Origin of the sequence: Mycobacterium mantenii, from assembly GCF_001667865.1 — a bacterium.
Lineage (GTDB): Bacteria > Actinomycetota > Actinomycetes > Mycobacteriales > Mycobacteriaceae > Mycobacterium > Mycobacterium mantenii_A.
Window position 1 is genome coordinate 1 of record NZ_LZJP01000089.1, and the last position, 57,671, is coordinate 57,671.

General features: G+C 66.1%; 49 protein-coding genes, 1 tRNA gene, 2 rRNA genes and 3 pseudogenes (1 of these 55 running past the window's edge). 41 read left to right on the forward strand and 14 right to left on the reverse strand.

Annotation, left to right across the window (positions count from 1 at the left end; translation table 11 throughout):
• Positions 1–719: DUF222 domain-containing protein (locus A5688_RS13820; RefSeq protein WP_120312435.1), on the reverse strand; the 719-nt coding region annotated here is incomplete at its 3' end.
• Between the two features lie 262 nt (positions 720–981).
• On the opposite strand from A5688_RS13820, the gene A5688_RS13825 reads away from it, so the two are divergent.
• From A5688_RS13825 to A5688_RS13835, 3 genes are all read left to right on the forward strand, one after another.
• Positions 982–2,133 carry a metallophosphoesterase family protein gene (locus tag A5688_RS13825; protein ID WP_067911185.1) on the forward strand — a complete coding sequence of 384 codons (1,152 nt, stop codon included), beginning with the start codon at positions 982–984 and terminating at the stop codon, positions 2,131–2,133.
• The gene (locus A5688_RS13830; RefSeq protein WP_067911187.1) at positions 2,130–4,751 is read left to right on the forward strand and encodes an AAA family ATPase; all 2,622 of its coding nucleotides are present in this window, start codon (positions 2,130–2,132) and stop codon (positions 4,749–4,751) included. The genes A5688_RS13825 and A5688_RS13830 overlap by 4 nt, the downstream gene beginning before the upstream one ends.
• A 97-nt stretch (positions 4,752–4,848) precedes the next feature.
• Positions 4,849–6,093, forward strand: coding sequence for an alpha/beta hydrolase (locus A5688_RS13835; RefSeq protein WP_067911191.1), 1,245 nt, complete (start codon positions 4,849–4,851; stop codon positions 6,091–6,093).
• On the opposite strand, the gene A5688_RS13840 is transcribed toward A5688_RS13835, so the two are convergent.
• Genes A5688_RS13840 through A5688_RS13855 form a run of 4 tightly spaced genes read right to left on the reverse strand, consistent with a single transcriptional unit; the run spans position 6,080 to position 11,499 of the window.
• Positions 6,080–7,714, reverse strand: coding sequence for an ABC transporter family substrate-binding protein (locus A5688_RS13840; RefSeq protein ID WP_067911219.1), 1,635 nt, complete (start codon positions 7,712–7,714; stop codon positions 6,080–6,082). The genes A5688_RS13835 and A5688_RS13840 overlap by 14 nt on opposite strands.
• A gap of 52 nt (positions 7,715–7,766) precedes the next feature.
• Complete coding sequence (locus A5688_RS13845) at positions 7,767–9,602, reverse strand: dipeptide ABC transporter ATP-binding protein (RefSeq protein WP_067911195.1); 1,836 nt, start codon at positions 9,600–9,602, stop codon at positions 7,767–7,769.
• On the reverse strand, positions 9,599–10,525 hold the full coding sequence (locus A5688_RS13850) for an ABC transporter permease (RefSeq protein ID WP_067911199.1): 927 nt from the start codon (positions 10,523–10,525) through the stop codon (positions 9,599–9,601). Before A5688_RS13850 ends, A5688_RS13845 begins: the two co-directional genes overlap by 4 nt.
• Positions 10,522–11,499 (reverse strand): ABC transporter permease, encoded by a 978-nt coding sequence (locus A5688_RS13855; protein WP_067833384.1) that lies wholly within the window; start codon positions 11,497–11,499, stop codon positions 10,522–10,524. Before A5688_RS13855 ends, A5688_RS13850 begins: the two co-directional genes overlap by 4 nt.
• A gap of 212 nt (positions 11,500–11,711) precedes the next feature.
• Here A5688_RS13855 and A5688_RS13860 point away from each other — a divergent pair, with 212 nt between their 5' ends.
• From A5688_RS13860 to A5688_RS13875, 4 genes are all read left to right on the forward strand, one after another.
• Positions 11,712–12,203: a beta-class carbonic anhydrase gene (locus tag A5688_RS13860; protein WP_067911202.1), complete on the forward strand. Its 492-nt coding sequence runs from the start codon at positions 11,712–11,714 to the stop codon at positions 12,201–12,203.
• A gap of 190 nt (positions 12,204–12,393) precedes the next feature.
• Positions 12,394–13,323: a sulfate adenylyltransferase subunit CysD gene (gene cysD / locus A5688_RS13865; protein WP_067833331.1), complete on the forward strand. Its 930-nt coding sequence runs from the start codon at positions 12,394–12,396 to the stop codon at positions 13,321–13,323.
• Positions 13,323–15,173, forward strand: coding sequence for an adenylyl-sulfate kinase (gene cysC, locus A5688_RS13870; protein ID WP_067911204.1), 1,851 nt, complete (start codon positions 13,323–13,325; stop codon positions 15,171–15,173). Before cysD ends, cysC begins: the two co-directional genes overlap by 1 nt.
• A 57-nt stretch (positions 15,174–15,230) precedes the next feature.
• Positions 15,231–15,716 (forward strand): Rrf2 family transcriptional regulator, encoded by a 486-nt coding sequence (locus A5688_RS13875; protein ID WP_067833337.1) that lies wholly within the window; start codon positions 15,231–15,233, stop codon positions 15,714–15,716.
• Between the two features lie 18 nt (positions 15,717–15,734).
• Here A5688_RS13875 and A5688_RS13880 read toward each other — a convergent pair whose 3' ends face one another.
• Positions 15,735–16,124: a VOC family protein gene (locus tag A5688_RS13880; RefSeq protein ID WP_067833339.1), complete on the reverse strand. Its 390-nt coding sequence runs from the start codon at positions 16,122–16,124 to the stop codon at positions 15,735–15,737.
• A gap of 46 nt (positions 16,125–16,170) precedes the next feature.
• Positions 16,171–16,593, reverse strand: a complete 423-nt coding sequence (locus A5688_RS13885) for a VOC family protein (protein WP_067833342.1) — start codon at positions 16,591–16,593, stop codon at positions 16,171–16,173.
• Positions 16,594–16,650: 57 nt separating this feature from the next.
• Between A5688_RS13885 and A5688_RS13890 the strand changes: the two genes are divergently transcribed.
• A complete protein-coding gene (locus A5688_RS13890; RefSeq protein ID WP_067911207.1) occupies positions 16,651–17,529 on the forward strand; it encodes an LLM class flavin-dependent oxidoreductase in 879 nt (292 codons plus the stop codon).
• 75 nt (positions 17,530–17,604) lie between these two features.
• Positions 17,605–18,465, forward strand: a pseudogene (locus A5688_RS13895) (tetratricopeptide repeat protein); the annotation flags it as partial.
• A gap of 979 nt (positions 18,466–19,444) precedes the next feature.
• On the opposite strand, the gene A5688_RS13900 reads toward A5688_RS13895, so the two are convergent.
• Positions 19,445–21,172, reverse strand: a complete 1,728-nt coding sequence (locus A5688_RS13900) for an NAD-binding protein (RefSeq protein WP_067911214.1) — start codon at positions 21,170–21,172, stop codon at positions 19,445–19,447.
• A 204-nt stretch (positions 21,173–21,376) separates the two neighbouring features.
• Here A5688_RS13900 and A5688_RS13905 point away from each other — a divergent pair, with 204 nt between their 5' ends.
• From A5688_RS13905 to A5688_RS13920, 4 genes are all read left to right on the forward strand, one after another.
• On the forward strand, positions 21,377–22,351 hold the full coding sequence (locus tag A5688_RS13905) for a hypothetical protein (RefSeq protein ID WP_067833350.1): 975 nt from the start codon (positions 21,377–21,379) through the stop codon (positions 22,349–22,351).
• A gap of 143 nt (positions 22,352–22,494) precedes the next feature.
• Entirely contained in the window at positions 22,495–25,359 is a 2,865-nt protein-coding gene (locus A5688_RS27905) for a hypothetical protein (protein ID WP_207546666.1), read from the forward strand.
• A 16-nt stretch (positions 25,360–25,375) separates the two neighbouring features.
• Positions 25,376–25,816, forward strand: a complete 441-nt coding sequence (locus A5688_RS13915; protein WP_131812448.1) for a hypothetical protein — start codon at positions 25,376–25,378, stop codon at positions 25,814–25,816.
• Positions 25,813–26,823, forward strand: coding sequence for a sensor domain-containing protein (locus A5688_RS13920; protein WP_082955118.1), 1,011 nt, complete (start codon positions 25,813–25,815; stop codon positions 26,821–26,823). Before A5688_RS13915 ends, A5688_RS13920 begins: the two co-directional genes overlap by 4 nt.
• Positions 26,824–26,849: 26 nt before the next feature.
• On the opposite strand, the gene A5688_RS13925 is transcribed toward A5688_RS13920, so the two are convergent.
• On the reverse strand, positions 26,850–27,221 hold the full coding sequence (locus A5688_RS13925) for a nuclear transport factor 2 family protein (protein ID WP_067911599.1): 372 nt from the start codon (positions 27,219–27,221) through the stop codon (positions 26,850–26,852).
• 34 nt (positions 27,222–27,255) lie between these two features.
• Here A5688_RS13925 and A5688_RS13930 point away from each other — a divergent pair, with 34 nt between their 5' ends.
• Positions 27,256–27,825: an NUDIX domain-containing protein gene (locus tag A5688_RS13930; protein ID WP_067833364.1), complete on the forward strand. Its 570-nt coding sequence runs from the start codon at positions 27,256–27,258 to the stop codon at positions 27,823–27,825.
• 70 nt (positions 27,826–27,895) lie between these two features.
• Positions 27,896–28,402 carry a hypothetical protein gene (locus tag A5688_RS13935; protein WP_207546667.1) on the forward strand — a complete coding sequence of 169 codons (507 nt, stop codon included), beginning with the start codon at positions 27,896–27,898 and terminating at the stop codon, positions 28,400–28,402.
• 20 nt (positions 28,403–28,422) lie between these two features.
• Here the strand turns inward: A5688_RS13935 and A5688_RS13940 are convergent, their stop codons facing one another.
• Positions 28,423–28,710, reverse strand: a complete 288-nt coding sequence (locus A5688_RS13940; RefSeq protein WP_067833367.1) for a DUF732 domain-containing protein — start codon at positions 28,708–28,710, stop codon at positions 28,423–28,425.
• A 284-nt stretch (positions 28,711–28,994) separates the two neighbouring features.
• Positions 28,995–29,726 carry a glycoside hydrolase gene (locus A5688_RS13945; protein WP_067911598.1) on the reverse strand — a complete coding sequence of 244 codons (732 nt, stop codon included), beginning with the start codon at positions 29,724–29,726 and terminating at the stop codon, positions 28,995–28,997.
• A 230-nt stretch (positions 29,727–29,956) separates the two neighbouring features.
• On the opposite strand from A5688_RS13945, the gene A5688_RS13950 reads away from it, so the two are divergent.
• Both A5688_RS13950 and A5688_RS13955 read left to right on the forward strand, forming a co-directional pair.
• Entirely contained in the window at positions 29,957–30,331 is a 375-nt protein-coding gene (locus A5688_RS13950; RefSeq protein ID WP_067911596.1) for a hypothetical protein, read from the forward strand.
• A 77-nt stretch (positions 30,332–30,408) separates the two neighbouring features.
• A complete protein-coding gene (locus A5688_RS13955) occupies positions 30,409–30,909 on the forward strand; it encodes a nitroreductase family deazaflavin-dependent oxidoreductase (protein WP_067911594.1) in 501 nt (166 codons plus the stop codon).
• A gap of 60 nt (positions 30,910–30,969) precedes the next feature.
• Here A5688_RS13955 and A5688_RS13960 read toward each other — a convergent pair.
• Positions 30,970–31,045 (reverse strand) — tRNA-Arg (locus A5688_RS13960).
• Positions 31,046–31,173: 128 nt separating this feature from the next.
• Between A5688_RS13960 and argS the strand changes: the two genes are divergently transcribed.
• From argS to thrC, 4 genes are read left to right on the forward strand one after another with little or no spacing between them, the layout of a single operon-like run.
• A complete protein-coding gene (gene argS, locus A5688_RS13965) occupies positions 31,174–32,826 on the forward strand; it encodes an arginine--tRNA ligase (RefSeq protein ID WP_067911590.1) in 1,653 nt (550 codons plus the stop codon).
• The gene (lysA, locus tag A5688_RS13970) at positions 32,823–34,241 is read left to right on the forward strand and encodes a diaminopimelate decarboxylase (protein WP_067911587.1); all 1,419 of its coding nucleotides are present in this window, start codon (positions 32,823–32,825) and stop codon (positions 34,239–34,241) included. The genes argS and lysA overlap by 4 nt, the downstream gene beginning before the upstream one ends.
• A gap of 3 nt (positions 34,242–34,244) precedes the next feature.
• Entirely contained in the window at positions 34,245–35,570 is a 1,326-nt protein-coding gene (locus A5688_RS13975) for a homoserine dehydrogenase (RefSeq protein WP_067911585.1), read from the forward strand.
• On the forward strand, positions 35,567–36,649 hold the full coding sequence (gene thrC, locus A5688_RS13980) for a threonine synthase (protein ID WP_067837791.1): 1,083 nt from the start codon (positions 35,567–35,569) through the stop codon (positions 36,647–36,649). The genes A5688_RS13975 and thrC overlap by 4 nt, the downstream gene beginning before the upstream one ends.
• Here the strand turns inward: thrC and A5688_RS28565 are convergent.
• A pseudogene (locus tag A5688_RS28565) lies at positions 36,578–36,754 on the reverse strand (gamma-glutamyl-gamma-aminobutyrate hydrolase family protein); the annotation flags it as partial. The gene thrC and the pseudogene A5688_RS28565 sit on opposite strands and share 72 nt — an antisense overlap.
• A 103-nt stretch (positions 36,755–36,857) precedes the next feature.
• Between A5688_RS28565 and thrB the strand changes: the two are divergent.
• The 17 genes and pseudogenes from thrB (at position 36,858) to A5688_RS14065 (ending at position 53,097) form a co-directional block, all read left to right on the forward strand.
• Positions 36,858–37,793, forward strand: coding sequence for a homoserine kinase (gene thrB, locus A5688_RS13985; protein WP_067837794.1), 936 nt, complete (start codon positions 36,858–36,860; stop codon positions 37,791–37,793).
• A 267-nt stretch (positions 37,794–38,060) separates the two neighbouring features.
• Positions 38,061–39,953 carry a transcription termination factor Rho gene (gene rho, locus A5688_RS13990; RefSeq protein ID WP_067911582.1) on the forward strand — a complete coding sequence of 631 codons (1,893 nt, stop codon included), beginning with the start codon at positions 38,061–38,063 and terminating at the stop codon, positions 39,951–39,953.
• Between the two features lie 189 nt (positions 39,954–40,142).
• Entirely contained in the window at positions 40,143–40,373 is a 231-nt protein-coding gene (rpmE, locus tag A5688_RS13995; RefSeq protein ID WP_067837981.1) for a 50S ribosomal protein L31, read from the forward strand.
• A 99-nt stretch (positions 40,374–40,472) separates the two neighbouring features.
• Positions 40,473–41,546, forward strand: a complete 1,074-nt coding sequence (prfA, locus tag A5688_RS14000; RefSeq protein WP_067911649.1) for a peptide chain release factor 1 — start codon at positions 40,473–40,475, stop codon at positions 41,544–41,546.
• Between the two features lie 45 nt (positions 41,547–41,591).
• Positions 41,592–42,521 (forward strand): peptide chain release factor N(5)-glutamine methyltransferase, encoded by a 930-nt coding sequence (gene prmC, locus A5688_RS14005; protein WP_347503045.1) that lies wholly within the window; start codon positions 41,592–41,594, stop codon positions 42,519–42,521.
• Positions 42,518–43,177, forward strand: a complete 660-nt coding sequence (locus A5688_RS14010; protein ID WP_067837806.1) for an L-threonylcarbamoyladenylate synthase — start codon at positions 42,518–42,520, stop codon at positions 43,175–43,177. The genes prmC and A5688_RS14010 overlap by 4 nt, the downstream gene beginning before the upstream one ends.
• Positions 43,161–44,427: pseudogene (locus A5688_RS14015) on the forward strand (glycosyltransferase family 4 protein). Before A5688_RS14010 ends, A5688_RS14015 begins: the two are co-directional and overlap by 17 nt.
• A 216-nt stretch (positions 44,428–44,643) precedes the next feature.
• A complete protein-coding gene (locus A5688_RS14020) occupies positions 44,644–45,138 on the forward strand; it encodes an ATP synthase subunit I (RefSeq protein WP_067837810.1) in 495 nt (164 codons plus the stop codon).
• Positions 45,131–45,889 (forward strand): F0F1 ATP synthase subunit A, encoded by a 759-nt coding sequence (gene atpB / locus A5688_RS14025; RefSeq protein ID WP_067837814.1) that lies wholly within the window; start codon positions 45,131–45,133, stop codon positions 45,887–45,889. The genes A5688_RS14020 and atpB overlap by 8 nt, the downstream gene beginning before the upstream one ends.
• A gap of 81 nt (positions 45,890–45,970) precedes the next feature.
• Positions 45,971–46,219: a F0F1 ATP synthase subunit C gene (locus A5688_RS14030; protein ID WP_024636915.1), complete on the forward strand. Its 249-nt coding sequence runs from the start codon at positions 45,971–45,973 to the stop codon at positions 46,217–46,219.
• A gap of 9 nt (positions 46,220–46,228) precedes the next feature.
• On the forward strand, positions 46,229–46,762 hold the full coding sequence (locus tag A5688_RS14035; protein WP_067837817.1) for a F0F1 ATP synthase subunit B: 534 nt from the start codon (positions 46,229–46,231) through the stop codon (positions 46,760–46,762).
• Between the two features lie 6 nt (positions 46,763–46,768).
• The gene (locus A5688_RS14040) at positions 46,769–48,109 is read left to right on the forward strand and encodes a F0F1 ATP synthase subunit B/delta (RefSeq protein ID WP_067837820.1); all 1,341 of its coding nucleotides are present in this window, start codon (positions 46,769–46,771) and stop codon (positions 48,107–48,109) included.
• Positions 48,110–48,178: 69 nt separating this feature from the next.
• Positions 48,179–49,855, forward strand: coding sequence for a F0F1 ATP synthase subunit alpha (atpA, locus tag A5688_RS14045; RefSeq protein WP_067837821.1), 1,677 nt, complete (start codon positions 48,179–48,181; stop codon positions 49,853–49,855).
• A gap of 6 nt (positions 49,856–49,861) precedes the next feature.
• Positions 49,862–50,770: a F0F1 ATP synthase subunit gamma gene (locus tag A5688_RS14050; RefSeq protein WP_067911579.1), complete on the forward strand. Its 909-nt coding sequence runs from the start codon at positions 49,862–49,864 to the stop codon at positions 50,768–50,770.
• A gap of 18 nt (positions 50,771–50,788) precedes the next feature.
• The gene (gene atpD / locus A5688_RS14055) at positions 50,789–52,246 is read left to right on the forward strand and encodes a F0F1 ATP synthase subunit beta (protein ID WP_067837827.1); all 1,458 of its coding nucleotides are present in this window, start codon (positions 50,789–50,791) and stop codon (positions 52,244–52,246) included.
• A gap of 35 nt (positions 52,247–52,281) precedes the next feature.
• Positions 52,282–52,647: a F0F1 ATP synthase subunit epsilon gene (locus A5688_RS14060; protein ID WP_067837828.1), complete on the forward strand. Its 366-nt coding sequence runs from the start codon at positions 52,282–52,284 to the stop codon at positions 52,645–52,647.
• A gap of 6 nt (positions 52,648–52,653) precedes the next feature.
• Complete coding sequence (locus A5688_RS14065) at positions 52,654–53,097, forward strand: DUF2550 domain-containing protein (protein ID WP_067837829.1); 444 nt, start codon at positions 52,654–52,656, stop codon at positions 53,095–53,097.
• Between the two features lie 42 nt (positions 53,098–53,139).
• Here A5688_RS14065 and A5688_RS14070 read toward each other — a convergent pair whose 3' ends face one another.
• A complete protein-coding gene (locus tag A5688_RS14070) occupies positions 53,140–53,724 on the reverse strand; it encodes a cob(I)yrinic acid a,c-diamide adenosyltransferase (RefSeq protein WP_067837830.1) in 585 nt (194 codons plus the stop codon).
• A 70-nt stretch (positions 53,725–53,794) separates the two neighbouring features.
• Between A5688_RS14070 and murA the strand changes: the two genes are divergently transcribed.
• The 3 genes from murA to A5688_RS14085 form a co-directional block, all read left to right on the forward strand.
• Positions 53,795–55,048, forward strand: coding sequence for a UDP-N-acetylglucosamine 1-carboxyvinyltransferase (murA, locus tag A5688_RS14075; protein WP_067837831.1), 1,254 nt, complete (start codon positions 53,795–53,797; stop codon positions 55,046–55,048).
• A 371-nt stretch (positions 55,049–55,419) separates the two neighbouring features.
• Positions 55,420–56,948, forward strand: a 16S ribosomal RNA gene (locus tag A5688_RS14080).
• Between the two features lie 283 nt (positions 56,949–57,231).
• A 23S ribosomal RNA gene (locus A5688_RS14085) occupies positions 57,232–57,671 on the forward strand (it continues 2,670 nt past the right edge of the window).
• Together the 16S and 23S rRNA genes form the textbook arrangement of a ribosomal RNA operon.

Here is a 57,671-nt window from a genome sequence, read left to right on the forward strand (position 1 = left end):
TCGTCGAGGGGGTTGCACATGCCCGGGGCGGCGAGTTTGGCCAGCACCGCCTCGAGGGTGGCGCGGGCCTCGGGGGTCAGCCAGCCGCGCAGCGCCGACATGCCGTCGGGTTGCTGGTTGCCCAGCGTCAGGCCACGCTGCCGCGCCCGGTCCTGGTCGGTATAGCGGCCGTCGGGGTTGAGGCAGTCGGCGAGCGTCTTGGCGAGCCCGGCCAGTTGTTCGGGCCGATACCGGGTGCCCTCCTTGGCCAATCGCGCTTCGGCGTGCTCGCGGGTGGTCGCATCTATCCAGCCGGGCAGCTGGTGGTAGAACGTGCGGATCACCGCGATTTGGCCGGCCCCCAGTGTGCCGTCGCGTTGGGCGGCCGCGGTGGCGGCCAGCGCCGGTGCGACGGGCTCCCCGGTCAGGCCGTGGCGCGGGCCCAGATCGCGCGCTTCCTTGACGCGCCGGGACGCTTCGGCGCGGCTGATCAGCGTCGCCTCGGTGAGCGCATGGGTCAGCGTGCCGCCGAGTTCCTCCGATGGGGCCTGGCGGGCAAGGGAATTGATCAGCGGATGCTCCAGGGCCGGGAGGCGCCGACGCACCTTCTCGCAGCGCTCCAACACCGCCAATTGTTGCCGCGGACTCAACGCCTCCAACGACAACCCACAGGCACGATCCAAGTCGGCATCGAGCGCGTCGAACACCGCGTCGACCTCCTGGGCACCACTTGGACTCACACCGCCAAACTAACCACCCCCACCGACAAAAACCGGCCCCCAACCGCCATAGATTCACACTCGCGCAAAAGATTCGAAATTCGGGACCGCGGTCGCTTTGTGACCGGTGCGCCGCCCGATCCGACGCGCCGATCGGGGGCCGGCCGATATGGCCGGATTTCTTGGACCGAGACCTGCCGACCGAGGTCCCGCGTCTTGTCGGTGCGCAGACCTAAACTCGCGATGCCCTGGTAAACACGCACTTCGGAAGGGGGTCGCCGGCATGCGATTCCTGCACACCGCCGACTGGCAGTTGGGCATGACCCGGCACTTCCTCGCCGGTGACGCGCAGCCACGGTATTCAGCGGCCCGCCGCGACGCGGTTGCCGGTCTGGGCGCGCTGGCGGCGGAAGTGGGGGCCGAGTTCGTCGTCGTGTCGGGGGATGTCTTCGAACACAATCAGCTGCCACCGAAGGTGATCGGACAGTCGTTGGAAGCCATGCGCGCCATCGGAATTCCGGTGTACCTGCTGCCGGGCAACCACGATCCCCTGGATGCATCGTCGGTGTACACCAGCGCGCTGTTCGCCGCGGAACGCCCCGATAACGTGGTGGTGCTCGATAGGGCCGGCGTGCATCAGGTGCGTCCCGGGCTGGAAATCGTTGCCGCGCCGTGGCGGTCGAAGGTGCCGACCATCGACCTGGTCGCCGACGTCCTCGACGACCTGCCGGCGGCTACGGGCACCCGCATCCTCGTCGCGCACGGCGGGGTCGACGTCCTGGATCCCGATCGGGACAAGCCCTCGTTGATCCGCATCGCCAGGGTCGACGCCGCGCTGACCCGCGGCGCGCTGCACTATGTGGCGTTGGGGGACAAGCACTCACTCACCCAGGTCGGCGGCAGCGGCCGGGTGTGGTATTCCGGCTCCCCGGAGGTGACCAACTTCGACGACGTGGAGTCCGACCCCGGCCATGTCCTGATCGTCGACATCGACGAGGCCGACCCGCAACGCGCGGTTTCCGTGACGGCCCGGCACGTCGGCAGCTGGCGGTTCGTCACGCTGCGCCGACAGGTCGACACCAGCCGCGACATCGCCGATCTCGACATGAACCTGGACTTGATCACCGAGAAGGACCGCACCGTGGTGCGCCTGGCCCTGACCGGTTCGTTGACGGTCACCGACCGTGCCGCGCTGGACGCCTGCCTGGATAAATACGCGCGGTTGTTCGCGTGGCTGGGCCTGTGGGAACGGCACACCGACCTGGCGGTGATCCCCGCCGACGGCGAATTCAGCGACCTCGGTATCGGAGGTTTCGCCGCCGCGGCGGTCGAGGAGCTGGTGGCGACGGCGCGCGAAGAGGACTCCACCGCCGCTGTCGACGCGCAGGCGGCGTTGGCGCTACTGCTGCGTCTCACCGACCGGGGGGCGGCGTGAAGCTGCACCGGCTGGTCCTGACGAACTACCGCGGGATAACGCACCGGGAAATCGAATTCCCCGACCACGGTGTCGTGGTGGTGTGTGGCGCCAACGAGATCGGCAAGTCGTCGATGATCGAGGCCTTGGACCTGCTCCTGGAATCCCGGGACCGCTCCACGAAGAAGGAAGTCAAGCAGGTCAAGCCCACCCACAGTGACGTCGGCTCCGAAGTTTCGGCCGAAATCAGTTGTGGTCCTTACCGTTTCGTCTATCGAAAGCGGTTTCACAAGAAGTGCGAGACGGAGCTGACCGTGATCCGTCCGTACCGCGAACAGCTGACCGGCGACGAAGCCCACGAACGCGTCCGGGCGATGCTGGCCGAGACGGTGGACAGCGACCTGTGGCACGCGCAACGAGTGCTGCAGTCGGCGTCGACCACCGCGGTGGATTTGTCCGGCTGCGACGCGCTCTCCCGCGCGCTCGATGTCGCCGCCGGCGACAGCGGGGGACTGTGCGGCACCGAGCCATTGCTGATCGAACGCATCGACGCCGAATACGGGCGCTATTTCACCGCGACCGGACGCCCGACGGGCGAATGGGCCGCCGCGATCACCCGGCTGGCCGACGCCGAGGCCGCGGTCGTCGAGTGCGCCGCGGCGGTCGCCGAGGTCGACGACCGGGTGGCTCGCCATGCCGTGTTGACCGAGCAGGTGGCCGACTTCTCCCAGCGGCGTATCGCTGCCGCCCCTCGGGTGGCCGCCGCGCGGGAAGCCGCCGACAAGATCGCGGCGCTCACCGCGCAGCGGCGCGAAGCCCAGCTCGTCGCCGAGGCCGCGGCCGCCACCGCCGCCGCGGCGCGCGGCGCCCACACCGCGCGCCGGCAACTGCTGGCCGAAATCGACGGCCGCGCCGGCGCGGTCGCCGAAACGCAGGCCCAGGCCCAAGAGGCCGCAGCCGCCCAAGCGGCCGCGTGTGCCGAGGCCGAAGCGTCCGACGTGGCGCTGCAGCAGGCCACCGACAGCCTTGCCGAGCTGCAGCGCCGGGCCGAATCCGCACGCGGCACCGTCGACCAGCTGGCCCACCGCGAAGAGGCCGACCGTTTGACTACCCGGCTGGCCAAGATCGATGCCATCGAGCGGGATCGCCAGCGGATCGGTACCGAGCTCAGCACGATCGCCATCACCGAGCCGATGCTGCGACGCATCGAGGACGCGGCCGCCGCTGTGGATCGCACCGGTGACCAGTTGGCGCTGACGTCGGCCGCGATCGAATTCACCGCTACCGCAGACATTCAACTCATCGTCGGTGATGAACAGGTTTCGTTGCCGGCCGGGCAGAGCTGGGCGATCACCGCCGCCGGACCCACCCTGGTGGAGGTCTCCGGTGTCCTGGCCGCCCGGGTTACCCCGGGCGCCACCACGCTGGACGTCCACGCCAAACACGCTGCGGCACAAGGCGAGATGGCCGCGGCACTGGCGGCCGGTGAGGTGGCTGACCTCGCCACGGCGCGATCCGTCGACCAACGCCGCCGCGAGCTGCAAAGCACCCGGGATCAGCTCACCGCGACCCTGACCGGCCTGTGCGGCGACGACCAGATCGACGAGCTGCGATCGCGACTAGCGCAGCTGCGTGCCGCGCAGCCCGCCGAGGCCGACCTCCCCCTCACCGGCATCGCCGCCGCCCGCGCCGAACTCGCAGCGGTCCAGGAGGCTCGTGCGGCGGCATCGAGCGAGTGCGAGGCCCGCCGTCAGGCCGCCACCGCCGCCGCTACCAGCCTCGCCGAATTATCCACGTGTGCAACGGTTCTGCACAATGCCCTGGAGGCTCAGCGTGCCGAGCTGGACGCCGCCGCCGTCCGGTTGGCGGCCGAGCGCGCGTCGGCCGCCGATGGGGAGCTCGAGGCCTCGGCGGACACGACGCTGGGCGCGGCGCAGGCCGCGCAACAGCGGGTCACCGAACTCGACGACGCCCTGGCCGCGGCCACACCCGATGCGGTGGCGACTGAATTGGCCGATGCCGAAAAGGAAGCCGCCGCGCTGCGTGAGCGTTACGAAGAAGCCGCCCGCGCGTTGCGTGAAATCACCATCGAGCTGTCCGTATTCGGCACGGAGGGGCGCCAAGGCAAGCTCGACGCCGCGGAAACAGAACGCGAGCACGCCGCCAGCGCCCACAGCCAGGTGGGCGGGCGCGCCCGGGCGGCGCAACTGTTGCGTTCGGTCATGACGCGTCATCGGGACACCACTCGGCGGCGCTACGTCGAGCCCTATCGCGCGGAACTGCAGCGCCTCGGCCGTCCCGTGTTCGGCCCGAGTTTCGAGGTCGACATCGACAGCGACTTGTGCATCCGTAGCCGCACGCTGAATGGCATCACGGTGCCCTATGACTCCTTGTCCGGCGGGGCCAAGGAGCAACTTGGCATCCTGGCACGGCTGGCCGGCGCGGCCCTGGTCGCCAAGGAGGACGCCGTCCCGGTGGTGGTCGACGACGCGCTCGGCTTCACCGACCCCGACCGGTTGACCAAGATGGGCGAGTTGTTCGACACCGTGGGGACCCACGGTCAGGTGATCGTGCTCACCTGTAGCCCCGACCGCTACGACAGCGTCAAGGGCGCGCACCGCATCGATCTCAGCGCTTAGCCCAAGCAGCTGACCACAGCCGATGTCGCTGGTCGGCGTGATTCGATGCCGCACAGGCGCCTTGCCTGCAGAATGGGATGATGGTGGGCCCACACGAATGACGATGAACGCGAAGCGCGGCCGGATTCAGGAGAAGCTGGCCGAACTGCCCGGCGTACGACCCGTGCGCCGACCGATCTCGCCGCACAGTGCCGAAGAGTTCGATCTGTATTACGTGCGCGCGGGCCGCAAGTCCCCCCATCCGCTCGTCATCATCCCCGGCGGTCCGGGGGTGGCGTCGGTGCAGATGTACAAGGGACTGCGGCGGCGCGCCGTGGCGGCCGGGCTCGACGTCATCATGATCGAACACCGCGGCGTCGGAATGTCACGCCACGACGATTCCGGCGCCGATCTGCCCCCGCAATCGATGACGGTGAACCAGGTGGTCGACGACGTGGCCGCGGTGCTCGACGATGCCCAAGTGGAATCGGCCGTCATCTATGGCGCTTCGTACGGCACCTACATCGCGGCCGGCGTCGGGGTGCGCCATCCGCACCGGGTACGGGGCATGGTGCTCGATTCGCCGCTGCTGTCCCGGCATGACATTGTCATTGTGCGCCGCGCGATTCGCCGGCTGCTGCTCAAGGGCGAAAGCGCCGAAACGGCCTCGGTGGCACCGAAAATGCGCAAACTCGTCGACGCCGGCGTCATGAACGCTACGGCAACACAGGTTGTCGCGACAATCTACGGCTACGGCGGGACCGACCTGTTGGAGCGGCAACTCGACCTGCTCCTCGATGGCCGAAAGTTACTGTGGTGGGCGCTATCCCGGTTCACCACCCTGGGTAACCTGCCGTATCGCTACGAGGAAGATCTGGTGAGCCGCATCGCGTTCCGCGAACTGGATTACGCGGCCGAACCCGACGGCCTGCCGCTGGATCCCGCGGTGGCCGAACGCAGGGCACGCACGCAACGCGTGACGTTCGAAGACGAGCCTTACGACCTGGCGGCCGAAATGCCGAAGTTCGACTGGCCCACCGCGGTGGTTTCCGGGGGCCGCGACCTGATCACCCCGCCGGCCGTGGCCCAACGCGTCGCGTCGCTGCTGCCCAATGCGGTGCTGTTGAGCCTGCCGAGCATGGCGCACAGCGCGCTGGATTTTCGTGAGCCCATCGCGCTCGCCAGTGCCGATGCGGTCCGGCGCGGCGATCTGAACGGGCTTGCCGCACAGGCGCCGGCGCTGGACGCGCTGCCGCCACGCCCCGAGGTGCGATTGCTGTGGAAGGCGCTCGAGGCGGCGGCCGTCGCCGAGGGGGCGCTGCCAATCCCGAATCGGCTACGGAGGCGGCTCAACTCCGCGTGAACCCGATGGCGGTGTAGTCGAGGTCGGCGAGACCGGCCGCGCCGAAATTGGCGAGCGTGCTGCGCACCGCGACATCCCCGGGTGACTGGGTCAGCGGAAGGCTGAACCCCTCCGCCCAGATCATCTTGTCGAGATCGTTGGCCAACGCCCGCGCCTTGGCCGGGTCGAGTTCTTCCAGGGTGCCCTCGATGGCGGCGTCGATCCGCTCGCTGCCGATCTTGCCGAAATTGCTTTCCCCGTCGGATTTGTAGATCTGGGTCAGCGCCGAGAGGGGGAACGCGTCTCCGAGCCAACCGAATTGGGCCATATCGAAGGCCCCGACGTTGATGTAGTTGGTGAAGAAGCCGCTGCCCGACCGGGAGACGAGTTCGAGCTTGACGCCGATCTGGGCGAGGCTGTGCTGGGCGATCTGGGCGAATTGCCGGCTGCCCTGGGCGTCGTAGAACAAGTCCCGGATGGCCAGCTGCCGGCCGTCCTTCTCCCGGAACTGGCCGGATCGCTTCCAGCCCAACGCGTCAAGCTCTCGGCTGGCCGCGGCCGGGTCGTAGGGAACGACGGAGCTGTTGTCCTGATAGCCCTGCTGCCCGGCGACGTAGATGTGATTGCCCAGGGCCAGCGGGTCACTGGTGAGGCCGTATTGAACGACCCGGGCGATGGTCTGCCGATCGATCCCCTTGGCCACCGCGACGCGCAGCGCCTTGTCGGCCAGGATCGATCCTGGGGCGCCGTTGAACGTGAAGTGAGACCAGGACGGTGCAGGCGCGCGCCGGATCGAGATCCCCTTGGTGCGCTGCGCGATGGTCAGCTGGTCGACGCTGCCGACCCCGGTGGCGTCGATGGTGTTGTTCTGCAACGCCGGTAATCGCGCGGCATCGTCGAGCACCAGGTAGGTGATGCTGTCCAGGCGAGGCCGTGCCCCCCACCATTTCGGGTTGCGGCTCAACACGATCCGCTGGGTGGTTCGATCCAGCGACGAGACGACGAACGGTCCGGCCGACGGGCCGGGCCCCTCGAGCTGGCCCTTGTTGAAGGCGTCCGGGGTGGCCGTCATGCTCTTGGGCAATAGCATCCCGTTGCCGGCGAACATGCCGCGCCATTCGGCGTACGGCTTGGCGAAGGTCATGATGGCCTGCCGGTCGTCGACACCGCGGGTCACCGAGGCGACGCGGTCCGCGCCGCTGGGGCCGGCGATCTCGAAGGTCTTGTCGGCGCCGCTCAGGGCGTGGATCTGGCTGGCGATGTCCTCCCAGGTGATCGGTGTGCCGTCGGACCACACCGCCTTCGGATTGATCGTGTACGTGACCACCTGCGGCGCCGTGCCGGTGAGCTCGATGCTGGTGAAGTAGTCGGTGTCGACCGTCGTCGAGCCGTCCGGCCCGATGACAAAGGCCCGCGGCAGGGTGGCCTTCATCATCGCCGAGACGTCGGCCGAATTGCCGTCGATGTGCAAGATGTTGAAGTTCGGCGGAAAGTCGGTGAGCGAGAGGCGCAGGTCGCCGCCGTCCCGAAGGGTGGCCGGATCGTGTGGGTTGATGTCGCTGGTCGAGCCGATCTGCGCGTTGTGGCCGGTTTCTGGAACGAGGTTGATCGCCGGCGAGCAGCCCGACAGCGCCAGCGTCATCGCGAAAACCACCGACCCGAACCGGGTGCCGTGGCCCACCCTGGCCGCCCGGCTAGACACGTCTGCCCGGATCCGGTTGCGGCACCGCGTTCAGCAGCCGCCGGGTGTATTCGTGTTGCGGATCGGCGAAGACGTGCCGGCTGTCGCCCTGCTCCACGATGGTGCCGGCATACATCACCACGACGTGGTGTGCGAGGTGTTTGACCACCGAAAGATCGTGGGAGACAAACAGGTAGGAAAGCCCGAACCGCTCTTGGAGGTCGAGCAGCAGGTTGATGATCCCGGCCTGGATGGACACGTCGAGCGCGGAAACCGGTTCGTCGAGCGCCAGGATCTTCGGCTGCAAGGCCAGGGCGCGGGCAACACCGATGCGTTGCTTTTGCCCGCCGGAGAACTCGGCGGGGTAACGGACTGCGTCGGCGCGGCGGAGTCCCACGATGTCGAGCAACTCGGCGACGCGCGTGTTGGTGCGGCCCTTGTCGAACCCGTTGGCCCGCAGGGGTTCCGCGAGGAGTTCGAACACCGGTAACCGCGGGTCCAGCGAGGCGACCGGGTCCTGGAACACGACCTGAATGTCGCGCCGCAGCAATCGTCTGTTCGCGGCGCTCAGCGTGGTGACATCGCTGCCGAGCACTTCGATCGAACCCGATTGGGGCGCGGTGAGTTCCAAGATCTCGTGCAGAGTCGTCGACTTGCCCGAACCGGACTCGCCGACGATGCCCAGAGTGTGGCCCTGCCGCAATTCGAAACTGACGCCGTCGACGGCGCGGACCTCGCCGGCGCTGCGGCGCAACACGCCCTTCGTCAGCCGGAAGATCTTGGTCAGGTCGCGCACCCGAACGACCACCTGCGTGTCAGCGGATTCTGTCTGGTGGGCTGCCGTGCTCACCCCGTAGATGTCGGCGGCGCTTCGCCCGTCGACCTGATCGGTGCGGATGCAGGCCGCCCGGTGATCGCTGCCGACCAAAAGCAATTCCGGCTCCTCGAGGCGGCATTCGTCGATGGCCAACGGGCAGCGCGGAGCGAACGGGCATCCCGGATCCAGCCCCGCCAGCGACGGCGGCGCACCGGGAATCGGCACCAGCCGGGTGCCCTGTGCGGCATCCAGCCGCGGGACCGAGCCCAGCAGACCGACGGTGTAGGGCATTCGGCGATCCCGGTAAAGCGTTGTCACATCGGCAGATTCGACGACCCGCCCGGCATACATCACCAGAGCGCGGTCGGCGAACTCGGCGACCACACCGAGGTCGTGAGTGATGATGAGCACCCCGGCGCCGGTGATGTCGCGCGCCGTCTTGAGCACCTCGAGAACTTGCGCCTGCACCGTGACATCCAGTGCCGTGGTCGGCTCGTCGCAGATCAGCAGGTCGGGGTCGTTGGCGATCGCGATCGCGATGACCACCCGTTGTCGCTCGCCGCCGGACAGTTCGTGTGGAAACGCGCGGGCGCGGCGCTCCGGCTGAGCGATTCCCACCAGCTCAAGCAATTCCACGGCGCGCCGGCGAGCGGCTCTCCTGCCCACCCGCGGCTGGTGGATCTCGATCGCTTCGGCGATCTGGTCGCCGACGGTGTAAACGGGAGTCAGCGCCGACATCGGATCCTGGAACACCATGCCGACCGTCTTGCCGCGCAACCGCGACATCGCGTCGTCGCCCAGGCCAATCAGTTCGGTGTCGTGCAGCCGGACCGACCCGCGCACCCGCGCGTACTGCGGCAACAGGCCGATGGCCGCCATCGCGGAAACAGACTTCCCCGAACCAGATTCGCCGACCATGGCGACGACTTCGCCCGGTTCGATGTGGTAGCTGATGCCTCGCACCGCGGTCACCGGCGCGCCCCCCGTCGGGAACGTGACGGCCAGGTCGGTCACCTCCAGCAGCGGGCTCACCGGTTCCCACCCCCCGACAACGCGCTGCCGGGGTCAAGCGCGTCCCGCAGGCCGTCGCCGGTGAGGTTGGCGCACACCAAGATCAGCACCAGCACTCCCGCGGGAAACAGGAATACCCACGGAAAGGTGGTCGCGGACTGGGTGCCGTTGGCGATCAACGTTCCCAGCGACACGTCCGGTGGCTGGATACCGAAACCGAGGAAGCTCAAGCCGGTTTCGGCCAGGATGGCCGAGGCAACGTTGAGCGCGGCGTCGATGATCAGAATGGACGCCACGTTGGGCACCACGTGGCCGACGATGATGCGGCGGCTGGATACGCCCATATACCTTGCGGCCTGGATGAATTCGCGCTCACGCAAACTCATGGTCATACCGCGCACCATGCGCGAGCTGACCATCCAGCCGAAACCGGCCAGCAGCAGAACCAGCATCAAGACATTGGCCGAGTTCTTGATTCGCGGCGTCACGATGGCGATGAGGATGAAACTGGGCACCACCAACAACAGGTCGACCACCCACATCAGCACGCGGTCGCGCCAGCCACCGAAATAGCCCGAAATCGACCCGACGGTGGCGGCGATGCCGGTGGAGATCACCGCCACGCAGACGCCGATCAGCATCGACTTCTGCATCCCGCGCAGGATTTGCGCCAACAGGTCTTGACCCAGCGCGTTGGTGCCCAGCCAGTGGCGCGCGTTCGGCGGCTGCAGCAGCGCGGTGAAGTCGAGGTCCTCGTAGGAATAGGGCAGCACCGCAGGCAGCGCGTAGCACCCGACGAACAACAGCACCAACAACGCCAACGACGCCACCGCGAACCGGTTGCGGACAAACCGCCGCAGCACCAGGGTGCGGCGGGAGGTGAAGTCCGCGACTTCGTGTCCCGAAAGGCCATGAGCACCATCGACATTCGCCTCGGAGGTCATGACACCCGGACCCGCGGATCGAGAGCTGCGTAGAACACGTCCGACAGCAGACCGGCCAGCAACACCACCGCGCCGGAGAACAAGGTGATCGCCGCGATGATGTTGGTGTCCTGGGTTGCAATGCCCTGCACCAGCCATTCGCCCATGCCGTGCCAGCCGAAGATCTTCTCCACGAACACCGCACCGGTCACCAGACCGGCCACCCCATAGGCGAACAGGGTGGCCAGCGGGATCAGCGCGGTGCGCAGCCCGTGTTTGACCAGCGCCCGCCGCCGGGTGAGCCCTTTGGCGCGCGCGGTGCGAATGAAATCCTGGCCGAGGACGTCCAGCATCGCGTTGCGCTGATACCGGCTGTAGCCGGCCGCGGCGGCCAGCGCCAGGGTCAACGACGGCAGGACCAAGTGCCGTAACCGGTCGAGGAGCTGTGCGCCGCCCCCGCCGGTCACGCCCGGTGAGGTCTCGCCGGTGTAGTCGAAAATATGGATGCCCACGGCCCAGTTGACCCGCAGCGCTGCAAGGATCAGCAGGCTGGCGATCACGAATGTCGGGGTGCTGAGCACCAGCAGGGCCACCATGGTGACCACGCGATCGCTGAGTCGATACTGGCGAATGGCGCCCCATGCCCCGGCCGCGATGCCCAGGACGGTTCCCACCAGCGAACCGATGATCAGCAGGCGCAGGGTTACTCCGACGCGACGCCAGAGCGTCGTTCCGACGGGCTGTCCGGTGACCGTCTTGCCGAAGTCGCCGCGGACGGCGTGCGACGCCCAGTGCGCGTAGCGGATCGGTATCGGTTCATCCAGGCCGAGGGTGTGGGCCTTGGCGTCGATCACGGCTTGCGGCGGCCGCGGGCTGCGCTGCAGCAGGCTGTCCAAGGGCCTGAAGGCCACTGACGTCAGGCAAAACGTCAGAAACGATGCCAGCGCCAGCAGCACGACATAGTTGAGCAACCGGCGAGCCAGAAACCGAGTCATGCCCGTCCGCACACTCCAGCTCGCATTGGGACAGGCTATCGAGCCTGCAGCACAGCGTCGCGCCTTGCAGCGCCCGGCGCGTTCGGGCGCCTTCTGATCCGGTTGATTCTCATGCGTGAATCGCGTGTGATCGATTGTTAGGATCCACCGCGGTACCGAGCCGTGCAGCAAACGAGCACGTTCGGGGCCGCGACACTCCCAAGGAGGCTGGCGTGACCGTTACCGATGACTACCTGGCCAACAACGCCCAGTACGCGAGCACGTTCGAAGGGCCGCTGCCGATGCCGCCCGGCAAACACGTCGCGGTCGTCGCGTGCATGGACGCCCGCCTCGACGTCTACCGCATGCTCGGGCTGAACGAGGGGGACGCCCACGTCATCCGAAATGCCGGCGGAGTCGTCACCGACGACGTCATCCGCTCGCTGGCCATCAGCCAACGCCTGCTGGGGACGCGGGAGATCATCCTGATCCACCACACCGATTGCGGGATGCTCACCTTCACCGACGACGACTTCAAGCGCAGCATTCAGGAGGAGACCGGCTTGAAACCGCCGTGGGCGGCCGAAGCCTTCCCGGACCCTGCCGAGGACGTCCGCCAGTCGCTGCGCCGTCTCGAGGCCAGCCCGTTCGTCACCAAGCACGTCTCCGCTCGCGGATTCGTCTTCGACGTGGCCACGGGCAAGCTCGACGAGATCACGCCTTGAGCCATCGTCGGCCGCGAGCGTAATCACACTGCGAAAGATCGCGAGGATTTTCGCAGCCCACTTACGCTCGCGCTCTGAACTGACCCCGTAGGTCGCGGGTCCCGCGGTTGACAGCGCCGGGCCCAGCTGGTCTTATAGATTGCTAAGATGCCAAATATGGTCAGTTCTGCCAGGTTTTACGAAGGAAGCCATGACCAGTGACCTGAAGGTGGCCCCCGCCGCCGGACAGTACGAGTTGAGTCATCTCCGCTCGCTGGAGGCGGAGGCGATCCACATCATCCGCGAGGTGGCTGCGGAGTTCGAGCGGCCGGTGCTGCTGTTCTCGGGCGGCAAGGATTCCATCGTCATGCTGCACCTGGCGCTGCGGGCGTTCCGCCCCGGGCGGCTGCCCTTCCCGGTGATGCACGTCGACACCGGGCACAACTTCGACGAGGTGATCGCGACCCGCGACGAGTTGGTGGCCGAGCACGGCGTGCGCCTGGTGGTCGCCTCGGTCCAGGAGGACATCGACGCCGGCCGCGTCGTCGAGCCGAAGCAGGGCCGCAACTCGATCCAGACCGTGACGCTGCTGCGCGCCATCCGGGAGAACAAGTTCGACGCCGCGTTCGGGGGAGCGCGCCGCGACGAGGAGAAGGCCCGCGCCAAGGAACGCGTGTTCAGCTTCCGCGACGAGTTCGGCCAATGGGATCCGAAGGCCCAGCGGCCCGAGCTGTGGAACCTCTACAACGGCCGCCATCACAAGGGCGAGCACATCCGGGTGTTTCCGTTGTCCAACTGGACCGAATTCGACATCTGGTCCTACATCGGCGCCGAGAACATCGCACTGCCGTCGATCTATTACGCCCACCAGCGCAAGGTGTTTCGCCGCGACGGCATGCTGCTGGCGGTCGACCGCAACATGCAGCCGAGTCCCGACGAGCCGGTGTTCGAGACGACGGTGCGTTTCCGCACCGTCGGGGACGTCACGTGCACCGGGTGCGTGGAATCGGAGGCCGCCACCGTGGATGAGGTCATCGCCGAGACCGCGGTGTCCCGGCTGACCGAGCGCGGGGCCACCCGGGCCGACGACCGGATCTCGGAGGCCGGCATGGAAGATCGCAAACGGCAGGGGTACTTCTGATGGCCGGGCCGACAACGCTATTGCGCCTGGCAACCGCGGGATCCGTCGACGACGGCAAGTCCACCCTGATCGGTCGGTTGCTCTATGACTCCAAGGCCGTGATGGAAGATCAGTGGGCCGCGGTGGAACAGACGTCCAAGGACCGTGGACACGACTACACCGATTTGGCGCTGGTGACCGACGGCTTGCGGGCCGAGCGCGAACAGGGCATCACGATCGACGTCGCCTACCGCTACTTCGCCACTCCCAAGCGGAAATTCATCATCGCCGACACGCCCGGCCACATCCAGTACACCCGCAACATGGTGACCGGAGCGTCGACCGCTCAACTGGTGATCGTGCTCGTCGATGCCCGGCACGGGCTGTTGGAGCAGTCGCGCCGGCACGCCTTCCTGGCGTCGCTGCTGGGCATCCAGCACATCGTGCTCGCCGTCAACAAGATGGACCTGATCGGTTGGGACAGAGAGAAATTCGAGGCGATCCGCGACGAGTTCCACGCGTTCGCCGCTCGTCTGGATGTGCACGACGTCGCCACCATCCCGCTGTCGGCGTTGCACGGCGACAACGTGGTGACCAAGTCGGACCAGACGCCCTGGTACGAGGGCCCGGCGTTGTTGTCGCACCTCGAGGAGGTGTACATCGCGGGTGACCGCAACATGGTCGACGTGCGGTTCCCGGTCCAGTACGTCATCCGCCCGCACACCCTCGAACACCAGGACCATCGCAGCTACGCCGGTACCGTCGCCAGCGGGGTCATGCGTCCCGGCGATGAAGTCGTGGTGCTGCCGGTCGGAAAGCGCACCCGCATCACCGCGATCGAGGGGCCGAATGGTCCGGTGGAAGAGGCCTTCCCGCCGATGGCCGTATCGCTGACCCTGGCCGACGAGATCGACATCTCCCGGGGCGATTTGATCGCCCGCACCCACAATCAGCCCAGGATCTCGCAGGACTTCGACGCGACCGTGTGCTGGATGGCCGACAACGCGGCCCTCGAACCCGGCCGCGACTATGTCATCAAGCACACCACCCGCACCACGCATGCGAAGGTGACCACGCTCGACTACCGGCTGGACGTCAACACGCTGCACCGCGACAAGACCGCGACGGCGTTGAATCTGAATGAACTGGGCCGCATTTCGCTGCGCACCCAGGTGCCGCTGCTGCTCGACGAGTACACCCGTAACCCCAGCACCGGCTCATTCATCCTCATCGACCCGCACACCAACGGAACGGTGGCGGCCGGCATGGTGTTGCGCGACGGGACCGCGCAGGCGGCGAGTCCGAACACCGTGCGGCACAAGTCATCCGCCATCGCCGAGGCCCGGCCCCGCGGTAGGACGGTGTGGTTCACCGGGTTGTCCGGCTCGGGCAAGTCGTCGGTGGCCATGCTGATCGAACAGAGGCTGCTCGAAAGGGGAGCCCTGGCTTACGTTCTCGACGGTGACAATCTGCGACACGGCCTGAACGCGGACTTGGGCTTCAGCATGGCCGACCGAGCCGAAAACCTGCGCCGGCTGGCGCATGTGGCGGCACTGCTCGCCGACTGCGGCAACGTCGTGCTGGTACCGGCGATCAGTCCGCTGGCCGAGCAGCGCGAACTGGCGCGTCAGGTGCACGCCGAAGCCGGCTTTGACTTCATCGAGGTGTTCTGTGACACCCCGATCGAGGAATGCGAAAAGCGTGATCCGAAGGGTTTGTACGCCAAGGCGCGCGCGGGGGAGATCACCCAGTTCACCGGCATCGACAGCCCTTATCAGGCACCGGCGAGCCCAGATCTGCGGCTCACCCCGGACCGCACAATCGAGGAGCAGGCGCAGCGGGTCATCGACCTGCTCGAATCACGCGGGTAGGCCGCCGATCAGCCAGGGTGCACCGAAATTGTGCCGCCGGGTGGCACAATCCTGTGAGTGCGCATGTCGGCGAAGGCGGAGTATGCCGTGCGGGCGATGATTCAGCTCGCCACGGTGCCCGACGGGACGCTGGTGAAGACCGACGACCTGGCCCAGGCGCAGGGCATTCCGCCGCAGTTTCTCGTCGACATTCTCACCAACTTGCGCACCGACCGGCTGGTGCGGAGCCATCGCGGTCGCGAAGGTGGCTACGAATTGGCCCGTCCCGGTAAAGACATCAGCATTGCCGATGTGCTCCGCTGCATCGACGGGCCGCTGGCCAGCGTCCGGGACATCGGACTCGGCGACTTGCCGTACTCGGGGCCGACGGCGGCGCTCACCGACGTCTGGCGTGCGCTGCGGGCCAGCATGCGGTCGGTGCTGGAGGAAACGACGCTGGCCGACGTCGCCACCGGTGGGCTGCCCAAGCACGTCGCCCAACTCGCCGATGACTATCGCAAGCAGGAAAGCCAGCGGCACGGCACCGCGCGCACCGGCGACTAAGCGAAAGCGCCTGCTCGCTCAGCCCGCCGAGCCGTACGGGCTGGTGAGAATCTCCATGGCGTGGCCGGACGGGTCGGGGAAATAGACCCCGCGCCCACCGTGGTTGTGGTTGATCTCGCCGGGGCGTTTGGCGCCCGGATCGGCCCAGTGCTGCAGGCCGCGCGAGGAGATCTTGTCGTAGATGGTGTCGAACTCCTCCTCGGACACCAGGAACGCGTAGTGCTGACGCGGGATGTCCGCGCCTTCGGGGGCATCCGCGTAGTCGAGACTTGCGCCGTGCTCGAGCTCGACAACCATGAAGTGGCCGAAAGGCTTTGGGCCGGGCAACCCGAACAGCTCGGCCAGGAACTCCGCGGATTCCCGCTTGTCGCGTGAGGCGACGATGGTGTGGTTGAAACTGATGGTCATAGTTCTTTCCAGTCAACCACTGAGCGCCCGGCGCGACAACGCCGCGTTATTTCGGTGCGGTCAGCTCCAGGGCGATGTTGTCGGGGTCGCGGAACTCCAGAATGTAGGACGGCCCGATGTCCTTGATCGGCTGGTGAACCACGCCGAGCTCATCGAGATGTGCTGCCGCCGAATCTAATTCGTCTTTGCTTCCGAGCCGGAAGGCAATGTGGTCGAGTCCGACGCGATCCTCGTCGAAGCGATCCGCGGCGACGGGCCGCAGCCCCAGCAGTGTGCCGCCCAGGTCGTAGATGACGCCGCCGAACAGGAAGCCCAACTGGTTGCGGGTGGCTTCGTCGGCGTTCTCGGGAACCTCCAACAGCACCGGCCAGCCGAACACGCTTTCGTAGAACTGCCGCGACCGCTCGATATCGGTCACGGTCAGCCGGACATGTGCGATGGAACTACTCGTGAACGCCACCTGCTCCATCGTTCCACTGAAGGGCCGCATGTTAAACATGCCAGAATCGCGGTCGTGCGAATTGCGATGACCATGCCGGTGATGGAGCCGGATCTGGATGCGACGGTGCTCGAGACCTGGGCGCGCGCCACTGACGAGGGCCCGTTCTCGTCGTTGTGCTGGGGCGAGCGGATCGCCTTCGACAACCCGGACAACCTGACGTTGCTGGGCGCGCTGGCGGCCTGGACCACGCGGGTCCGGCTGCTGACGACGGTCATCGTGCCCCAGCTGCACGATCCCGTCATGCTCGCCAAGGGGCTGGCGACCGGCGATGTGCTCAGCCGCGGCCGACTGACCGTGGGCATCGGCGTGGGCGGCCGGCAGGAGGACTACCGCGCCGTGGGTGCCGACCCGGCCACGCAGACGATGCGCGGCATGGCAGAACGCGTCGCGGTGATGAAGCGGGTCTGGGCGGGGGAGAAGACCACCGACTCGGTGCTGCCCGTCGGGCCCGCGCCGGTCCAGCCCGGTGGTCCGCCGCTGTTCGTCGGCAGCATCGGGCCGAAAACCATCCGTAGCGCGGCCGCGTGGGCCGACGGGCTGGCCGGCACCACCCTGGACCTCGACATCGCCAAGCAGAACGAGCTGTTCGACGTCACCCGAGAAGCCTGGGCGCAGGCCGGCAAGCCCAAACCCCACCTGATCACGTCGTTTTGGTTCGCGTTCGGGTCGCCCGAGGGGTCTCGCGAGCAGATTCACCGTCATCTGCGGCGCTACATGAACTGGATACCGGCCGAATACGTCGACGCGATGGCGCCGATGACGGGCTGGGCCGGCAGTGAGGACGAGCTGCTGGACGTGTTGCGCAGGTTCTCCGAGATCGGCACCGACGAAATTCAGCTGATCCCGACGAGCTCGGACGTCGATCAGCTGCATCGAGCCGCGGACGTGGCGGCCCGGCTGTAGTCTCCGCCGCGCGGCATCGCTACAGGTAGGGCGTGGTGAATTGCCGCATCGGCGCTGTAGCGGTTTCATTGGCGAATGACGCAGCAGGAGTTGCCCGCCCCGCTGGCCGAACTGACCGGGCTGATGATCGAGTGCGCGAACAACGGTGATTACGCCGGGGCCGCGCGGCAGGCGAACGAGCTGGTCACCCTCTGCCGCGCAACGTTGGGCGAGCGTCATCCCTCGGCCCTGGAGCTCAAGGTGTCGCTGGCCACGCTGCAGCTGCGAGCGGGCGATGACGCCGTCGCGTACGAAGAGTTCGCGCGGCTGATACCGGACCTCGTTGAGGTGCTCGGTCGCGATCACCTCAGCACCCTGACCGCCCGCCACCTGTTGGCGGGGCGGCAGCAACCTTCGCTGTCGTCGCTCGCCGAGTGGTCGCAGCTTTTCGCCGACGAACAGCGCATCCTGGGTGCCGACCACGAGAGCACGCTGGTGGCCCGCGAGAATGTCGCCGAAAAGCGCTGGGAGATAGGTGATGTCGTCGGTGCGATGGCCGAGGGCGAACACGTGCTCGCCGCGCGGCGCCGGGTGCTTGGCGACAATCATGCCGACACACTCGGTATGCGATTGATGCTGGCGATCTGGCGGGGCCGGGCGGGTAATGTCCCCGAGGCCGTCGCCGAGCTCGAATCGTTGATCGGCGAACTGCGCGAGCGTCTGGGAGACCACCACGCCCACCTGCTGATGGCGCGGCATATGTTCACGCTCTGGGCCCCGGAGCGGGCCGGGGTCACGGACGAGGTCGCCGCGTGGGAAGCGCTGGCCGAGGAGGAGGCGCGGGTACTCGGCGAAAAGCATCCGGTGACCCTGGCCGCGCGGCAGGCGCTGGCCGGATGGTGCGCCCGGCGCGGCGAGCCGGCGAGCGACTCCGGCGCGCACGAGTCGCTGGCCTGGTGGCTGAATTGGATCAACGTGTTGATCGACATGATGGCGGATACCTACTTGAAGGGCGCCGTGCCGCTGGACTATTCGGAGGCCTCGCTGCGGGCCCTGGAAGGGGTGGTGTGTCAGCGCTACCGCTATCCGATCCAATTGCTCAACGATGATCACTTCGCCGCGGGTGCGGCGGCGTATCTGGGCGAGACCTTGATGCGGGTGGGCGGCGGTGCCTGGGAGTGGACCACCGAGGCGACCGAGACGTCCTTCGACTGCCTGATCCGTGACTCCAATCTGCTGCTGAGCGCGGCCAGGCACCGCTGGCGGGCTATGGACGAGGACGAGGTCGATGCGGCGGGCCTGCCGATCGTGGCCCCGGATCCGGCCACGCAGCTTGCGAAGCTGTCCCCGCTGCACCTGCTGTTGGATGCCGTCGAGAGTGGTGGCGGCGGGGTCATGGCGGGCGTCTACCAAAGGTGGCGCCGCGCAGTCGATGAATCCGCTGCCGCCGACGCTGGCTGGTCGCCCGCCAAGGAGCGCACCCTGGCGGACGGTTTCTCCCGACCGCCGCCCGCACCGGTGCTCGATGCATGGCTCATCCGCCAGCGGCATCACTTCCCTGAATGGGCCGCGCGCTACCGCGGCCACTGGGACTACACCCCGGAAACGATCGACCGGCTGACCGAGCTCGTCGGCCGAGTCACCCCGACGGTCGAGGCCCTCAGGGATCCGGCGAACCGCGAATTCATCGAAGGCGCAATGTATTACCTCGGCGAAATGCTGCGCCGCAGGTATCCCTCGCGGTGGGTTTACCGCGAGTTTCACGACGACGACGACCCGGATCTGGCCAATTTCAGACTCCAACTCAACGGGGACGCCGGGTTCACCAGCCCCTTCTACCTGCTACACCTCATGCTGCTCGAGGGCAGTGACCCCGGCCGTGCCCGCGCCTTTTTCGACGATTGGGTGAGCTGAGTATTGGCGATTGCCGCGGTCTTCAGGTTGCCGCTTTATCCGCCGCGCGCTCGTTGTTCACCGAAGGCTCTTGCGGCGGCTGCCCCTTGCGCAGCGTCTCCAGCAGCTCGCGGTACGGCCCCACCAGGTAGACGGTGTCGCCGCCGCGAAGCCAGGCGTCGCGGCGCGGGTGTAGTTCGACAGGCGCATCCCGGCGGGTGATCGCGATGACGCGGGTCTGGGTGGACATTTCGAACATCCGCAGCCCGTCGAGTTCGCTACCGGCCGCCACGTGCATGGCACCGACCATGAACGAACGCTGGCCGACGGAGAACGTCCCGAGTACCTGCAGGCCCATCGCGGCGCCGATGAACCAGGGCGCGGCCAGGTCGACGGTGGAGCGGACGTTCTCGAAACCGAACCGCTTGGCCACCGCATCGCCCAGGGCACGGTCATAGATGCGCAGCACGATGGGCACGTCGGGCCGGTTTACCTCGGGCATCACCCGGGGGCCGAGCATCTCGCGCAGCACGATTCCGGTCTCGATGTTGACCATGTCGTCCTGAGTCAGCACCGCGACGGCCCGGGCGCGGTCGACCCGCGCCGACTCCAGCGTCTGGCGCAGCGTTGCGTCCCCGAAGATCACCGGCACGTCGAGTTCGTCTGCGGTCGAAAGGAATCGGTTGTTCTCGTCGCGCTCGATCACCGCGACGTCGTATCCGGCAGCGGTCAGGTCACCGACGACGCGGCTGCCGAACGAGCCCAGCCCGACGACGATGATGTGGTTGCGTAGGTGGCGTGCCCGCCGGACCCCGGCCGATTGGACGAACCGGCGCGAGAGCAGCAAGTCCGCCAGAAATGCGACGAGCAGGGCGGTGGTTGTCACTCCGGTGAACATCAGGGCTACCGCGAATATCCGCAGCCACGCGGACTGGTGGAGGAAGGTGAATTCGCCGTAGCCCACGGTGGTGATGGTCTCCGCGGTGAAGTACATGGCGTCCAGCCAGGACAGTCGCGGCTTCGTGTAGGAGTAGTGCACCACGGCCGTCGAAGCGAGCAGCAGGCTGAGCGCGAGCAGCATCGCCGGGAAGAGCATGGGATTGACGTCGTCGCGCATCGCCCGGGCGGCATCCGAGAAGCGCCGCATCCACGATTGCCGAGAGCGTGTCGCGCTCGGACGCGGCGTCCTGATGCCGCGTGCGGCCAGTTCGTCGGCGCTGCCGATCATGGCGGTCCAGTCGCCGGCGCGCACCCGATGATCTCGTCCGGGGCAGGGCACCACCTCGTCGGGCGTCGCGGCGTTCTCGCCGTGAATCACGGCCACCGGTGCCAGGTCGCCGTAGATCTCGCGAAGGGTCGCGTCGCGGGGCGCCTCAGCCCCCGAGACCAGGAACTTGATGCCGGCGGCCTCGACCGGGTGCGTGTGGCTCGCCAGACAGGCCTCGACGACCGACGGCGCCGCGAGGTCGGCGACGTCCAGGATGGCGCCGGGACCGTTGTCGGCGGCCACGGCTGCCCGCAGCACGTCGTTGCCCAAGCGGGCGACGACGCGCACATGGGGATTGGTTTTTCTTGCCAGCAAGGCGATTTCGAGGTTTTTCGCATCGTCGTCCCCGGCGCACACGATCGCGCTTGCGCGGGCGAGATTGGCTCCGGCGAGCTCCTCGCTGTGCAGCTTGATGATCGCGGCGCCCGCGCGGTTCAATTCCTCGGCGATCGTGGTCGCGAGCGCGTCGTCACCGCTGACGATGATGTGGCGGCGCGTGGTCATGGACGTCCCGCCGGGACGGCACGATTTCGTGCGCTGCGGCGTGGTGAGTCGTCCCGCATAAACCCCACCTCTGATGACATCGGCGCTCACTTATTGCTACGACTATCGGGCACGGTGCCGTTTGATGCCAGCGCGACATGTACTCGAAGCGGAAGACGATAATTGGCCGCGTCGTCGCTTGCCGGAACTGGATGGGAGAACGCGGTGGAGGGTGGGCCACTCGATTGGTGGTTGGACCGGGTCAATTTGTTGATCGACATGACGGGCGACGTCGATCTGGGCGGGGCAGTCGCGCTGGATTACTCCGAGGCGTCGTTGTCGGCGCTGGAGGTCGCGGCCCGAAACCGGCTGGCTGATCCGGCCGAAGCGCTCGATGACGAGCATCAGTCCTTTACCGCGGGGGTGGTGGCGTATCTGGGTGAGGCCTTGATGCGGGTCGGCGGCGGGCGGTGGGACTGGGTCGCCGAGGCGCCCGCCGACGCCGCGATCGATGATGCCGTGTTGTTGCGGCGGTTGTCTGAGCATCGTTGGCGCATCGACAGCGCGGGCGAGCCCGACGCTACGGGCTTTCCGATCATTCGCCCCGATTCCGATTCCGGGCTGGAGGCGTTGTCGCCGACGCATCTGCTTCTGGAGGCGCTCGCCGGCGACACCGCCGTGTTTGCCACGGTCTACCAGCGCTGGCAGGAGACGGTGAAATCTTATGCCGCAACGCATCCCGATTGGTCTCCGGTCAAAGAGCGCACCCTTGCCGACGGCCTGTTCAACGCTCCGGCGCCCTCGATGGTGCTGGACGACTGGCTCGCTCGCCAGGAGCAGCGGTTTCCCGACTGGGCGGCCCAGAACGGCGGAAACTGGGACTACACACCAGACAGCATTAATCGGTTGACCGACCTGGTATCGCGGAAAACGCCCACTGTGGTTGCCCTTCGGGATCCGGCTAATGCCGAGTTCGTCGAGGGTGCCAGCTACTACCTGGGCGAGATACTGCGGCGTGGCTGCCCGTCGCGTTGGGTGTACCGCGAGTTTCGCGACGAGGGCGACCCGATTACCGCCAACTTTCAGCTTCAGCTGAACGACGACGCCGGCTTTACCGGGCCGTTCCATCTGCTCTCCTTCATGCTCGAGCGTGGCGACCTCGGTCGTCCTCGTGCCTACTACGACGAATGGGTCGGCTGAATTCTCAAGCCCGCTAACCTCACTTAGGATCGCGACATCGTGTGCTTGGCCTTCGAGCGCGCGAGATCCGACGGGGAGGGCCGCATATGGCTCGGGTTTGGCTGATATGGCGTCGCGTCATTGCGACCGCTCTGGTTTTGGCATTGACAGTGCTGCTGGCGCCCACGCGCCAGGCCGTCGCCGATCCCGCACCGAAACTGCCCGGGTACGCCGCTGACCAGGATCCGCCGCCGGGCAAGACCCCGCTCAGCTACAAATTTCCGTCGGCTAATGGGCTCTCGGGGCTACCCGCACCGAGCCGCGCCGCCTTGATCGATATCAATACCAGGGGTAAGTACACCGCCGGCACCGAGCAGCACCTCTACAAGAGTTGGCTGGTCTACCAGAACCAGCGGGCGCCCGCGGTCGCGAATCCGTTGAGCTGGGCAGACTATCGCGACGCTTACGTGCGCGCCTTCAACAATCGAAACACCGGCACCAGCTTCGAAACTGCGCTCGATCAAGAGCTGAAGTTGACGGAAAACGGTTATATCCGCAACCGAAAGATCAAGAACACGTCGATCAACCGGCGCCCGGATTTCCATAACGGTCAGGAGATCGTCGAGATCAAGACCGGGGCGGTCGACAAGGCGCAGCTCGAAGACTTTCTGCGCATCGCGCAACAGACCGGTCGGCGGGTGGTGTACATCTTCCCGGACAAGCCGCCGGCGGCGACGCTTCAGGCCATGCTTTCCGCCGCCCAAGGCTTGGGCGCATCCGACCGGCTGTTCGTCCGGTACTACCCGACGGTGGGCGTGCCCGAGCCGTCCGGGAAAGCCGTCCTCGCCAGCGGCGGACAGAACCCGGTCAACGGCGGTGCCGATCAAACTACCGGCGCGTCTCCTGACTCGCCCGCCCAGGCAATCGAACAAGCCTTCGTCTCAGGCCAGGTCAACGCCGACATGGACATCGAACAGGCGGCCCAGGATCCCGAGTCCGTGCCCGAGTCGGTGCCGGTCTCGGCACCGGCCCCCGCTCCGGGGCAGCAGGCCCCTGGTTCGGCTCCGGCGCCCGCCCCGGCGCAGCCCGCGCCCGGCGCGGTTCCGGCGCCCGCCCAGCCCGCGCCCGGCTCGGTTCCGGCGCCCGGTTCGGTTCCGGCGCCCGTCCAGCCCGCGCCCGTCCAGCCCGCGCCCGCCCAGCCGGTGCCCGCCCAGCCGGCCCCCCGGCCGGTTTCTGGCCCCATGCCGATCAATCCGGGAGCCGTTGTCGGTCCGATCGTCGATGCGGGAGTCCTCGCGGGGGTGACTGCCGCCAACACCGTCGCCGGCATCATCGGCGCCGCGACCGGCGGCGCGGCCGCCGTCTTGGCCAATGTCACCGGCGGCCTGGTCAGCGGCATCGCCGGCGCGGTAACCGGGGGAATCGTGGGTGGCGTCGCGAGCGGGATCGGCGGCGGCGTGGCGAGCGGGGTCAGTGCCGTTTCCAGCGGGATCGGCGGCGTGCTGGGCGGCGTCGATTTCTCCACGCTGCAGCTCCGCTACATCTCCGACACCGATCTCAACGGCAACGGCGTGCAGTATTCCTTCGCCGCCAATACGCAAACCGGCGCTACGCCGTCCTTCGGCGGTAATGCCAACGCGTACATGGCTTCCGACTCGTTTTTCGTCTGGCTCGCGCTACCGACATCGGCGTTCACGGTGAACCTCAACCCGAACGAACCGGACCGCATCATCGATGCACAGTTCGGCCGCACCGACGCCGGGCGGATCCTGCTGGAAGCCGACTACACCATGAAGCAGGCCACGGCGAAGCTCGTGGACCCGGCCACCCCGGATGGCCGCCGCTTCTTGGATGCCCTGCAGGGAGCGAAATGCTTTTCCCCGCAACGCAAGTGGATCATTCCGTTGCCGGCCAGCGTGTCGGCCCAAGGCGACTCGATGTACATCCTGGACGCTCCGCTGGATGTGAAGCTCGAGATCGAGGGACCCGACCTGAAGCCGGGCATCGGCTGCCCGGCCCAGGATGCGGGCATCACCCGCCAGAACGACGACCTGTACCGGACCATGATCCTGCCGAAGATCGTCGACGAGGTGAACCACGCGCCCGAGTACGCCGACCTGCGCCGTGTCTATGCCAGCCGGATCGCCGCCGAGTGGTACCGGCAACGCAGCAAGACGAAAGCCACCGCCTACTCGAAAATCGTTGACTCGGGGAACATCGACGCCTGGACCTCCAAGGAGCCCTTCAGCCCGCAGGAACTCTTCGGCCGCTACCGCAAGTCCTTCTACGAGGGGGACGCGACCTACACCTGGCAGACCGGCGACCGCACCACCTGGAAATTGACCATCGGCGGCGTCGATTTCACCAACATCCCCATGGTCAACATGACGCCGAAGGACTTCGCCAAGGACCATCCCAACCTGCCCGCGACCGCAAGCGGCTCGCTGTTCGGGCCGCGGCTGCAGAGTTCGGCACAGCAGAGTTCCGCCCAGCGAGTGTGGCTGGGCGGCCTGACCAGTGCGCGACCCATGAGCCAGGTGTGGACCGGCGATCCGGGTGTGCTTATCCCCATGCCGAAGTCGGTGTTCGGCACGTCGCTGAGCCCGATCATGTACGCCGCGATCGTGTTGCCGTTGGCCGCGTGGATCGGTGTCGGGGGTGCGCTGTGGTGGCGCCGCAGGCGGACGGTCGGCGCGGCTGAGGGCGACGGCGGTGGACCCCACGGCGGCGCCGGTGAAACCGGTTCGGGGCTAAAGGGATCGACGAATGGATCCTGGGAAGGGTCGGACATCCTCAGTGCCCCCCTCAGCCGCGCCGCCACCCGCCGCGCCGCCACCCGACGCGCCGCGACCACCCGCCGCGCCGCGACCACCCGCCGCGCCGCGACCACCCGCGGCCCAAAAGGTCGCCGATTTGTCCCCGGCCACCGTGTTTTTCGGCAGCTATGTGTTCGCCGGCATCGCCGCGCTGTTATTGGCGACGGCGATCGCCGTGCTGATTGCGATCTCGGATTTCCGTTCGCGTGGTAGTACCTCCGGCCCGATTATGGTTGCCGCAGCCGCCGGACTGATCGTCGTCGCAGCGTTAGTGGTGTCACTGGGCGTGCTCGACGATCGCGGACGCGGCTGGGCCCGGTTGGTGACCTGGGGCATCTGCGGCATCGGACTGTGTGCGGGAATAGCCGTCTTCGTCCTCGACCCGGGGGAGTCCGTCGCGTGGTTCGGCCAATTGCTACACGTGGGTGCCGTCGTGGCGATGATCATCTCGGTCGCATCCGCCATCTTGCTCGCGCTCCCGAAGTCCAACGCGTACTTCCAGTCGGGCCGCCGACCCCAACCCGTTGCCGCGCCAGCCTTTCCGCAACCATCTGCCTTCTCCGCGTCACCGGCCCCGTATCGACCCCCGGCGTCGCCCCAACCGCCGGCAAGTTCCGCGCCACCCCCAGGGTGCCCCGCGAATGACTCCGACTACGACCCGTTCTCATGACGGCTAGCTGGCCGGGCCCCAGCTGGCCCAACCCCTTCGACCCTGGCGCTCCGCCGCCCCCGCCGCCGGACCAGCCGCCGCCCCGTCCGCCCTCCGACGAAATGAACACGCTGGCGACGCTGTCGGTGGTGTTCGCGTTTCTGCTGGCCCCGGTGGGCGTGGTGTTGGGGCACTTCGCTCTTGCCGATATCCGTCGCCGCGGCGACCGCGGCCGCAACCGTGCGCTGGTTGGCCTGACGCTGTCCTACACCTTCACCGTGATCGCCGTCGTGGCGCTGGTGCTGTGGGCGACCCTGGGCAACAACTACTCCGGCCCGTCAACGGCGCACTCCGGGGAAACCACCGCCGCCGGCGGGGCGAAGCCCAGCGCCGCTGCGTCCGCGCCGCCCGAGCCCTCGGTGACGGCCGAAGGCCTACAGTCGCTGGTGCTCACCGGGGAAGATGTAGGAGGGCTGATCAAGGCGCCCGGCATGTACGTCAACAAGACGTGGACTCAAACGCACGAACTGCAGCCCGGCGACAGCTTCGACCCCCCGGAGTGCACCGAAGCGGTGTTCAACGGCCTGACGGCGTCCTATCGCGACAGCGGTTACCGCGCCATCTATGGCGTGGACCTGGGCCAGCACACCAATGGCTTCCCGCACGGGGTTTCCGAGTTCGTCGCGTCATTCGACAATGCCGCGGCCGCAAAGACTTTCGTCACCAGCGCCGTCAACCAGATCAACGGCTGCGCCGGGAAACAATTGACCTATTCCCACGGCGGTGTGTCCGGTATCTACACCGTCGGAACGCCGGTGCAAACCGGTCCGGTGACCTCGGTGCGCAGCACGCTGGGGACCGTGCACGACAACGGGCGGACCACCGATGTCGGGAGCCAGCACACCAGCGCGCTGCGGGCCCTGGCGGCCAAGGCCAACGTCGTGGTCGACGTCGATGTGATCGGGCGCGATCTGGGTGACGACGCCACCGCGATCGTCCGGGGCATGCTCGGCCGAATTCCGAGTTGACCTGCCTACCAACAGAGTTGACGGGCCTACAACACCTGAACGTCTGCGGGTGACCAGAACGCGCGCATCGACGTGATCTTGGCGTCCCCGTCGAACGACATCGTCGAGATGGGCGAGATTCGGGTGCGGCTATCACCCGCGTCGAGCGTCAGATGCCACAAGAAGGCGGCTTCGCTCCCGGAGATCCGCAATTCGGCGAGTTCGGTGTCCTTCTTCGCGTCCTGGAATCCCGCATAGAAGCCGCGGATGGCGTCGTGGCCGCGGCGAATGTCTGACCCGATCGGATCCTCGATCGTGGCGTCGGCGGCGTAGAGGGTCACGATCTCGTCGGCGGTGCCCGTGGCCACCAGCGCAAGGTAGCGATTGACGGTCTCGGTGATGGCTTCTGCGGACGGCATAGCTTCGGACGCTACTCCTCGCCGTCATCGCCGCATGAGTCGCGGTATTCGCGGCAATACTGGCGGCGTGACTTTCATCGAACGCCTCGCCAGCCGTGAGATCTACCGCAACAAGTGGATGGTGCTGCGAGAGGACGACATCCGCCGGCCCGACGGCAGCGAGGGCATCTACAGCGTTGTGGACAAGCCGGCCTACGCGCTCGTGATGCCTTACGACGGGCGGCGCTTTCGGTTGGTCGAGCAGTTTCGCTATCCCCTCGGCGAACGGCGTTGGGAGTTCCCCCAGGGCACCGCTCCCGACTTGGCCGATGCCGAACCGGTCGAGTTGGCCGAGCGTGAGTTACGTGAGGAAACCGGTTTGCGCGCAACGTCGTTCGAGGCACTCGGCCAGCTCGACGTCGCTCCGGGAATGTCCAGTCAACGTGGCTGGGTGTTCTTGGCCACGGGTATCGCCGAGGGGCAGGCCGACCGCGAGCATGAGGAGCAGGACATGCGCAGTGAGTGGTTCGCGCGCGAAGAGCTCGAGCAGATGATTCGCGGGGGAGTCATCGCCGATGCGCAATCTGTGGCCGCCTATGGGCTGTTCCTGTTGCGCCGTCGATGATCCCTGGGCAGATCCCGATTGTGTCCGCGCCGAGATCGCGCCGCGTCATAAGACGCCCACCATTGACGCAATGCGGCCGTTTCGGGTAGTTGCGGTGCTCGCTGCCGTCATCACCTCCGTCATCGGCACACCCGCCATCTGTGCGAACGCGATGTCACCGTCGTGGAACGGCAAATATTCGTTGGTCAGGTACGCGGCCAATAAATCCGGTACCAGCGTCGCCGCCTCCCAAGCCGAACCGACTTTCAGTGCGGATTACGTCTTCACCACCGCATGCTCATCGGGCACGTGCGTGGCTACCGCCACCAACGGCCCCGCGCCCAAAAACCCGACGCTGCCCCGGCCTTCGCACTACACGTGGGACGGCGCCAGGTGGGTCGAGCGCTTTGACTTCCAATGGGATTGCTACATGGGCGAAGGCGTGCCGAAGGTGTGGGCACCCGCCAGGTCGTGGGCCTTCTACACGCCGCAGCCGGACCGATCGTTGCGTGGCACCTGGCACACCGACATCAGCAGCGGCCCATGCCGTGGAACCGTCGAAATGCCGGTGGCGGCGTTCGCCGCCGGGCCGGCATGACGGAGAGACCTCGGGGTTGGTTAGGGGCAGTAGTTCGATTCCGCCGCGCTGACGATCGCTGCGGCGTCCGCGTAGTTGAAGGAACTGTTCAAGCCGGAATGAACATCGGTGGCCAGCTCGTCGGGAGTCTTGCCCGCGGCGCGGTCTGAGCAGATGGCGTGGCCGAGCGAAATCAGCGTGCCTTCTCCGCCCGGCTGCCACGCCACGCCGATCTTCTTCAGCTGGGCCAGGTACCCGTCATCGTCGGCGACCGCAACCCCGCTACCTACCGATAACACGGCAGCAACGACGGCCGGAATGCATAACACGCGCAGCCCGCAAACAGCCTTCACGCTCGGCTCCTTCTATCTGTAGTGGTGACAATGGCCTCATTATGCTGCCTTTGGCGCCGGATCGCGCGGCGAACAGCAAAAGCTGGCAAACCATCCGTCAGCAACTGTGTCCCCCGGTCAGCAATCTCGGGTCATCGCTGTGGCTACTGCTTGGGCTTCGGGTTGTCGGGCCCGGGCGCCCGCGTCTACCCGCAGGATCAGGCGCGCTGTCCGCGCTACGGACGATGCCTGATTCCGTTGCCGCGCAATGACTTCGCGGATCAGCCCGATGGCGTCGGGGACATCGAGGCGATGTAATAGGTTTCGTGTCCGGTCGGGTAGCCGCCGCCGCCCGTGGCGATATGAACATGGTCGTAGTGGTCGGCGGTTTCTGAGCCCAGATCCGCCATCCAGTTGCCGCCGCCGACTCCCGGATAGATCTTCTGCCGCCAGATCACGTGGTTGATGCCCCATCGCTTCGTGTTCGCCAGGGCGTATCCGGCGATCTGGTTGCCGAGCTCGATGCCCTCGGGGGAATGGTAATTCGGGATCATCACGTCGATCGCCAACCCGTTGGGGTGCCACGGCAACGGGTCCTGCCGGTACCCGTAGATGGTTTTGATCTGGGGGAAGAGCACGCCGATGGCGCGGGCCGCCCAGATGGTCTTGACCTGTAATCGATCCTCGGACCCGACGCCGCGAGGCAATGCGAGCTGGAATTGCTGGCCGGCAGAAGCGGCGGGCGGTGCCAGCGCCGTCAGCGCCTCCACCTCGGCCGGGGTGGCGGTGCGTGGCGCGCTGGCGGGCGGTCGAGCCGCCACGGCGCTGCTGGTGGTGGTGGGGCTCGCCGCGGGTGCCTCGACGCAGCACCGTGTCTTGGTGCCCTGCGCGTGGATCATGGCGGCGGAGACGATCAGCGAGGCGGCGATCGCAAGCCATCGCCCCCGGCCCTTAGCGAACACCTTCGCGCTCACGACCAGCAGCTTAATGTCGTCTGGGACGCGTGGGGCCATCTTTCGCAACACAGGTGCGCTCGGAATGAGCTGAGTTCTTCGGGGCGCGCATTAATCTCTCCGATCGATTCGATTCGGTTCGGGGGCCGGGGAGGCCGAGGCCAGCTGCCGCCTCGTCGTCAAGATTCGAGGCGTCGCGCCAGGCAGAACTGGGTAAACCAACGCAGTAGCGCTCGCGGGCCACGCGCTTCAGGTTCGGGATCGGGTCACCAGTCGAAAGGCGGCATCGCATGGTTCGTGACCAAGGGGGCCGGTGGGACGTCAGCATCAAGGACAACGCGGTCTGCGTTGAGCGCATCTCTGAGAGCGACGAGCGGGTATTCGACGACCTGTTACAAGCCGAGGAAGCGCGTGACCTGGCCGGGCTTCTGACGAAGTACGCGACCAAGCTCGACGAGTCCGAAGACTCCGGTAAGGGCGGCGAGTCGGAGACGGACGATAAGTCCGAGGACTCCGAGAAATCCGAGAAGTCGGACAACTCCGAGAAGTCGGACAACTCCGAGAAGTCTGAGAACAAGTCCGACGACTCCGACGACGACGAGACGGACGAGAAGGCCGAGAAAGAGTCCGACGACTCCGACGACTCCGACGATTCGTCAGACTAGGAAAGCCGGCCGGACCGCCGGCCCCTGTAGTCACGAATACGCGCGTGCGCGCGTGCGGCTTCGGCGAGAATGGACCCATGTCGGGCCTGTCCTTCGAAGAAGCCAACGCGTTCCATCGGTTTATGCGCACCTTCGCGGCCACCAGAGTGGGTGTGGCGATCCTGCGTCCGACGGCACACCATTTGGACCGGCTCATCACCAAAGTCAGTGGTGGCAGGAGCAGCTTCGCCGGACTGGCTACCGGTGTTCCGGTGGTCATGCTCACCTCCACCGGTGCCAAATCCGGAGAACCCCGCACCACCGCCGTCTACGGAATCCCGCATCCTGACGGCCTCAGCCTCATCGCGTCCAACTTCGGTGGGGCAAAGCACCCGGCCTGGTACTACAACCTCAAGGCCAACCCAGAGGCGACGGTCACGATCGGGCGGGAAACCTGGCGCGCCACCGCCCGAGTTGCCACGCCCAGCGAGCGGGACGAGATCTGGGCGAAGGGCCTGCAGATCTACCCGGGTTGGCGAAAGTACGAGTCGCGGGCGGGGGACCGCCACATCGAGGCGTTCATCTTGAGCCGGTCTTAGAGGCGCGCGTTGCGCCGGTTCGCGATCACCGAATGGGCGGCGATAACTGCTAGTCAGATGTGGTGCCCCCGGCAGGATTCGAACCTGCGGCCTTCTGCTCCGGAGGCAGACGCTCTATCCCCTGAGCTACGGGGGCGCACGGACATACCTCGTTGCGCCATGGGGCTTTCGAACTAGCACGGACAGACTAACGCATCGAAGCGGCCGCCCTGCCACCGCAATGGATTCGAGGCGGGGGCACCTCAGCCAATAGGATGGACGCTCGTGACCCCCGCTGACCTCGCTGAGCTGCTCAGAAACACCGCCGCCGCGGTGCTGGCCGAGCGCGGGCTGGATGCTGCCGCGCTGCCGCAGTCGGTCACCGTGGAGCGCCCCCGCAATCCCGAGCATGGTGATTACGCCAGCAACCTGGCGCTGCAGCTGGGCAAGAAGGTCGGCGCCAACCCCCGCGAGCTGGCCGGATGGCTCGCCGAGGCGCTGTCAGCGGCCAACGGCATCACGTCGGCGGAGGTGGCCGGACCCGGCTTTATCAACCTGCGTCTCGAGGCGTCGGCGCAAGCCGTCGTCGTCACCAACGTCATCGACGCCGGCGACCGCTTCGGTCACTCCGACGCGCTGGCCGGCCGCAACATCAACCTGGAATTTGTCTCCGCCAACCCGACCGGACCCATCCACATCGGCGGGACCCGCTGGGCAGCCGTGGGCGACGCGCTGGGCCGGCTGCTGTCCACCCAGGGCGCCGCCGTGGTGCGCGAATACTATTTCAACGACCACGGGACCCAGATCGACCGGTTCGCCAGCTCGCTGATCGCCGCGGCCAAGGGCGAGCCCACCCCGGAGGACGGCTACGCCGGCGCCTACATCAACGACATCGCCGCCCAGGTGCTGCAGAAGGCGCCGGACGCGCTGAGCCTGCCCGCCAGCGAGATGCGCGAGACCTTCCGCGAAATCGGTGTCGACCTGATGTTCACCCACATCAAGGAGTCGCTGCACGAGTTCGGCACCGACTTCGACGTCTACACCCACGAAGACTCGATGCACACCAGCGGCCGGGTCGACCAGGCCATCGCCATGCTGCGCGAGACGGGCAACATCTACGAGAAGGACGGCGCAACGTGGTTGCGCACCAGCGCCTTTGGTGACGACAAGGACCGCGTCGTCATCAAAAGCGACGGCAAGCCGGCGTACATCGCCGGTGACATCGCCTACTACCTGGACAAGCGGGAGCGCGGTTTCGACCTGGCCATCTACATGTTGGGCGCCGACCACCACGGATACATCGCCCGGCTCAAGGCCGTGGCGGCGGCGTTCGGCGACGACCCGGCCACCGTCGAGGTGCTCATCGGTCAGATGGTCAACCTGGTCCGCGACGGCGCGCCGGTCCGGATGAGCAAGCGGGCCGGCACGGTGATCACGCTCGACGACCTCGTCGAGGCGATCGGCGTCGACGCCGCGCGCTACAGCCTGATTCGTTCCTCGGTGGACACCCCCATCGACATTGACCTCGCGCTGTGGTCGTCGGCGTCGAACGAAAACCCGGTCTACTACGTGCAATACGCGCACGCCCGGCTCTCGGCGCTGGCCCGCAACGCCGCCGAACTCGGCCTGATCCCCGACACCGGGCACCTGGAGTTGCTCAGCCACGACAAGGAGGGGACGCTGCTGCGTACCCTCGGCGAGTTCCCGCGGGTGCTCAGCACGGCGGCGACGCTGCGCGAACCCCACCGGGTGTGCCGGTATTTGGAAGACCTCGCCGGCGACTACCACCGGTTCTACGACGTATGCCGGGTGTTGCCGCAAGGCGACGAGCAACCCACCGATCTGCACACCGCGCGCCTGGCGCTGTGCCAGGCGACCCGCCAGGTGATTGCCAACGGACTGGCGATACTGGGCGTCACCGCTCCGGAGCGAATGTGAACGTTCACCCCGCCGGTCCTCGACACGCCGAAGAGACCCGCCACGCCGAAAGCCCGCTGCGGCCGCAATCCCCCGAGGAGTTGCTGCTGCTGGCGCCGAATGTGTGGCCCCGCAACGTCGCTCGCGACGAAACGGGAGCCGCCAGCATCGCGGGCGTCACGGTGAACGAACTCGCACAGGAATACGGCACCCCGCTGTTCGTCATCGACGAGGACGACTTTCGGTCCCGCTGCCGGGAGATCGCGTCGGCCTTCGGCGGCGGCAAGAACGTGCACTACGCCGCCAAGGCGTTCCTGTGCAGCGAGATCGCGCGCTGGATCGACGAGGAAGGCCTGTCGCTCGACGTGTGCACCGGCGGCGAGCTGGCCGTCGCGCTGCACGCCGACTTCCCGCCGGAGCGGATCACCTTCCACGGCAACAACAAATCCGTCGCCGAACTGACGGCGGCGGTCAAAGCCGGTGTTGGCCATGTCGTGTTGGATTCGATGGTCGAGATCGATCGTCTCGACGCCATCGCGGGGGAGGCGGGCATCGTCCAGGATGTCTTCGTTCGTCTCACCGTCGGCGTCGAGGCGCACACCCATGAGTTCATCTCCACCGCACACGAGGACCAGAAGTTCGGGTTGTCGCTGGCCAGCGGCGCGGCTCTGGACGCCGTCGGCAAGGTATTCGACACGCAAAACCTGCGGTTGGTGGGCCTGCACAGTCACATCGGTTCACAGATCTTCGACGTCGCCGGCTTCGAACTCGCCGCCCGCCGGGTCCTTGGTCTGCTGCATCAGGCCGTCGAACAATTCGGCGTCCAGAAGACCGCACAGATCTCGACGGTGGATCTGGGTGGCGGACTGGGCATCTCGTACCTCGCCGCGGACGATCCGCCGCCGATGGGCGAACTGGCCGCCAAACTGGGCGAGATCGTTCGCAACGAGTCGGCGGCCGTGGGCCTGCCGACCCCACGGCTGGTGGTCGAGCCGGGGCGGGCCATCGCGGGGCCCGGCACCATCACGCTCTACGAGGTGGGCACCGTCAAGGATGTCGACGTGAGCGCTACCGCACACCGGCGCTACGTCAGCGTCGACGGCGGCATGAGCGACAACATCCGCACCGCGCTCTACGACGCGCAGTACGATGCCCGGCTGGTCTCGCGGCTCAGCGATTCGCCCGCCGAGCTGGCCCGTGTCGTCGGAAAGCATTGCGAGAGCGGCGATATCGTCGTGCGCGACACCTGGGTGCCCGGGGACCTGCGGCCCGGTGACCTGATCGGCGTGGCCGCCACCGGCGCCTACTGTTATTCATTGTCGAGTCGTTACAACATGATCTGCCGCCCCGCCGTTGTCGCGGTGCGTGACGGGCGTGCGCGTCTGGTCCTGCGTCGCGAGACGGTCGACGATCTACTGAGTCTGGAAGTGAGGTGAACTGTGCCCCGTGACGAAAAGCCGGTCGGTGTAGCGGTACTCGGGTTGGGCAACGTCGGCAGCGAAGTTGTCCGCATTATCGAGGACAGCGCTGGCGACCTCGCCGCTCGTGTCGGCGCACCCCTGGTGTTGCGTGGCGTCGGAGTGCGCCGCGTCGCCGACGACCGCGGTGTCCCCGTCGAGTTACTCACCGATGACATCGAAGAGCTCGCCGCCCGTGACGACGTCGACATCGTCGTGGAACTGATGGGTCCGGTGGAGCCGGCCCGCAAGGCCATCCTGTGCGCCCTCGAGCACGGAAAATCGGTCGTCACGGCGAACAAGGCCTTGCTGGCCACCTCCACCGGCGAGTTGGCGCAGGCTGCCGAAAGCGCCCATGTCGACTTGTATTTCGAGGCGGCCGTCGCAGGCGCCATTCCGGTCATCCGTCCGCTCACGCAGTCGTTGGCGGGTGACACGGTGTTGCGGGTGGCCGGCATCGTCAACGGCACCACCAACTACATCCTGTCCGCGATGGACAGCACCGGGGCCGACTACGAAACCGCGCTGGCCGAAGCCAGCGCGCTGGGCTACGCCGAGGCCGATCCCACCGCCGACGTCGAGGGCTACGACGCCGCGGCCAAGGCGGCGATCCTGGCGTCCATCGCGTTTCACACCCGGGTGACCGCCGACGACGTCTACCGCGAAGGCATCACCAAAGTCACCCCGGCCGACTTCGAGTCGGCCCGAGCCCTGGGATGCACCATCAAGCTGCTGTCCATCTGCGAGCGGATCACGACCGACGATGGGCAGGAGCGGGTTTCGGCGCGCGTCTATCCGGCACTGGTGCCGTTGTCGCACCCGCTGGCCACCGTCAACGGAGCCTTCAACGCGGTGGTGGTCGAGGCCAAGGCCTCCGGCCGGCTGATGTTCTACGGTCAGGGCGCCGGCGGCGCGCCGACTGCCTCCGCGGTGGCCGGCGACATGGTGATGGCCGCGCGCAACCGGGTGTTGGGCAGCCGCGGGCCCAAGGAATCCAAGTATGCCCAACTTCCTGTCGCCCCAATGGGTTTCATCTCAACGCGCTACTACGTCAGCATGAACGTCGCCGACAAGCCGGGCGTGTTGTCCGCGGTCGCGGCCGAATTCGCCAAGCGCGAGGTGAGCATCGCCGAGGTCCGTCAGGAAGGCGTCGCGGACGAGGACGGGCGACGGGTGGGCGCACGCATTGTGGTGGTCACCCACACCGCCACGGATGCCGCGCTGTCCGAAACCGTGGATGCGCTGGCCGATTTGGATGTCGTGCAGAGCGTGACCAGCGTGCTGCGACTGGAAGGGACCGACCTATGAGTGCCCCGCGCACCGCCGTCCACAAGCCGTGGCCCGGCCTCATCGAGGCGTACCGGGACCGGTTACCGGTGGGCGACGACTGGACCCCGGTCACCCTGCTCGAGGGCGGCACCCCGCTGATCGTGGCGGGCCGGATCTCGGAAAAGACCGGCTGCAGCGTCCATCTCAAGGTGGAGGGCCTCAACCCCACCGGCTCCTTCAAGGACCGGGGCATGACGATGGCGGTCACCGATGCGCTGGCGCGCGGCCAGCAGGCGGTGCTGTGCGCGTCGACCGGGAACACCTCGGCGTCGGCGGCGGCGTACGCGGCGCGCGCCGGGATCACCTGTGCGGTGCTGATTCCGCAGGGCAAGATCGCGATGGGCAAGCTGGCGCAGGCGGTTATGCACGGCGCCAAGATCATCCAGATCGATGGCAACTTCGACGACTGCCTGGAACTGGCCCGCAAGATGGCCGCAGACTTTCCGACCATCGCCCTGGTCAACTCGGTCAACCCGGTGCGCATCGAGGGCCAGAAGACGGCGGCGTTCGAGATCGTCGACGCGCTGGGTACCGCGCCCGACGTGCACGCCCTGCCGGTCGGCAACGCGGGAAACATCACCGCGTACTGGAAGGGGTACACCGAGTACCACCACGAAGGCCTGATCGAGAAGTTGCCGCGGATGCTGGGCACCCAGGCGGCCGGCGCGGCCCCGTTGGTGAACGGCGCACCGGTCAAGAACCCGGAGACGATCGCGACCGCGATCCGGATCGGCGCGCCGGCGTCGTGGACGGCGGCCGTTGACGCGCAGAAGCAATCGAATGGCCGCTTCCTGGCGGCGACCGACGAGGAGATCCTGGCCGCCTACCACCTGGTTGCCGAGTCCGAAGGCGTCTTCGTCGAACCCGCCTCGGCGGCCAGCATCGCGGGACTGCTCAAGGCCGTCGACGACGGCTGGGTGGCCCGCGGGTCGACCGTCGTGTGCACGGTGACCGGCAACGGCCTCAAGGACCCCGACACCGCGCTGCGGGACATGCCAACCGTGACGCCGCTGCCGGTGGACCCGGTCCTGGTGGTCGAAAAGCTGGGGCTGGCCTAGTGGCGATCGCAAGCGCGGCGAAGCCGGGTGCAGCGGGTCGCCGCGCATCAGACGTAGTGGCGATCGCAAGCGCGGCGAAGCCGGGCGCAGCGGGTCGCCGCGCATCAGACGTAGTGGCGATCGCAAGCGCGGCGAAGCCGGGTGCAGCGGGTCGCCCTGTGGTGGCCCGCATGCGCGTGCGCACGACGAAAGGCTGTTGATGACCCCGATGCTGCCCGCCGGGCTGGTGGCCAGCGCCGTGGTATCGGCGTCCAGCGCCAATCTTGGGCCCGGCTTCGACAGCATCGGTCTTGCGTTGAGCCTCTATGACGAAATCACTGTTGAGACAACCGATTCCGGCTTAAATGTGTTGGTCGAGGGCGAGGGGGCGGGTCAGCTCCCGACGGGCCCCGAACACTTGGTGGCGCGTGCCCTGCAGTGCGGGCTGGGCGCCATCGGGGTCCGCGCACCGGGCCTGGTGGTGCGCTGCCGCAACGCCATCCCGCATTCGCGCGGCCTCGGCTCCTCCGCGGCGGCGGTGGTCGGCGGCCTAGCCGCCGCGAACGGCCTTGCCGCACAGACTGATTGGACACCGCTCGACACCGCCCAGCTGATCCAGCTGTCTTCGGAATTCGAGGGTCACCCCGACAACGCGGCGGCCGCCGTGTTGGGTGGTGCGGTCGTTTCGTGGGTTGACCGTGGTGGCGACCGGCCCCGGTACGCGGCGGTGCCGCTGCGGCTGCACCCCGATATCCGCCTGTACTCCGCGATCCCCGAGGAACGCTCGCTCACCGCGGAAACCCGCGTGCTGCTGCCCGCGCAGGTCAGCCACGAGGACGCGCGCTTCAATGTCAGCCGCACCGCGTTGCTGGTGGTGGCGCTCACCGAACGTCCGGACCTGCTGATGGCGGCCACCGAAGACGTGCTGCATCAGCCGCAGCGTGCGCCGGCCATGCCGGCCTCGGCGGAATATTTGCGACTGCTGCGACGTCATAATGTGGCAGCCACGCTTTCCGGGGCTGGTCCATCGCTGATCGCGCTGGCCACGGCATCGGAGTTGCCCCCAGAAGTGGTGGAGTACGGGGCCGCCAATGGATTTACCATCACCGAAATGACCGCTGGCGAACCAGTTCGCTGGAGCCCGGGGGTCACCGTCGTCGGTTGATCCACAGCGTGGCCGGAGGGTTTGCTTGCTTCCCGCAAGGATGGGGGCTATCCTCGGACCCGTCCAGCAATCGCAGCATCTGCATCTGCATCCATACTGCCTTGCCGCTAGGACAACACCAATTCTTCTTGTGGACGAGGTTCGCCGTTTACTCCGCCGATCCAGGCGATCACCGTTGCAGAGTCGATGATTGGGCGCACTCGGCGATTTGCCTGAATGCAACGAACCTCCCGTATGACCTGATCAGCGGGGGAAGAAAGGAAATCCGTGACCGATACGGACCTGTTCACGGCTGGCGAAAACACTGACGCCAATCACCTGTCGAATGCCGTGACCACAGACACTCCAGACGCGAAACCCAACGTCTCGGGAGGTGCGCTGTCCACGATGGTGCTGCCCGAGCTACGCGCGCTGGCTAATCAAGTTGGCGTCAAAGGGACGTCGGGTATGCGTAAGAACGAACTGATCGCCGCGATCAAGGAAGTCCGGGGACAGGCCAACGGCTCACCCGCCAATGGCACCAAGTCCGCTGAGGCGGGCGGCAAGTCGGACAACCAGGACAACGCCAAGAGCGACAACGCCAAGAGTGACGACGACAGCGCCGAAGCGCCGGCCGCCAAGGGCGACCAGAACGGTACGACCACCGAGGCGCCCCGCCGCGAACGACGCGGCGCTTCCCGCGAGGCGGGATCGGCCGCCCGCGGCAACGACGCCCGCGGCAACGACGAGGCCGACCGCGAGGGTTCGGGCAACCGGGAGGGCGCGTCCACCGGTGAGGCCGACCGGCGCGAGAAACCCAAACGCGACAACCAGAATGACGACCGCGGCCAAGACGGCGGCGGCGACCAGGATCAGAACTCGGGCGGCCAGCAGGGTCGCGGCGGTTCGAACCAGCAGGACGACGACGGCGAGGGCCGTCAGGGTCGGCGGGGACGCCGCTTCCGTGACCGCGATCGCCGTCGTCGGGGCGAGCGATCGGGCGAGGGCGGCGATGCCGAACTCCGCGAAGACGACGTCGTTCAACCGGTGGCCGGCATCCTTGACGTTCTCGACAATTACGCGTTCGTGCGCACGTCCGGTTACCTGGCCGGTCCGCACGATGTCTACGTGTCGATGAACATGGTGCGCAAGAACGGCCTGCGCCGCGGCGACGCGGTGACCGGCGCGGTCCGCGTGCCGAAAGACGGCGAACAGCCCAACCAGCGGCAGAAATTCAACCCGTTGGTGCGTCTGGACAGCGTCAACGGTGGGCCAGTCGAGGACGCCAAGAAGCGGCCCGATTTCTCCAAGATGACCCCGTTGTACCCCAACCAGCGGCTGCGTCTGGAAACCACTCCCGACCGGCTGACCACGCGGGTCATCGACCTGATCATGCCGATCGGAAAGGGCCAGCGTGCGCTGATCGTGTCGCCGCCAAAGGCGGGTAAGACGACGATCCTGCAGGACATCGCCAACGCGATCACCAAGAACAACCCGGAATGCCACCTCATGGTCGTGCTCGTCGACGAGCGGCCCGAGGAGGTCACCGATATGACTCGTTCGGTCAAGGGTGAGGTCATCGCCTCCACCTTCGACCGGCCGCCTTCGGATCACACCGCGGTCGCCGAGCTGGCGATCGAGCGGGCAAAGCGGTTGGTTGAGCAGGGTAAAGACGTCGTCGTGCTGCTGGACTCGATCACCCGCCTCGGGCGCGCCTACAACAATGCGTCGCCGGCGTCGGGCCGGATCCTGTCCGGCGGTGTCGATTCGACCGCGCTGTACCCGCCCAAGCGGTTCCTGGGCGCCGCCCGAAACATCGAGGAAGGCGGATCGCTGACGATCATCGCCACCGCGATGGTCGAGACCGGATCCACCGGTGACACGGTCATCTTCGAGGAGTTCAAGGGCACCGGTAACGCCGAGCTCAAGCTGGACCGCAAGATCTCCGAGCGGCGGGTCTTCCCGGCGGTCGACGTGAACCCGTCGGGTACCCGCAAGGACGAGCTGCTGCTGTCGCCGGACGAGTTCGCGATCGTGCACAAGCTGCGCCGCGTGCTGTCGGGTCTGGACTCTCACCAGGCCATCGACCTCCTGATGTCGCAGCTGCGCAAGACCAAGAACAACTACGAGTTCCTGGTCCAGGTGTCCAAGACGACACCCGGGGCGATGGACAACGACTAGACCACGGGCCAGATCCGAGACCAGATCCGGTCACCGGGAATGCACGGGCGCAGCTCGCTGTTTGGGATGATGGTGGTTGACCTGGCATAATCGGGGCTCGATTATCCGTCAACCGCCTGAGGTTCGGAGTTCACGCCCGACCGTCCGAGTTTGGACGGGGGCGGGCGGCAAACGATCGAAGAGGACATGATGAAAGCTGACATTCACCCCGCCTACGCGGAGACCACGGTGCTCTGCGGGTGTGGCAACACCTTCCAGACGCGCAGCACCAAGGACGGCGGGCGCATCGTCGTCGAGGTCTGCTCGCAGTGCCACCCCTTCTACACCGGTAAGCAGAAGATCCTCGACAGCGGTGGCCGCGTGGCCCGCTTCGAGAAGCGGTACGGCAAGCGCAACGCCGGATCCGCCGCCGACAAATAGCTCGGTTACCGACGCCCGAACTGTGTGTACCGTCGCACAGGCCGGGCGTCGGTTTGCGTTTGCGGTGATGACGGGCGAACCGGGGCAGGAGGTGTGGCTTTGACCAAGCCGGTACAGACCATTGACGTGCTGCTGGCCGAGCACGCCGACCTCGAGCGCCGGCTGGCGGACCCCGAATTGCACACCAATCCCGACGAGGCCCGCAAAGCCGGACGGCGGTTCGCTCGCCTGGCCCCGATCGTCAGCACCTACCGCAAGCTGGTCTCCGCGCGCGACGACCTGGAAACGGCGCGAGAGCTGGCCGCCGACGACGCGTCCTTCGCCGCCGAGGTGGCGGATTTGGAAACCCAGGTGGCCGAGCTGGACACCCAACTGACCGACATGCTGGCCCCGCGCGACCCGCATGACGCCGACGACATCTTGCTCGAGGTCAAATCCGGTGAAGGCGGCGAAGAATCGGCCTTGTTCGCCGCCGATCTGGCCCGGATGTACATCCGCTACGCCGAGCGGCACGGCTGGACCGTCACCGTGCTGGACGAAACCACCTCGGACCTGGGCGGTTATAAGGACGCGACGCTGTCCATCGCCAGCAAGGGTGACACGGCCGACGGGGTCTGGTCGCGGATGAAATTCGAGGGCGGGGTGCACCGGGTGCAGCGCGTCCCGGTGACGGAATCCCAAGGCCGCGTTCATACCTCGGCGGCCGGTGTGCTGGTGTATCCCGAACCCGAAGAAGTCGGCGAGGTGCAGATCGACGAGTCGGACCTGCGCATCGACGTCTACCGCTCGTCGGGCAAGGGCGGCCAGGGCGTCAACACCACAGACTCCGCGGTGCGCATCACGCACCTGCCCACCGGCATCGTCGTCACCTGCCAGAACGAGCGGTCGCAGCTGCAGAACAAGGCCCGCGCGCTGCAGGTCCTGGCCGCTCGTCTGCAGGCCTTGGCCGAAGAGCAGGCACTGGCGGATGCCTCGGCGGACCGGGCCAGCCAGATCCGCACCGTGGACCGCAGCGAACGCATCCGCACCTACAACTTCCCGGAAAACCGGATCGCGGACCACCGCATCAATTTCAAGTCGCACAACCTCGATCAGGTCCTCGACGGCGACCTGGACGCCTTGTTCGACGCCCTGGCCGCCGCCGACAAGCAGACCCGGCTACAACAGGCATGACGTCCCGCGACGATGCAGGGTGAAGCGATGAGCAGAAGCGGGACTATCCAGCTCAGTCTGAGGCGCGCGATCGACGATGCTGCGGCCACCCTTGCCGAAGCGGGAATCGATTCCGCGCGTTGGGATGCCGAGCAGCTGGCCGCGCACCTGGCGGGGACCGACCGCGGGCGCCTGCCCCTGCTGGAGTCGCCCGGCGAGGACTTCTACGGGCGTTACCGCGACGTCGTGGCGGCGCGTGCACAGCGGGTGCCCCTGCAGCATCTCCTGGGGGCCGCGCCGTTCGGGCCGGTGCTGCTGCACGTCGGCCCCGGGGTTTTCATCCCCCGTCCCGAGACCGAGGCCCTGCTGGAATGGGCGATTGCGCAACAATTCGCGTCACAATCCGTCATCGTCGATCTGTGCACCGGTTCGGGCGCATTGGCGGTGGCACTGGCCCACCATCGGCCGGCGGCGCGAATACTCGCCATCGATAACTCCGACGCCGCGCTCGAGTACGCGCGCCGCAACGCGCAGGCCACGGCGATCGAGCTGCTGCGCGCCGACGTCACGGAGCTGGCTTCCGAGCCGGGCCTGCTCGCCGAACTGGACGGCCGGGTCGACATGGTGGTGGCCAACCCGCCCTACGTTCCCGACGATGCCGTGCTGGATCCCGAAGTCGCGCAACATGATCCACACCAGGCGGTGTTCGGCGGACCGGACGGACTGGCGGTGATCGCCCCTCTCGTCCGTCTCGCCGGCCGCTGGCTGCGCCCCGGTGGATTGATCGGCGTCGAGCACGACGACACCACCTCGGCGCAGACGGTGGAATTGTTCGATCGCACAAGAGAATTCGACGACATCCGGGCCCGGCACGATCTGACCGGGCGGCCGCGATTCGTGACAGCGCGCAGGAAGGTCACAGCGGGGGAGAGCGGCGCACGTGACTCGCGTCGAGACGATGCAGAGCGAAGCGATGAGGAGGAGCGGCGCACGTGACTGACGTCTTCGACTGTGCCGATCCCGCCCAGCGCTCACAAGGCATCGCCGCGGCCGCGGGGGCGCTCAAGGGCGGTCGACTGGTCGTCATGCCGACCGACACGGTGTACGGCATCGGCGCCGACGCGTTCAACAGCGCCGCGGTCTCCGCGTTGCTGTCGGCAAAGGGCCGCGGCCGTGACATGCCGGTGGGTGTGCTGGTCGGTTCCTGGCACACGATCGAGGGGCTCGTCTACACCATGCCCGACGGGGCCCGCGATTTGATCCGCGCCTTCTGGCCGGGCGCGTTGAGCCTCGTGGTGACGCAGGCGCCGTCGTTGCAGTGGGACCTCGGCGACGCGCGGGGCACCGTGATGTTGCGAATGCCACTGCATCCCGTCGCCATCGAACTGTTGCGTGAGGTTGGGCCCCTGGCGGTGTCCAGCGCCAACGTCTCCGGCCGTCCGGCCGCCGTGGACGCCAACGAGGCACGCAGCCAGCTCGGCGATCTGGTCGACGTCTACCTGGAAGCGGGTCCGGCCGATCAGGGCGCCGCCTCGACGATCGTCGACCTGACCGGTGCCACGCCGCGGATTCTGCGGCCGGGGCCGGTGAGCGTCGAGCGAATCGCGGAAGTGCTCGCGGTCGATCCGGAAAGCCTTGCCGCCCCGGCCTGACTGGAGCGGTTGTCGAGGTCCCAGGTTTGTCCAGTACGGTCTCGGTGATGTCCAGCGACGTGACCAACCTCGCCGGTGGTTTGCTCGCCTTGGCCGACCGCGGCGCCGGCGTCCCGCTTCGTGAGCTGGCGCTGGTGGGATTGACCGCAGCGATCATCACGTACTTCGCGACCGGACCTGTCCGGGTGCTGGCGACGCGGCTGGGCGCGGTCGCCTATCCGCGCGAGCGCGACGTCCACGTGACGCCGACCCCCCGGATGGGCGGGCTGGCGATGTTTCTCGGCGTTATCACGGCGGTCTTCCTGGCGTCGCAGCTCCCGGCGCTCACCCGTGGGTTCGTCTACTCCACCGGGATGCCCGCGGTCCTGGTGGCCGGCGCGGTGATCATGGGCATCGGCCTGATCGACGACCGTTGGGGCCTCGATGCTTTGACCAAGTTCGCCGGTCAGATCACCGCGGCCAGCGTGCTGGTCACCATGGGCGTGGCGTGGAGCGTGCTCTACATACCCATCGGCGGCGTGGGCACCATCGTGCTCGACCAGGCCTCGTCGATCCTGTTGACCCTGGCGCTGACCGTGTCGGTCGTCAACGCGATGAACTTCGTCGACGGCCTCGACGGTCTGGCCGCCGGGCTGGGGCTGATCACCGCGCTCGCCATCTGCATGTTCTCGGTCGGGCTGCTGCGCGACCACGGCGGCGACGTCCTGTTCTATCCGCCCGCGGTGATTTCGGTGGTGCTGGCCGGGGCCTGTCTGGGCTTTCTGCCGCACAACTTCCATCGGGCCAAGATCTTCATGGGCGATTCCGGCTCGATGCTGATCGGTCTGATGCTCTCGGCTGCGTCGACGACGGCCGCGGGTCCCGTCTCGCAGAACGCCTACGGCGCTCGCGACGTGTTTGTCCTACTGTCGCCGTTCCTCCTGGTGGCCGCGGTCATCTTCGTGCCGATGCTCGATTTGCTGCTGGCGATCGTGCGCCGCACCCGCGCGGGCCGCAGCGCGTTCAGCCCCGACAAGATGCACCTGCATCACCGGTTGCTGCAGATCGGCCATTCGCACCGCCGGGTGGTGTTGCTGATCTACCTGTGGGTGGGGATCGTCGCGTTCGGCGCCGCCAGCACAATCTTTTTCCGTCCCCGCGACACCGCGGCGGTGATGCTGGGCGCCATTGTGGTGGCCGGCATCGCGACGGCGATCCCGTTGCTACGCCGCGGCGACGACTACGAAGACGAGGAGTACGACAGGCGGTAGTAGTGGGGTTCGCGGTGTGGTACGGTGCTGGTAGAACCCCAAAAAGCCGCGCAGGCTACCGGTCCATCGGAGGCTGATCCGATCGGGCTGGTTCAAGACCGGCCACGGGAGATACCCCTTGGGTGCTTCAACTGTGACGTGCGATACGCTCGGCGGGCCACCGATCAGTCGGTCGGAGGGGTTCCCGTTCCATCAACCTGGGATTGAGGTGCTGCAGTGACGACACCAGCGCAGGACGCGCCGTTGGTGTTTCCCTCTGTTGCCTTTCGCCCGGTTCGGCTCTTCGCGATCAGCGTTGCCATCACAGCGGTGGCGGTGCTCGCCGCCGGACTGTCCGGTCACCTGATGGTCGGAGTCTTCTTCGGGGCCGGGCTTCTCCTGGGTTTGCTCAACGCGGTATTGGTACGTCGCTCGGTCGAGTCGATCACCGCCAAGGATCACCCGCTGAAAAGGTCGATGGCGGTCAACTCGGCGTCACGCCTGGCCATCATCACCGTCATCGCGCTGATCATCGCCTACGTCTTTCGGCCGACCGGCCTGGGCATCATGTTCGGATTGGCGCTTTTCCAGGTCCTCTTAGTCGCCTCGACGGCGCTTCCGGTGTGGAAGAAGCTGCGCGCCGGCGACTGGGCGGCGCCTTCGGACGGTGCCGAGGGCGGCGCGATCGCAGGATCGGAAGGACCGGAAGGAAGGAACACCACCGATGCCTGAGACGACGTTCCTGGCCGAGGCCGCCATCGAGGTCGGCGAGCACACCCACGCGAAGTGGCTGGGCATGACCGTCAACACCGACACGATTCTGGCGACCGGGATCGCCGCGGTGATCGTGTTGGCACTGGCCTTCTTCCTGCGCGCGAAGATCACCTCCACCGGCGTGCCCAGCGGCGTTCAGCTGTTCTGGGAAGCCATCACCGTCCAGATGCGCGATCAGATCGAGAGCGCGGTCGGCATGCGGATCGCACCGTTCGTGTTGCCGCTGGCCGTCACCATCTTCGTGTTCATCCTGATCTCCAACTGGCTGTCGGTGCTTCCGCTGCAGTACACCGACTCCTCCGGGCACACCACCGAACTGTTGAAGTCGGCGGCCGCGGACATCAATTACGTTCTGGCGCTGGCCCTCTTCGTGTTCGTCTGCTACCACGTCGCGGGCATCTGGCGCCGCGGCGTCATCGGGCACCCGCTGGCCGTGCTCAAGGGCCACGTGGCGTTCTTGGCGCCGATCAACCTGGTCGAAGAGCTCGCCAAGCCAATCTCGTTGTCTCTCCGACTTTTCGGCAACATCTTCGCCGGCGGCATCCTGGTCGCGCTGATCGCGCTGTTCCCGCCGTACATCATGTGGGCGCCAAACGCCATCTGGAAGGCCTTCGACCTGTTCGTCGGCGCGATCCAGGCCTTCATCTTCTCGATCCTGACCATCTTGTACTTCAGTCAAGCCATGGAGATCGAGGATCACCATGACTGAGACCACGAATTGTTCTGACCCACGCACCATTACAGAGACCTGGTAGACCCCTACCAGATATCAAGGAGGATAAGAATGGCTCTGGACCCCCAAGTCGCTGCCGCTGCACTCATCGGCGGTGGACTCATCATGGGCGGCGGCGCGATCGGTGCCGGTATCGGTGACGGTATCGCCGGTAACGCGCTGGTTTCCGGCATCGCCCGGCAGCCCGAAGCGCAAGGCCGGTTGTTTACGCCGTTCTTCATCACCGTCGGTCTGGTTGAGGCGGCCTACTTCATCAACCTGGCCTTCATGGCGCTGTTCGTCTTCGCTACACCCGTCGGCACCTAGTCCGCTGCGATGGGTGACGCAAGTCTGAGCGTTCTGGCATCCAGCCAGGTGCTGGCCGAGGGAGGTAACAACTTCCTCGTTCCCAACGGCACCTTCTTCTTCGTGCTGGCCATCTTCCTGATCGTGCTAGCGGTCATCGGCACATTCGTGGTGCCGCCGGTCATGAAGGTGTTGCGCGAGCGCGACGCCATGATCGCCAAGACGGCTGCCGACAACAAGAAGGCGGCCGAGCAGTTCGAAGCGGCCAAGGCCGACTACGAAGAAGCCCTGACCGAGGCGCGGGTTCAGGCGTCGTCGCTGCGCGACAACGCTCGCGCCGAAGGTCGTAAGGTGGTTGAAGACGCGCGCGCCCGTGCCGAACAACAGGTGATGTCGACGTTGCAAATGGCATCCGAGCAATTGAAGCGGGAGAGGGACGCCGTGGAACTGGATCTGCGTGCCAACGTGGCGTCCATGTCGGCGACGTTGGCCAGTCGAATCCTCGGCGTCGACGTCGCCCCCGCCGCCGCGACCACATCCGCGACCAAGACATCCGGACGGTAATCACGTATGTCGACTTTCATCGGCCAGTTGGTGGGCTTTGCGGCCATCGTGTTTCTGGTGGTGCGTTACGTCGTGCCACCGGTGCGTCGGCTCATGGCCACGCGGCAAGACGCCGTGCGCCAACAGTTGAAAGATGCTGCGACGGCAAGCGATCGGCTGACCGAGTCGACCACGGCGCACAGCAAGGCCGTGGAAGCCGCCAAGACGGAGGCCGAACGGGTCGTCGAGGAGGCCCAGACGGATGCGGGCCGCATCGGCGAACAGCTGCGGGCCCAGGCTGATGTCGAGTCCGAACGCATCACCACACAGGGCAGTCGCCAGGTCGACCTGTTGCGCACCCAGCTGAGCCGACAGCTCCGTTTGGAACTGGGCCACGAGGCGGTGCGCCAGGCGGGCGAGTTGGTGCGCAACTACGTCGCCGACTCGGCACAGCAGTCGGCCACCGTCGACCGGTTCATCGACGAGCTCGACGCTATGGCGCCGGCGTCCGCCGACGTCCAGTATCCGTTGATGACCAAGATGCGCTCGTCGAGTCGGGTCGCACTGGGCAATCTCTCCGATCGGTTCGGCACCATCGCCAAAGACCTTGACAGCAAGGGGCTTTCGACTCTCTCCAGTGAACTGGTGGCGGTGGCTCAGATGCTGGACCGCGAGATCGTCATCACGCGGTACCTCACCGTGCCCGCCGAGGACGGGGCCCCCAGGGTCCGATTGATCGAGCGGCTGGTTTCCGGCAAGGTCGGCGACACCACACTCGATGTGCTGCGCGCGGCGGTGTCGGAGCGGTGGTCGGCCAACTCCGACCTCATCGACGCCATCGAACACGTGTCTCGGCAAGCGCTGCTCGAAGTCGCCGAGCGTGAGGACAAAGTCGACGAGGTCGAAGAACAGTTGTTCCGGTTCTCCCGCATCCTCGACGCGCAGCCGCGGCTCTCCATCCTGTTGGGTGACTACGCCGTTCCGGTAGAAGGCCGGGTTGACTTGCTGCGCAAGGTGCTTGACAGCGCAAGCACCAGAGTCAACCCCATTGTGGCCGCGCTGCTGACCCAGACGGTCGAGCTGCTCAAGGGTCAGCCGGCCGAGGAGGCCGTTCAGTTCCTGACCGAAGTCGCCGTGGCGCGCCGCGGCGAGATCGTCGCCCAGGTCCGGGCGGCGGCCGAACTCAGCGACGGTCAGCGGTCGCGCCTCATCGATGTGCTCAACCGCATCTACGGTCACCCCGTGGCGATCCAGCTGCAGATCGATGCCGAACTACTGGGTGGCCTGCTCATCTCCGTGGCTGACGAAGTGATCGACGGGACACTCGCTTCTCGCCTTGCCGCGGCCGAGGCGCAATTGCCCGATTGACACCAACCATTCATCACAAACCTATTACGACACACGCGATACCAAGATCAAGTAGGAAGACGAAAAGCCATGGCCGAGTTGACAATCTCCGCTGATGACATCCAGAGCGCCATCGAGGAGTACGTAGGCTCTTTCACGTCCGACACCTCCCGGGAAGAGGTCGGTACCGTCACCGAGGCCGGAGACGGCATCGCGCACGTCGAAGGCCTGCCCTCGGTCATGACCCAGGAACTGCTCGAGTTCCCCGGCGGCGTCCTCGGCGTCGCACTCAACCTCGACGAGCACAGCGTCGGTGCGGTGATCCTGGGTGACTTCGAGAAGATCGAAGAGGGCCAACAGGTCAAGCGCACCGGTGAAGTCTTGTCGGTTCCGGTCGGCGACGCGTTCCTGGGACGCGTCGTCAACCCGCTGGGCCATCCGATCGACGGCCGCGGGGACATCGACACCGACATCCGCCGCGCGCTGGAGATCCAGGCGCCGTCGGTGGTGCAGCGACAGAGCGTGAGCGAGCCGCTGCAGACCGGCATCAAGGCCATCGACGCGATGACCCCGATCGGTCGCGGCCAGCGTCAGCTGATCATCGGCGACCGCAAGACCGGCAAGACCGCGGTCTGCGTGGACACCATCCTCAACCAGCGGGAGAACTGGGAGAGCGGCGACGAGCGCAAGCAGGTGCGCTGCGTGTACGTGGCCATCGGCCAGAAGGGCACCACGATCGCGTCGGTGCGGCGCGCCCTGGAAGAGGGCGGCGCGATGGACTACACCACCATCGTCGCGGCGCCGGCATCCGACTCCGCCGGCTTCAAATGGCTTGCGCCGTACACGGGTTCGGCGATCGCCCAGCACTGGATGTACGACGGCAAGCACGTGCTGATCGTCTTCGACGACTTGAGCAAGCAGGCCGAGGCGTACCGGGCGATCTCGTTGTTGCTGCGCCGCCCGCCGGGTCGCGAGGCGTACCCCGGCGACGTGTTCTACCTGCACTCGCGCCTGTTGGAGCGCTGCGCCAAGCTGTCCGACGAGCTCGGTGGCGGCTCGCTGACCGGGTTGCCGATCATCGAGACCAAGGCCAACGACATCTCGGCCTACATTCCCACCAACGTCATCTCCATCACCGACGGGCAGTGCTTCCTGGAATCCGACCTGTTCAACCAGGGTGTGCGGCCGGCCATCAACGTCGGTGTGTCGGTGTCCCGCGTGGGTGGTGCGGCGCAGATCAAGGCCATGAAGGAAGTTGCCGGCTCGCTGCGACTGGACTTGTCGCAGTACCGCGAACTGGAATCCTTTGCCGCCTTCGCCTCGGACCTGGACGCGACGTCCAAGGCGCAGCTGGAGCGCGGCGAGCGCCTGGTCGAACTGCTCAAGCAGCCGCAGTACCAGCCCATGCCCGTTGAGGAGCAGGTGGTCTCGATCTTCCTGGGCACCGGCGGTCACCTGGACTCGGTGCCGGTCGAGGACGTCCGGCGGTTCGAGACGGAGCTGTTGGACCACATGCGGGCTTCGGAGGAAAAGTTCCTGACCGGCGTCCGCGACAGCGGAAAGCTCTCGGAAGAGGGCGAGAACCAGCTCACCGAAATCATCAAGAACTTCAAGAAGGGCTTCGCGGCCACCGGCGGCGCCTCGGTGGTGCCCGACGAGCACGTCGAGCCCTTGGACGAAGAGGATCTGGCGAAGGAGTCCGTACAGGTCAAGAAGGAGAAGCCGAAGAAGGAATCCAAGAAGGCCTCCGGCAAGGACAAGAAGTAGCTACCGATGGCAGCCACACTTCGTGAATTACGGGGCCGGATTCGTTCGGCAGGGTCGATCAAGAAGATCACCAAGGCCCAGGAGATGATCGCGACATCGCGCATCGGTAAGGCCCAGGCCCGGTTGGAAGCCGCACGGCCGTACGCATTCCAGATCACCGCGATGCTCACCACACTGTCCTCCGAGGCCGCGCTGGACCACCCGTTGCTGGTGGAACGGGAAGAGCCGAAGCGGGCCGGAGTTTTGGTGGTGTCCTCAGACCGTGGTTTGTGCGGCGCGTACAACTCGAGCATTTTCCGTCGCTCCGAGGAGCTGTTCTCCCTGCTGAGGGAGGAGGGCAAGACACCGGTCGTGTACACGGTTGGGCGTAAAGCGTTGAATTACTTCAAGTTCCGTAACTGGGACATCACCGAATCGTGGACGGGGTTCTCCGAGCAACCCACGTATGAAAACGCCGCGGAGATCGCGTCCACCCTGGTCGAGACGTTCATGGCCGGCACGGGCGACGACGAGTCCGAAGACGGCCAGGGCGTCGACGAACTGCACATCGTCTACTCGGAGTTCAAGTCGATGATGTCGCAGGCCGCGGTGGCCCACCGCATCGCTCCGCTGGTCGTGGAATATGTCGAGGAACCCGAGGAGCTCCACACGCTGTACTCGTTCGAGCCGGACGCGACAACGCTTTTCGAGTCGCTGTTGCCGCGGTACGTGACGACCCGCGTTTACGCGGCGTTGCTCGAATCGGCGGCATCGGAGCTCGCGTCGCGCCAGCGGGCGATGAAGTCGGCGACCGACAACGCGGACGACCTGATCAAAGAACTGACGCTGATGGCGAACCGCGAGCGGCAGGCTCAGATCACCCAAGAGATCAGCGAAATCGTCGGCGGCGCAAACGCGCTCGCCGACGCCAGGTAGCACACGAGGAAGAAGAAAATGACTGCTACTGACGAGAAGACCGATAAGTCCACCAACTCCGAGACCAGCGGCCGGGTGGTGCGAATCACCGGCCCCGTGGTCGACGTCGAGTTCCCGCGTGGATCCGTTCCGGAACTGTTCAACGCGCTCAACGCCGAGATCACGTTCGAGGACCTCAAGAAGACCCTGACGCTCGAGGTCGCACAGCACCTCGGCGACAACCTGGTGCGCACGATCTCGCTGCAGCCCACCGACGGTCTGGTGCGCGGGGTCGAGGTGATCGACAGCGGCAAGCCGATCTCGGTGCCGGTCGGCCAAGAGGTCAAGGGCCACGTCTTCAACGCGCTGGGAGACTGCCTGGACAAGCCGGGATACGGCGACGACTTCGAGCACTGGTCGATCCACCGCAAGCCACCGGCCTTCGAGGAACTCGAGCCCCGCACCGAGATGCTCGAGACCGGCCTCAAGGTCGTCGACCTGCTCACCCCGTACGTGCGTGGCGGCAAGATCGCGCTGTTCGGCGGTGCCGGTGTGGGCAAGACGGTGCTGATCCAGGAGATGATCAACCGTATCGCCCGAAACTTCGGTGGTACTTCGGTTTTCGCCGGCGTGGGTGAGCGCACCCGTGAGGGCAACGACCTCTGGGTCGAGCTCAAAGAAGCCGACGTGCTCAAGGACACCGCGCTGGTGTTCGGTCAGATGGACGAGCCGCCCGGCACCCGTATGCGGGTGGCGCTGTCGGCACTGACCATGGCCGAGTGGTTCCGCGACGAGGCGGGCCAGGACGTGCTGCTGTTCATCGACAACATCTTCCGGTTCACCCAGGCCGGCTCCGAGGTCTCCACGCTGCTCGGCCGCATGCCGTCCGCGGTGGGTTACCAGCCCACCCTGGCCGACGAGATGGGTGAGCTGCAGGAGCGCATCACCTCGACGCGAGGCCGGTCGATCACGTCCATGCAGGCGGTCTACGTCCCCGCCGACGACTACACCGACCCGGCGCCGGCGACGACGTTCGCGCACCTGGACGCCACCACGGAGCTGTCCCGAAACGTGTTCTCCAAGGGCATCTTCCCGGCGGTGGACCCCCTGGCATCGAGCTCGACCATTCTGGACCCGAGCGTCGTCGGTGACGAGCACTACCGCGTGGCCCAGGAAGTCATCCGAATCCTGCAGCGCTACAAGGACCTCCAGGACATCATCGCGATCCTCGGTATCGACGAGTTGTCCGAAGAGGACAAGCAACTCGTCCAGCGTGCGCGACGGATCGAGCGGTTCCTGTCGCAGAACATGATGGCGGCCGAGCAGTTCACCGGCCAGCCTGGCTCGACGGTGCCCCTCAAGGAGACCATCGAGGCGTTCGACCGCCTGACCAAGGGCGACTTCGACCACATCCCGGAACAGGCGTTCTTCTTGATCGGTGGCCTCGACGACCTGGCCAAGAAGGCCGAAGGCTTTGGCGCCAAACTGGAATCCTGAGGCGTTAGCGAAAAGGCTCTGAAAGGCTCTGTGGCATGGCCGAATTGAACGTTGAGATAGTCGCTGTCGACCGAAAGATCTGGTCGGGTGAGGCAACGTTTCTGTTCACCCGCACCACGGTCGGTGAGATCGGCATTCTGCCGCGGCACATCCCGGTGGTAGCGCAGTTGGTCGACGACGCAATGGTGCGCGTCGAACGAGAGGGCGAAGACGATCTGCGGATCGCGGTGGACGGCGGATTCTTGTCTGTCACCGAGGAATCGGTCACGATCCTGGCCGAATCCGCCGAGTTCGAGTCGGAGATCGACGAGAGCGCCGCCCGAGAGGCATCTGAGTCGGACGATCCGCGTATCGCCGCCAGAGGGCGCGCGAGATTGCGCGCCGTCGGCGCGATCGACTAACCGCCGATGAGCGCGCCCATGATTGGCATGGTCGTGCTCGTCGTCGTGCTGGCGAGCGCCGTCATCGGGCTGAGTTATCGGTTGTGGAAGCTGCGCCAGGGCGGCACGGCGGGGATCATGCGAGACATTCCCGCTGTCGGAGGCCACGGCTGGCGGCATGGCGTAATCCGCTACCGCGGCGGCGAAGCCGCGTTCTATCGGCTCTCCAGTCTGCGGCTGTGGCCGGACCGGCGGCTGAGCCGGCGAGGCGTGGAGATCGTCGCCAGGCGGGCGCCGCGCGGCGACGAGTTCGACATCATGACGGACGAGATCGTCGTCATCGAGCTGCGCGACACGACCCAGGACCGTAGGTCCGGCTACGAGATCGCCCTGGACAAGGGCGCATTGACCGCGTTCTTGTCCTGGCTGGAGTCGCGTCCCTCGCCCCGCTCCCGCCGGCGCAGCCTGTAGACCGATTCCTCCCTGCGGGTCAGCCCGGACAGGCCTCTTCGGCTAACTCGTGCCGGCGTTCTCGCCGCCAGGTTTCCACAGCACGTCGCCGTCGGGGTTGGCCACGCGCGACAGGATGAAGAGCAGATCCGAGAGCCGGTTCAGGTATTTCGCGGGCAGGGTGTTCACCTGCCCGGGCGCGGCATCGATCGCCGCCCATGCCGACCGCTCGGCTCGGCGTACCACCGTTCGGGCGACGTGCAGCAAAGCCGACAACGGCGAACCACCGGGCAACACAAACGAATTCAACTTCGGCAACGACTCGTTGTATGTGTCACACCACTTTTCGAGCCGGTCGATGTAGGGCTGGGTCACACGCAGCGGGGGATATTCGGGGCTTTCCACCACCGGCGTCGACAGATCGGCGCCGGCATCGAACAAATCGTTCTGGATCTGCCGCAACACACCCATGAGCTGCTCGTCCGGCTGACCCACGGCGACGGCGACGCCGATCGCCGAGTTGGCTTCGTCGCAATCGGCATAGGCCACCAGCCGTGGGTCGTTCTTGGAGACCCGCGAGAAGTCACTCAATCCCGTGGTGCCGTCGTCGCCGGTCCGTGTGTAGATGCGAGTCAGGTGCACTGCCATGAGCAAACCGTACCCGGGTGTGTGGGTTGGCCGACTGACAAGCCGATACCGCTTCACTAGACTGACGCGGGTGGCTGAGCGATTCGTGGTGACCGGCGGCAACCGGTTGTCCGGCGAAGTCGCAGTAGGGGGCGCCAAAAACAGTGTGCTCAAGCTGATGGCCGCGACGCTGTTGGCCGAAGGCACCAGCACGATCACCAACTGCCCGGACATCCTGGACGTGCCGCTGATGGCGGAGGTGCTGCGCGGCCTGGGCGCGACCGTCGAACTGGACGGCGACGTCGCACGGATCACCTCTCCGGACGAGCCCAAATACGATGCCGACTTCGCCGCGGTGCGACAGTTCCGCGCGTCGGTGTGCGTGCTGGGACCGCTGGTCGGCCGGTGCAAGCGCGCCCGCGTCGCGCTGCCGGGCGGTGACGCGATCGGATCCCGTCCGCTGGACATGCACCAGGCCGGCCTGCGCCAACTGGGTGCGCAATGCAACATCGAGCACGGATGCGTGGTGGCGCAGGCCGATACGCTGCGCGGCGCGGAGATCCAGTTGGAGTTCCCCTCGGTGGGGGCCACCGAAAACATCCTGATGGCCGCGGTCGTGGCCGAGGGCGTCACCACCATTCACAACGCGGCGCGCGAGCCCGACGTCGTGGATCTGTGCACGATGTTGAACCAGATGGGTGCCCGGATCGAAGGTGCGGGTTCGCCGACTATGACCATCACCGGTGTTCCGAAGCTGCACCCGACCGAGCATCGCGTGATCGGGGACCGCATCGTCGCCGCCACGTGGGGGATCGCCGCTGCGATAACCCGCGGAGACATCACGGTGACGGGGATCGACCCGGGGCACCTGCAGGTCGTGCTGCACAAGCTGCACGACGCCGGCGCCACAGTGACCCAGACCGACGACAGTTTCCGGGTGACGCAGTACGAGCGGCCGAAGGCCGTCAATGTGGCGACGCTGCCGTATCCCGGATTTCCCACCGATCTGCAGCCCATGGCGATCGCACTGGCCTCGATCGCCGACGGCACATCGATGATCACCGAGAACGTATTCGAGGCGCGCTTCCGGTTTGTCGAAGAAATGATTCGCCTGGGCGCCGACGCCCGGACCGACGGGCACCACGCCGTCGTTCGGGGCCTGCCGCAGTTGTCGAGCGCACCGGTGTGGTGTTCGGACATCCGGGCCGGTGCCGGCCTGGTGTTGGCCGGCCTTGTCGCGGACGGAGATACCGAGGTCCACGACGTCTTCCACATCGATCGCGGCTACCCGTTGTTCGTGGAAAACCTGACGATTTTGGGAGCGGAGATCGAGCGGGTACAGTAACCAAAGTCAGTGCCCCACAAGCGCGGTCACCAACGCGAAGGTGGACGAGATCGGGGCCTTGACTCCCTCGCTGGATTGGTACTAGCCTGGCACGGCTGCTCCCGAGACGGTCTCTAGAAGATCAAAACTGGGAGTTGACTTACCTGCCGGATCTGTATTAAGCTGGCAGGGTTGCCCCAAAACGGGCGAAACAAGTGTTGTTTGAGAACTCAATAGTGTGTTTGGTCTTTTTATTTGTTGTTGTTTTTTTGGCCATACTTAAACACTCCCCGTGTGTCGGTATGGCCGTATTTTGATGCCAGTTATTTGGTGTCTTTTTGTTAGGTCAGATTTTCTCTGATTTGAATTCACCTCGTTTTGCGAGGAGTTTTTGTTTGGAGAGTTTGATCCTGGCTCAGGACGAACGCTGGCGGCGTGCTTAACACATGCAAGTCGAACGGAAAGGCCTCTTCGGAGGTACTCGAGTGGCGAACGGGTGAGTAACACGTGGGCAATCTGCCCTGCACTTCGGGATAAGCCTGGGAAACTGGGTCTAATACCGAATAGGACCACTTGGCGCATGCCTTGTGGTGGAAAGCTTTTGCGGTGTGGGATGGGCCCGCGGCCTATCAGCTTGTTGGTGGGGTGATGGCCTACCAAGGCGACGACGGGTAGCCGGCCTGAGAGGGTGTCCGGCCACACTGGGACTGAGATACGGCCCAGACTCCTACGGGAGGCAGCAGTGGGGAATATTGCACAATGGGCGCAAGCCTGATGCAGCGACGCCGCGTGGGGGATGACGGCCTTCGGGTTGTAAACCTCTTTCACCATCGACGAAGGCTCACTTCGTGAGTTGACGGTAGGTGGAGAAGAAGCACCGGCCAACTACGTGCCAGCAGCCGCGGTAATACGTAGGGTGCGAGCGTTGTCCGGAATTACTGGGCGTAAAGAGCTCGTAGGTGGTTTGTCGCGTTGTTCGTGAAATCTCACGGCTTAACTGTGAGCGTGCGGGCGATACGGGCAGACTAGAGTACTGCAGGGGAGACTGGAATTCCTGGTGTAGCGGTGGAATGCGCAGATATCAGGAGGAACACCGGTGGCGAAGGCGGGTCTCTGGGCAGTAACTGACGCTGAGGAGCGAAAGCGTGGGGAGCGAACAGGATTAGATACCCTGGTAGTCCACGCCGTAAACGGTGGGTACTAGGTGTGGGTTTCCTTCCTTGGGATCCGTGCCGTAGCTAACGCATTAAGTACCCCGCCTGGGGAGTACGGCCGCAAGGCTAAAACTCAAAGGAATTGACGGGGGCCCGCACAAGCGGCGGAGCATGTGGATTAATTCGATGCAACGCGAAGAACCTTACCTGGGTTTGACATGCACAGGACGCGTCTAGAGATAGGCGTTCCCTTGTGGCCTGTGTGCAGGTGGTGCATGGCTGTCGTCAGCTCGTGTCGTGAGATGTTGGGTTAAGTCCCGCAACGAGCGCAACCCTTGTCTCATGTTGCCAGCGGGTAATGCCGGGGACTCGTGAGAGACTGCCGGGGTCAACTCGGAGGAAGGTGGGGATGACGTCAAGTCATCATGCCCCTTATGTCCAGGGCTTCACACATGCTACAATGGCCGGTACAAAGGGCTGCGATGCCGTAAGGTTAAGCGAATCCTTTTAAAGCCGGTCTCAGTTCGGATTGGGGTCTGCAACTCGACCCCATGAAGTCGGAGTCGCTAGTAATCGCAGATCAGCAACGCTGCGGTGAATACGTTCCCGGGCCTTGTACACACCGCCCGTCACGTCATGAAAGTCGGTAACACCCGAAGCCAGTGGCCTAACCCTTTGGGAGGGAGCTGTCGAAGGTGGGATCGGCGATTGGGACGAAGTCGTAACAAGGTAGCCGTACCGGAAGGTGCGGCTGGATCACCTCCTTTCTAAGGAGCACCACGAAAAGCACACCAATTGGTGGTGTGCGAGCCGTGAGGGGTTCTCGTCTGTAGTGGACGAAAACCGGGTGCACAACAGCAAATGATTGCCAGACACACTATTGGGCCCTGAGACAACACTCGGTCGAACCGTGTGGAGTCTCCCCATCTTGGTGGTGGGGTGTGGTGTTTGAGTATTGGATAGTGGTTGCGAGCATCTAGATGAACGCGTAGTCCTTCGGGGCTGACGAGTTCATCGAAATGTGTAATTTCTTCTTTGGTTTTTGTGTGTAAGTAAGTGTTTAAGGGCGCATGGTGGATGCCTTGGCATCGAGAGCCGATGAAGGACGTGGGAGGCTGCGATATGCCTCGGGGAGCTGTCAACCGAGCATTGATCCGAGGATTTCCGAATGGGGAAACCCAGCACGAGTGATGTCGTGTTACCCGCATCTGAATATATAGGGTGCGGGAGGTAACGCGGGGAAGTGAAACATCTCAGTACCCGTAGGAGAAGAAAACAATTGTGATTCCGTCAGTAGTGGCGAGCGAACGCGGAACAGGCTAAACCGCACGCATGTATAACCGGGTAGGGGTTGTGTGCGCGGTGTTGTGGGAGTGATATGTCTCAGCTCTACCTGGCTGAGGGGTAGTCAGAAAGTATCGTGGTTAGCAGAAATGGCCTGGGATGGCCTGCCGTAGACGGTGAGAGCCCGGTACGCGAAAACCCGATAC

Bases quoted from the DNA above. Each gene is read 5' to 3' on its own strand.
- A5688_RS14040 (WP_067837820.1), top strand. From the start codon at position 46,769: ATGTCGACTTTCATCGGCCAGTTGGTGGGCTTTGCGGCCATCGTGTTT.
- A5688_RS13945 (WP_067911598.1), bottom strand. From the start codon at position 29,726: ATGGCCCCACGCGTCCCAGACGACATTAAGCTGCTGGTCGTGAGCGCG.
- A5688_RS14065 (WP_067837829.1), top strand. From the start codon at position 52,654: ATGAGCGCGCCCATGATTGGCATGGTCGTGCTCGTCGTCGTGCTGGCG.
- A5688_RS13855 (WP_067833384.1), bottom strand. From the start codon at position 11,499: ATGACTCGGTTTCTGGCTCGCCGGTTGCTCAACTATGTCGTGCTGCTG.
- atpD (WP_067837827.1), top strand. From the start codon at position 50,789: ATGACTGCTACTGACGAGAAGACCGATAAGTCCACCAACTCCGAGACC.
- rpmE (WP_067837981.1), top strand. From the start codon at position 40,143: ATGAAAGCTGACATTCACCCCGCCTACGCGGAGACCACGGTGCTCTGC.
- A5688_RS14050 (WP_067911579.1), top strand. From the start codon at position 49,862: ATGGCAGCCACACTTCGTGAATTACGGGGCCGGATTCGTTCGGCAGGG.
- A5688_RS13880 (WP_067833339.1), bottom strand. From the start codon at position 16,124: ATGACCATCAGTTTCAACCACACCATCGTCGCCTCACGCGACAAGCGG.
- A5688_RS13885 (WP_067833342.1), bottom strand. From the start codon at position 16,593: ATGGAGCAGGTGGCGTTCACGAGTAGTTCCATCGCACATGTCCGGCTG.
- A5688_RS13925 (WP_067911599.1), bottom strand. From the start codon at position 27,221: ATGCCGTCCGCAGAAGCCATCACCGAGACCGTCAATCGCTACCTTGCG.
- A5688_RS14035 (WP_067837817.1), top strand. From the start codon at position 46,229: ATGGGTGACGCAAGTCTGAGCGTTCTGGCATCCAGCCAGGTGCTGGCC.
- A5688_RS13900 (WP_067911214.1), bottom strand. From the start codon at position 21,172: ATGACCACGCGCCGCCACATCATCGTCAGCGGTGACGACGCGCTCGCG.
- A5688_RS13920 (WP_082955118.1), top strand. From the start codon at position 25,813: ATGACGGCTAGCTGGCCGGGCCCCAGCTGGCCCAACCCCTTCGACCCT.
- A5688_RS13915 (WP_131812448.1), top strand. From the start codon at position 25,376: ATGGTTGCCGCAGCCGCCGGACTGATCGTCGTCGCAGCGTTAGTGGTG.
- A5688_RS13835 (WP_067911191.1), top strand. From the start codon at position 4,849: ATGACGATGAACGCGAAGCGCGGCCGGATTCAGGAGAAGCTGGCCGAA.
- atpA (WP_067837821.1), top strand. From the start codon at position 48,179: ATGGCCGAGTTGACAATCTCCGCTGATGACATCCAGAGCGCCATCGAG.
- cysD (WP_067833331.1), top strand. From the start codon at position 12,394: ATGACCAGTGACCTGAAGGTGGCCCCCGCCGCCGGACAGTACGAGTTG.
- A5688_RS13930 (WP_067833364.1), top strand. From the start codon at position 27,256: ATGAGTCGCGGTATTCGCGGCAATACTGGCGGCGTGACTTTCATCGAA.
- A5688_RS13890 (WP_067911207.1), top strand. From the start codon at position 16,651: ATGACCATGCCGGTGATGGAGCCGGATCTGGATGCGACGGTGCTCGAG.
- A5688_RS13955 (WP_067911594.1), top strand. From the start codon at position 30,409: ATGTCGGGCCTGTCCTTCGAAGAAGCCAACGCGTTCCATCGGTTTATG.
- cysC (WP_067911204.1), top strand. From the start codon at position 13,323: ATGGCCGGGCCGACAACGCTATTGCGCCTGGCAACCGCGGGATCCGTC.
- A5688_RS13840 (WP_067911219.1), bottom strand. From the start codon at position 7,714: ATGACGCTGGCGCTGTCGGGCTGCTCGCCGGCGATCAACCTCGTTCCA.
- atpB (WP_067837814.1), top strand. From the start codon at position 45,131: ATGCCTGAGACGACGTTCCTGGCCGAGGCCGCCATCGAGGTCGGCGAG.
- A5688_RS13935 (WP_207546667.1), top strand. From the start codon at position 27,896: ATGCGGCCGTTTCGGGTAGTTGCGGTGCTCGCTGCCGTCATCACCTCC.
- A5688_RS13950 (WP_067911596.1), top strand. From the start codon at position 29,957: ATGGTTCGTGACCAAGGGGGCCGGTGGGACGTCAGCATCAAGGACAAC.
- thrB (WP_067837794.1), top strand. From the start codon at position 36,858: ATGCTGCCCGCCGGGCTGGTGGCCAGCGCCGTGGTATCGGCGTCCAGC.
- thrC (WP_067837791.1), top strand. From the start codon at position 35,567: ATGAGTGCCCCGCGCACCGCCGTCCACAAGCCGTGGCCCGGCCTCATC.
- A5688_RS14070 (WP_067837830.1), bottom strand. From the start codon at position 53,724: ATGGCAGTGCACCTGACTCGCATCTACACACGGACCGGCGACGACGGC.
- A5688_RS13850 (WP_067911199.1), bottom strand. From the start codon at position 10,525: ATGACCTCCGAGGCGAATGTCGATGGTGCTCATGGCCTTTCGGGACAC.
- A5688_RS14060 (WP_067837828.1), top strand. From the start codon at position 52,282: ATGGCCGAATTGAACGTTGAGATAGTCGCTGTCGACCGAAAGATCTGG.
- A5688_RS13825 (WP_067911185.1), top strand. From the start codon at position 982: ATGCGATTCCTGCACACCGCCGACTGGCAGTTGGGCATGACCCGGCAC.